General features: G+C 61.8%; 50 protein-coding genes and 1 riboswitch (2 of these 51 cut by a window edge). Of the genes, 24 read left to right on the top strand and 26 right to left on the bottom strand.

Features of this window, described 5'->3' with window-relative positions:
• The 11 genes from I6E42_RS07660 to I6E42_RS07610 form a co-directional block, all read right to left on the bottom strand.
• A protein-coding gene (locus I6E42_RS07660) for a DEAD/DEAH box helicase (RefSeq protein ID WP_235371330.1) crosses the window boundary here: on the bottom strand, window positions 1–607 show its 5' portion. The gene continues 572 nt to the left of window position 1, outside the view; only the first 607 of its 1,179 coding nucleotides appear in the window; its start codon is at window positions 605–607; the stop codon falls past the left edge of the window.
• 286 nt (window positions 608–893) lie between these two features.
• Window positions 894–2,246 carry a S1C family serine protease gene (locus I6E42_RS07655; protein ID WP_235371329.1) on the bottom strand — a complete coding sequence of 451 codons (1,353 nt, stop codon included), beginning with the start codon at window positions 2,244–2,246 and terminating at the stop codon, window positions 894–896.
• A gap of 140 nt (window positions 2,247–2,386) precedes the next feature.
• Window positions 2,387–3,547 carry a sporulation integral membrane protein YtvI gene (ytvI, locus tag I6E42_RS07650; RefSeq protein ID WP_235371328.1) on the bottom strand — a complete coding sequence of 387 codons (1,161 nt, stop codon included), beginning with the start codon at window positions 3,545–3,547 and terminating at the stop codon, window positions 2,387–2,389.
• 145 nt (window positions 3,548–3,692) lie between these two features.
• Window positions 3,693–4,556: a DegV family protein gene (locus I6E42_RS07645; RefSeq protein WP_235371327.1), complete on the bottom strand. Its 864-nt coding sequence runs from the start codon at window positions 4,554–4,556 to the stop codon at window positions 3,693–3,695.
• Between the two features lie 109 nt (window positions 4,557–4,665).
• Window positions 4,666–5,355, bottom strand: coding sequence for an L-ribulose-5-phosphate 4-epimerase (gene araD / locus I6E42_RS07640; RefSeq protein WP_328284090.1), 690 nt, complete (start codon window positions 5,353–5,355; stop codon window positions 4,666–4,668).
• A gap of 11 nt (window positions 5,356–5,366) precedes the next feature.
• Complete coding sequence (locus tag I6E42_RS07635) at window positions 5,367–6,959, bottom strand: xylulokinase (protein WP_235371326.1); 1,593 nt, start codon at window positions 6,957–6,959, stop codon at window positions 5,367–5,369.
• Window positions 6,960–7,198: 239 nt separating this feature from the next.
• Window positions 7,199–8,221, bottom strand: a complete 1,023-nt coding sequence (gene dctP, locus I6E42_RS07630) for a TRAP transporter substrate-binding protein DctP (RefSeq protein ID WP_235371325.1) — start codon at window positions 8,219–8,221, stop codon at window positions 7,199–7,201.
• Between the two features lie 80 nt (window positions 8,222–8,301).
• Window positions 8,302–9,576, bottom strand: a complete 1,275-nt coding sequence (locus I6E42_RS07625) for a TRAP transporter large permease (RefSeq protein ID WP_235371324.1) — start codon at window positions 9,574–9,576, stop codon at window positions 8,302–8,304.
• Window positions 9,573–10,106 (bottom strand): TRAP transporter small permease, encoded by a 534-nt coding sequence (locus I6E42_RS07620; protein ID WP_235371323.1) that lies wholly within the window; start codon window positions 10,104–10,106, stop codon window positions 9,573–9,575. The genes I6E42_RS07625 and I6E42_RS07620 overlap by 4 nt, the downstream gene beginning before the upstream one ends.
• A 22-nt stretch (window positions 10,107–10,128) precedes the next feature.
• On the bottom strand, window positions 10,129–10,911 hold the full coding sequence (locus I6E42_RS07615; protein WP_235371322.1) for an HpcH/HpaI aldolase family protein: 783 nt from the start codon (window positions 10,909–10,911) through the stop codon (window positions 10,129–10,131).
• Between the two features lie 48 nt (window positions 10,912–10,959).
• A complete protein-coding gene (locus tag I6E42_RS07610) occupies window positions 10,960–11,748 on the bottom strand; it encodes an HpcH/HpaI aldolase family protein (RefSeq protein ID WP_235371321.1) in 789 nt (262 codons plus the stop codon).
• 219 nt (window positions 11,749–11,967) lie between these two features.
• On the opposite strand from I6E42_RS07610, the gene I6E42_RS07605 reads away from it, so the two are divergent.
• Window positions 11,968–12,981 carry a LacI family DNA-binding transcriptional regulator gene (locus I6E42_RS07605; RefSeq protein WP_235371320.1) on the top strand — a complete coding sequence of 338 codons (1,014 nt, stop codon included), beginning with the start codon at window positions 11,968–11,970 and terminating at the stop codon, window positions 12,979–12,981.
• 133 nt (window positions 12,982–13,114) lie between these two features.
• On the opposite strand, the gene rpoN is transcribed toward I6E42_RS07605, so the two are convergent.
• From rpoN to I6E42_RS07590, 3 genes are all read right to left on the bottom strand, one after another.
• Window positions 13,115–14,473: an RNA polymerase factor sigma-54 gene (gene rpoN / locus I6E42_RS07600; protein ID WP_235371319.1), complete on the bottom strand. Its 1,359-nt coding sequence runs from the start codon at window positions 14,471–14,473 to the stop codon at window positions 13,115–13,117.
• 386 nt (window positions 14,474–14,859) lie between these two features.
• Window positions 14,860–16,392, bottom strand: a complete 1,533-nt coding sequence (locus I6E42_RS07595) for an HAL/PAL/TAL family ammonia-lyase (protein ID WP_235371318.1) — start codon at window positions 16,390–16,392, stop codon at window positions 14,860–14,862.
• A gap of 143 nt (window positions 16,393–16,535) precedes the next feature.
• Window positions 16,536–18,155, bottom strand: coding sequence for a BCCT family transporter (locus I6E42_RS07590; RefSeq protein WP_235371317.1), 1,620 nt, complete (start codon window positions 18,153–18,155; stop codon window positions 16,536–16,538).
• Between the two features lie 321 nt (window positions 18,156–18,476).
• On the opposite strand from I6E42_RS07590, the gene I6E42_RS07585 reads away from it, so the two are divergent.
• The 13 genes from I6E42_RS07585 to I6E42_RS07525 all read left to right on the top strand — a co-directional run bounded on the left by I6E42_RS07585 (window position 18,477) and on the right by I6E42_RS07525 (window position 34,208).
• Window positions 18,477–20,141 carry a sigma-54 interaction domain-containing protein gene (locus tag I6E42_RS07585; RefSeq protein ID WP_235371316.1) on the top strand — a complete coding sequence of 555 codons (1,665 nt, stop codon included), beginning with the start codon at window positions 18,477–18,479 and terminating at the stop codon, window positions 20,139–20,141.
• Between the two features lie 139 nt (window positions 20,142–20,280).
• Window positions 20,281–21,513, top strand: coding sequence for a nickel pincer cofactor-dependent isomerase, group 22 (locus tag I6E42_RS07580; protein WP_235371315.1), 1,233 nt, complete (start codon window positions 20,281–20,283; stop codon window positions 21,511–21,513).
• A 311-nt stretch (window positions 21,514–21,824) separates the two neighbouring features.
• Entirely contained in the window at window positions 21,825–23,039 is a 1,215-nt protein-coding gene (locus I6E42_RS07575) for an aconitase X catalytic domain-containing protein (RefSeq protein ID WP_235371314.1), read from the top strand.
• A gap of 1 nt (window position 23,040) precedes the next feature.
• Entirely contained in the window at window positions 23,041–23,448 is a 408-nt protein-coding gene (locus I6E42_RS07570) for an aconitase X swivel domain-containing protein (RefSeq protein ID WP_235371313.1), read from the top strand.
• Window positions 23,449–23,589: 141 nt separating this feature from the next.
• Entirely contained in the window at window positions 23,590–24,624 is a 1,035-nt protein-coding gene (locus tag I6E42_RS07565; protein ID WP_235371312.1) for a TRAP transporter substrate-binding protein, read from the top strand.
• A 77-nt stretch (window positions 24,625–24,701) separates the two neighbouring features.
• Window positions 24,702–25,214: a TRAP transporter small permease gene (locus I6E42_RS07560; RefSeq protein ID WP_235371311.1), complete on the top strand. Its 513-nt coding sequence runs from the start codon at window positions 24,702–24,704 to the stop codon at window positions 25,212–25,214.
• A 1-nt stretch (window position 25,215) separates the two neighbouring features.
• Window positions 25,216–26,499: a TRAP transporter large permease gene (locus I6E42_RS07555; RefSeq protein ID WP_235371310.1), complete on the top strand. Its 1,284-nt coding sequence runs from the start codon at window positions 25,216–25,218 to the stop codon at window positions 26,497–26,499.
• A 128-nt stretch (window positions 26,500–26,627) separates the two neighbouring features.
• The gene (locus I6E42_RS07550; RefSeq protein ID WP_235371309.1) at window positions 26,628–27,287 is read left to right on the top strand and encodes a GntR family transcriptional regulator; all 660 of its coding nucleotides are present in this window, start codon (window positions 26,628–26,630) and stop codon (window positions 27,285–27,287) included.
• Between the two features lie 490 nt (window positions 27,288–27,777).
• Window positions 27,778–28,326 (top strand): QueT transporter family protein, encoded by a 549-nt coding sequence (locus I6E42_RS07545; protein ID WP_235371308.1) that lies wholly within the window; start codon window positions 27,778–27,780, stop codon window positions 28,324–28,326.
• Between the two features lie 180 nt (window positions 28,327–28,506).
• Window positions 28,507–30,336: an ATP-dependent zinc metalloprotease FtsH gene (ftsH, locus tag I6E42_RS07540; RefSeq protein WP_235371307.1), complete on the top strand. Its 1,830-nt coding sequence runs from the start codon at window positions 28,507–28,509 to the stop codon at window positions 30,334–30,336.
• 125 nt (window positions 30,337–30,461) lie between these two features.
• Window positions 30,462–32,069, top strand: coding sequence for an N-acyl-D-amino-acid deacylase family protein (locus I6E42_RS07535; protein WP_235371306.1), 1,608 nt, complete (start codon window positions 30,462–30,464; stop codon window positions 32,067–32,069).
• 62 nt (window positions 32,070–32,131) lie between these two features.
• Window positions 32,132–32,240, top strand: a riboswitch (TPP riboswitch).
• 314 nt (window positions 32,241–32,554) lie between these two features.
• Complete coding sequence (gene thiW / locus I6E42_RS07530) at window positions 32,555–33,070, top strand: energy coupling factor transporter S component ThiW (RefSeq protein WP_235371305.1); 516 nt, start codon at window positions 32,555–32,557, stop codon at window positions 33,068–33,070.
• Between the two features lie 61 nt (window positions 33,071–33,131).
• Window positions 33,132–34,208: a 2-hydroxyacyl-CoA dehydratase subunit D gene (locus tag I6E42_RS07525; protein ID WP_235371304.1), complete on the top strand. Its 1,077-nt coding sequence runs from the start codon at window positions 33,132–33,134 to the stop codon at window positions 34,206–34,208.
• 59 nt (window positions 34,209–34,267) lie between these two features.
• Here I6E42_RS07525 and I6E42_RS07520 read toward each other — a convergent pair whose 3' ends face one another.
• The gene (locus I6E42_RS07520; RefSeq protein WP_235371303.1) at window positions 34,268–34,855 is read right to left on the bottom strand and encodes a hydrolase; all 588 of its coding nucleotides are present in this window, start codon (window positions 34,853–34,855) and stop codon (window positions 34,268–34,270) included.
• 83 nt (window positions 34,856–34,938) lie between these two features.
• Window positions 34,939–35,538 carry an alpha/beta hydrolase gene (locus I6E42_RS07515; protein ID WP_235371302.1) on the bottom strand — a complete coding sequence of 200 codons (600 nt, stop codon included), beginning with the start codon at window positions 35,536–35,538 and terminating at the stop codon, window positions 34,939–34,941.
• Between the two features lie 164 nt (window positions 35,539–35,702).
• Here I6E42_RS07515 and recG point away from each other — a divergent pair, with 164 nt between their 5' ends.
• The 5 genes from recG (at window position 35,703) to I6E42_RS07490 (ending at window position 41,064) form a co-directional block, all read left to right on the top strand.
• Window positions 35,703–37,916, top strand: a complete 2,214-nt coding sequence (recG, locus tag I6E42_RS07510; RefSeq protein WP_235371301.1) for an ATP-dependent DNA helicase RecG — start codon at window positions 35,703–35,705, stop codon at window positions 37,914–37,916.
• Between the two features lie 13 nt (window positions 37,917–37,929).
• Entirely contained in the window at window positions 37,930–38,382 is a 453-nt protein-coding gene (locus I6E42_RS07505) for a GNAT family N-acetyltransferase (protein WP_235371300.1), read from the top strand.
• A 15-nt stretch (window positions 38,383–38,397) separates the two neighbouring features.
• Window positions 38,398–38,790 (top strand): C-GCAxxG-C-C family protein, encoded by a 393-nt coding sequence (locus I6E42_RS07500; RefSeq protein ID WP_235371299.1) that lies wholly within the window; start codon window positions 38,398–38,400, stop codon window positions 38,788–38,790.
• A 322-nt stretch (window positions 38,791–39,112) separates the two neighbouring features.
• Entirely contained in the window at window positions 39,113–40,159 is a 1,047-nt protein-coding gene (gene mutY, locus I6E42_RS07495) for an A/G-specific adenine glycosylase (RefSeq protein WP_235371298.1), read from the top strand.
• A gap of 26 nt (window positions 40,160–40,185) precedes the next feature.
• Window positions 40,186–41,064 carry a radical SAM protein gene (locus I6E42_RS07490; RefSeq protein ID WP_235371297.1) on the top strand — a complete coding sequence of 293 codons (879 nt, stop codon included), beginning with the start codon at window positions 40,186–40,188 and terminating at the stop codon, window positions 41,062–41,064.
• 32 nt (window positions 41,065–41,096) lie between these two features.
• Here I6E42_RS07490 and rlmH read toward each other — a convergent pair whose 3' ends face one another.
• The 4 genes from rlmH to hemW form a co-directional block, all read right to left on the bottom strand.
• A complete protein-coding gene (gene rlmH, locus I6E42_RS07485) occupies window positions 41,097–41,579 on the bottom strand; it encodes a 23S rRNA (pseudouridine(1915)-N(3))-methyltransferase RlmH (RefSeq protein WP_235371296.1) in 483 nt (160 codons plus the stop codon).
• Complete coding sequence (locus tag I6E42_RS07480; protein ID WP_235371295.1) at window positions 41,573–42,406, bottom strand: MBL fold metallo-hydrolase; 834 nt, start codon at window positions 42,404–42,406, stop codon at window positions 41,573–41,575. Before I6E42_RS07480 ends, rlmH begins: the two co-directional genes overlap by 7 nt.
• 86 nt (window positions 42,407–42,492) lie before the next feature.
• On the bottom strand, window positions 42,493–43,788 hold the full coding sequence (locus I6E42_RS07475; RefSeq protein ID WP_235371294.1) for a UDP-N-acetylglucosamine 1-carboxyvinyltransferase: 1,296 nt from the start codon (window positions 43,786–43,788) through the stop codon (window positions 42,493–42,495).
• Window positions 43,789–44,052: 264 nt separating this feature from the next.
• Complete coding sequence (gene hemW, locus I6E42_RS07470; protein WP_235371293.1) at window positions 44,053–45,303, bottom strand: radical SAM family heme chaperone HemW; 1,251 nt, start codon at window positions 45,301–45,303, stop codon at window positions 44,053–44,055.
• Between the two features lie 239 nt (window positions 45,304–45,542).
• Between hemW and I6E42_RS07465 the strand changes: the two genes are divergently transcribed.
• The 5 genes from I6E42_RS07465 (at window position 45,543) to I6E42_RS07445 (ending at window position 49,379) form a co-directional block, all read left to right on the top strand.
• A complete protein-coding gene (locus I6E42_RS07465) occupies window positions 45,543–45,746 on the top strand; it encodes a helix-turn-helix transcriptional regulator (RefSeq protein WP_235371292.1) in 204 nt (67 codons plus the stop codon).
• Window positions 45,743–46,165 (top strand): hypothetical protein, encoded by a 423-nt coding sequence (locus tag I6E42_RS07460; protein ID WP_235371291.1) that lies wholly within the window; start codon window positions 45,743–45,745, stop codon window positions 46,163–46,165. Before I6E42_RS07465 ends, I6E42_RS07460 begins: the two co-directional genes overlap by 4 nt.
• A gap of 14 nt (window positions 46,166–46,179) precedes the next feature.
• Window positions 46,180–46,641, top strand: a complete 462-nt coding sequence (locus tag I6E42_RS07455; protein WP_235371290.1) for a hypothetical protein — start codon at window positions 46,180–46,182, stop codon at window positions 46,639–46,641.
• Entirely contained in the window at window positions 46,620–47,531 is a 912-nt protein-coding gene (locus I6E42_RS07450) for an RluA family pseudouridine synthase (protein ID WP_235371289.1), read from the top strand. Before I6E42_RS07455 ends, I6E42_RS07450 begins: the two co-directional genes overlap by 22 nt.
• Window positions 47,532–47,651: 120 nt before the next feature.
• Window positions 47,652–49,379, top strand: coding sequence for a phospho-sugar mutase (locus I6E42_RS07445; RefSeq protein ID WP_235371288.1), 1,728 nt, complete (start codon window positions 47,652–47,654; stop codon window positions 49,377–49,379).
• A gap of 87 nt (window positions 49,380–49,466) precedes the next feature.
• Here I6E42_RS07445 and I6E42_RS07440 read toward each other — a convergent pair whose 3' ends face one another.
• From I6E42_RS07440 to I6E42_RS07415, 6 genes are all read right to left on the bottom strand, one after another.
• Window positions 49,467–52,580: an efflux RND transporter permease subunit gene (locus I6E42_RS07440; protein ID WP_235371287.1), complete on the bottom strand. Its 3,114-nt coding sequence runs from the start codon at window positions 52,578–52,580 to the stop codon at window positions 49,467–49,469.
• Between the two features lie 5 nt (window positions 52,581–52,585).
• On the bottom strand, window positions 52,586–53,764 hold the full coding sequence (locus I6E42_RS07435) for an efflux RND transporter periplasmic adaptor subunit (RefSeq protein WP_235371286.1): 1,179 nt from the start codon (window positions 53,762–53,764) through the stop codon (window positions 52,586–52,588).
• Between the two features lie 20 nt (window positions 53,765–53,784).
• The gene (locus I6E42_RS07430; RefSeq protein WP_235371285.1) at window positions 53,785–55,140 is read right to left on the bottom strand and encodes a TolC family protein; all 1,356 of its coding nucleotides are present in this window, start codon (window positions 55,138–55,140) and stop codon (window positions 53,785–53,787) included.
• Window positions 55,134–55,787, bottom strand: a complete 654-nt coding sequence (locus I6E42_RS07425) for a TetR/AcrR family transcriptional regulator (protein WP_235371284.1) — start codon at window positions 55,785–55,787, stop codon at window positions 55,134–55,136. The genes I6E42_RS07430 and I6E42_RS07425 overlap by 7 nt, the downstream gene beginning before the upstream one ends.
• A 186-nt stretch (window positions 55,788–55,973) precedes the next feature.
• Entirely contained in the window at window positions 55,974–56,759 is a 786-nt protein-coding gene (locus tag I6E42_RS07420) for an ABC transporter ATP-binding protein (protein ID WP_235371283.1), read from the bottom strand.
• Window positions 56,756–57,671 carry the 3' portion of an ABC transporter permease gene (locus I6E42_RS07415; RefSeq protein ID WP_235371282.1) on the bottom strand. 41 nt of this gene lie beyond the right edge of the window, so only the last 916 of its 957 coding nucleotides appear in the window; its start codon lies off the right edge, out of view; it ends in the stop codon at window positions 56,756–56,758. The genes I6E42_RS07420 and I6E42_RS07415 overlap by 4 nt, the downstream gene beginning before the upstream one ends.

Raw genomic sequence — 57,671 nt, 5'->3', positions numbered from 1 at the left:
TGTCCAGCACCTCCCGGGAGATGGTGGCGGAGAACATACCCAGATTGCGCCGCTTGGGCATCTTGTCCAGGATATGGGTCACGTCCCGGACAAAGCCCATGTCCAGCATCCGGTCGGCCTCGTCCAGCACCACGGTCTGCACCTTGTCCAGCCGGACGGTGCGCCGCTTCATGTGGTCCATGAGCCGGCCGGGGGTGGCCACCACGATCTGGGGCGCCTTCTTCAGCTGGGTGATCTGCTTGTCGATAGGCTGGCCGCCGTAGAGGCACACCACCCGCACGCCCTCCTTGAAAGCGCACAGGTCCCGCAGCTCATCCTGGATCTGGATGGCCAGCTCCCGGGTGGGGGCCAGCACCAGGGCCTGGACCTCCCCGTTCTCCGGGTCGATGTGCTCCACCATGGGGATGCCGAAGGCAAAGGTCTTGCCCGTGCCCGTGGGGGCCTTGGCAATGACGTCCTTCCACTCCATGAAGTAGGGGATGGCTCCCGCCTGGACGGGGGTAGCCTGGACGTAGCCCTTCTTCTCAATGGCCCGCATCAGCTCCGGGGAGAGGCCCAGCTGGGCATACTCCACCGTGTCGTTTACTGTCTGTCCGTTGATCTCCATCGTTTTGTCGTTCCTTCCTTATGAATCTCGTTTTCTTCGATCCAAGGCCTCCCAAACAAACGATGTCTCAACGCCCTTTTCCGGCGCGGCCCCGAATCAAGAGACGGCTTTGGCCGCCTCATACAGTCAGCAAATTGGAAAAAACAGGTTTCTTTCCAACTGTTTGATGATAACGTTCTATATTATACTGTATTTTCCCCGTTTGTCCATCCCCCCGCCGGGAAAGATGTCATTTTGTGCAAAAAACCGCCCGCGGCCACATGGGCTGCGGGCGGGTCCGTTTTATTTACCAATGGAAATTTTCAAAGGGCCACTGGTAGTAGTAGCCGTTCTGGCTCTGCTGCTGTTCCTGCTGGGTGTTCTGTTGGATCTGGTTGTTGGCCTCGGTCTCGGCGTTCTTCTCGTCGAAGGTGATGGTCAGCTTCATCTCCTGCTGGGAGCGGATGACCGTCAGAGTGGCGGTGTCGCCGGCTTTGTAGTTGCTGGACAGGGCGGCGGTGAGGGCGGAGGGGGAGTCAATGGCGGTGTCATCGATGGCGGTGATGATGTCGCCCGCCTGAAGGCCCGCCTTCTGGGCGCAGGAGCCCTCGGCCACATATTCCACGGCGGCGCCGGCGGGGATGCCGTAGCGCTGGGCCTCAGAGGAAACGGTGTTGACCTGGACGCCCATGTAGGGCTTGCCGGTGACATAGCCGTGCTCGATCAGGTCGGCGATGATGTCCTTCACGTCGTTGATGGGGATGGCGAAGCCCAGGCCTTCGGCGGAGACGCCGGAGGAGGACTGGGTATACTTGGCGGTGGTGATGCCGATGACGTTGCCGTAGCTGTCAAAGAGGGGGCCGCCGGAGTTGCCCGGGTTGATGTCGCAGTTGGTCTGGAGCATGTTCAGGGTCACGTTGTCCCCGGTGGAGATCAGCCGGTCCAGAGCGGAGATAATGCCGTTGGTGAGGGAATAGGTCAGCTCGCCCAGGGGGTTGCCGATGGTGTAGACGTTCTCACCCACCACCAGCTTTTCGCTGTCGCCCAGGGTGACGGGGGTCAGGCCGGCGGCCTCGATCTTCAGGACAGCCACGTCGTTGTCCTTCTCACCCCCCACCAGCTTGGCGGTGTACTTGTCCCCGTTGGCGAAGGTCACCCGGATGTCCACGGAGTTGTCGTTGGCGGCGTCCTCAATGACGTGGTAGTTGGTGACGATGTAGCCGTCCTGGGTCAGCACGAAACCGGAGCCGGAGGCGGCGGAGGTGGTGGTCTGGCCGAAGATGTTCACCGACGTGGTGGAGACGGTGATGCCCACGCAGGAGGGCAGGTTGGCGGCGTACAGCGCCTCGGGGGTCATGGGCTGGCCCTTGTTGGTGTTGACCACGGTCTGGACCTGGGGCCGCTCCTCCTCATAGATGGTGGTGCTGCTCTCCGGCTGGGTCAGCTTGCCGTACAGGGCCGCGCTCCCCACCCCGGCGCCGCCGCCCACCAGGGCACAGACCAGCACCAGGGCCGCGATACGCTTGGCGTTTCCCTTCTTCTTGGGAGGAGTGCTCTCCGGGCCCACAGGGCCGCCGCTGGTGGGGATAGGGTCGGTGTAATCGCCGAAGCCGCCCCGGTAACCGTCGTTCTCGCTGTTATAGAAATTGAAGTCGCTCATAATCGTGTGCTCCCTTCAAAATATATCCTTCATACTTTTTTGTTCTTCTTTTGAACTGTGCCTATCATAGCGTGGAATTATGAAGAAAGCATGAAGAAAATGGGATTTCTTTTTAAACATTCCCGAAACTTTCTTTGACCTCAGAGCCGTTCGATCCGCTGGGACAAAATGGCGGCAATGTCCTCGGCGGCCGCGGTCAGGTCGGCGCGCAGGCCCCGGAACATGCCCATCCCGGCCAGGTTGAGCGCCACCAGGGCCAAAATGGGCCCCAGGATCATGCCCAGCACCCCCGCCAGCTTCATGCCCACATAGATGCTCACCAGGGAGAGGATGGGGGACAGCCCCGTCTGGTCCCCCACGAACTTAGGCTCCATCACCCGGCGGAACATGGCCACCACCCCCCAGATCACCATGATCTCGATGGCGGAACGGAAATCCCGGGTGAACAGGGCGATGACCGCCCAGGGCACCATGACGGTCCCCGAGCCCACGATGGGGATGAAATCCAGTACCGCCAGCCCCAGGGCCAGCAGTAAAGCATAGGGCTGCCGGATCACAAAAAATCCCCCCAGCAGAATGAAGAACACCCCCACCGACAGCAGCACCTCCGCCTTCAGATAGCCGCCGAAGGCCCCCAGGGCCACGGCCCGCATCTGGCCCAGAAAGCGGAGCAGACCCTCGTCCATATTCTGGATGGCCCGGGTACGCAGATAGGGGTAGTCCGCCGTCAGGAAGTAGGAGGCCATAAGGAAAATGACCAGGGCCACCACAAAGGAGGGCACCCCCATGGCCTTGTCCTTGGTATAGTCCAGCACTCCGTTGAGCAGGGCGGGGGTGGCGGTGCCCAGCCAGTCCACCAGGCCATCCAACACCGACTGGAAGGACTCCTTCAGCTGGGGCGGCACCAGGGTCCACAGCCGGGAGAGCAGCTCCTCCGTCTGGTCCAGGGCAGTCTGGAAGCCGGCCAGCAGGCCGTCCCAGTTCTGGACCAGCATGGCCACCTCGTTGCCCACGGCGTAGGCCAGCAGGCCCACCGCCGCTCCCGCCAGGCCGAAGATCAGCACCAGAAGGAGCAGGGCCAGGGTCTGCCGGGACCAGCCGATCCGCCGCTGGAGCCACTTGACCATGGGGTTGAGCAGGATCGCCACCACCAGGGCGGCCACGAAGGGCACGAACAGGGACAGCAGCGGCGGCCCCAGGCGGACGATCAGCAGAAGGGCCAGCACCGTCAGGACCAGCCGGATCCCCAGCCGGGCCCACAGCCAGCCCCGCTCCCGCCAGGTCAATTGTCCAGGTCTCATCACATTCATCGCCTTTGTTTTTTCAGTATCCTATCCCACATTACCACAAAAAGCATGAATAAAATGTAAAACTTGGATGGTCCCTCCTCTTAAAGAAAAAAGAACCGCCCGGAAGGGATCCTTCCGGACGGAGGTAAGATGTGATTCAGGCCCAGTACAGCAGGCCCACCAGGTTGGGACCGGCGTTGATGGCGATGACGCCGCCGATGTAATAGGACATGTCGGGCTCCTTGCCCAGTTCCTGGCGGCAGGCCTGGGCCAGCTTGTCCGCCTGCTCGCTGTTTCCCGCCCGGATCAGCAGCAGGGGGCTGTCGGCCCGGCGCTCCTTCCGGCACAGGTCCACCAGGGTGGAGATGACATTCTTCTCCCCACGCACCTTAGAGAGGATCTTGGACTCGCCGCCGGCAAAGGTCATGATGGGCTTCAGGCCCAGGGCCTCCCCCATGAAGGCGGCGGCGGCGGAGATCCGCCCGGACTTTTTGGCGAAGCGCAGGTCCAGGGGGGCGAAGATCACCCGTGCCCGGTCCACCCAATCCTGGATGTAGGCCGTGATCTCCTCCGCATCCTTTCCGGCGGCAGCCATCCGGGCCCCCTCCACCACCGGCCAGCCGTAGCTCATGGTGTAGTTGTGGGAGTCGATGATATGGATATGAAAGGTCTCCTTGGCTTCAGGGTGGTCCTCATAGAACTCCTCCCGGGCCTGGAGGGCGTTTCCGTAAGTAGCGGAGCCCTTGGAGTTGATGGAGGTGTGGATCAGGTCGGTGTACCCCTCCTGCCACGCCGCCTCAAAGCACTGGGTGAACACATAGGGATTCAGCTGGGCGTGGGTGGGGATCTGGGGCGCCGCGAGCAGCATCTCGTAAAACTCCTGGGGGGTAAAATCAACGCCGTCGGCCAGTTCCCTGTCCCCCATGGCGATGGGAAAGGGCAGAACCTGGATACCCAACTCCTCCCGCAGGGCGGCGGGGATGTCGGCGGCGGAATCGGTGGTAAATTTGATGTGAGCCATAGCGGCCTCCTTTGTCCGGGGCGTGCCCCGTCACAGATATGGCATTATTATGGCAAAAAAGCGCCGTTTTGTCAATCCGTCTGCCTGTTCAGAAATCCTACAGAATATGTCAGTTCTGCCCGTAGTAGGCATTTTCCCCGTGTTTTCTCAGATAGTGTTTGTCCAGCAGGGTCTGCTGCATGGGACCCAATTCCGGATTCAGGACCATGGCGTGCCAGTCCATGAAGGCCACTTCCTCCATGACTACGGCGTTGTGGACCGCCTCCAGCGGGTCCTTGCCCCAGGCGAAGGGGCCGTGGCTGAAGACCAGGACCCCTGGAATGGCCGCCGGGTCCTTGCCCCGGAAGGTCTCCACGATGACCTTTCCGGTCTCCTCTTCATACTCCCCCCGGATCTCCTCCCCGGTCATGGGGCGGGTACAGGGGATGGCCCCGTAGAAGTAATCTCCCTGGGTGGTGCCCATGGCCGGGATGCCCCGGCCCGCCTGGGCGAAGGTGGTAGCCCAGCGGGAGTGGGTATGGACCACGCCGCCGCAGGCCGGGAAAGCTTTGTACAGCTCCAGGTGGGTGGCCGTGTCGCTGGAGGGCCTCCACTTGCCCTCCGCCACCCGGCCCTCCAGGTCCACCACCACCATGTCCTCCGCCGTCATGCCCTCATAGGGGACGCCGGAGGGCTTGATGACCACCAGGCCCCGCTCCCGGTCGATCCCCGAGACGTTGCCCCAGGTGAAGGTCACCAGCTGGTATTTGGGCAGCAGCAGGTTGGCCTCCAAAACTTGTTGTTTCAACTCTTCCAGCATATCGTTCCCTCTCACATGGTCCGGATGGCGGCACGCTCCACGTCAAAGGCTCTCTTGTACCGCTCCAGAAAGGCCTGAAAGCCGTCAATGTCGGCCTGGTCCGCCTGGAGGGTGGAGGATCTGGCCTGGGCAAAGACCTTGTGGTCCAGATAATCCTCCAGCCCCTCGTCCTCCCGCCGCCAGAGCATATAGGCCGTCAGCAGAGCCATGCCGTAGGGGCCGCCCTCCCCCGCCGTCTCCATCACGGAAACCGGGGCGCCCACGGCGGCGGACAGGATCCGCTGCCCCACGCCGGGGGTCTTGAAAAAGCCGCCGTGTCCATAGAGCCGCTCCACGGGGAGCTGCTCCTGGGCCGTCAGAATATCCAGGCCGATCTTCAGGGTGGCCAGGGCGGACATCAGGTGGGTGCGCATGAAGTTGGCCAGGGTAAAGCTGCAGTTCTGCTCCCGGGCAAAGACGGGCCGGCCCTCGTCCAGGTCCGTCACGCCCTCCCCGGAGAAGTAGTTATAGCTGAGCAGCCCGCCGCAGTCCGCGTCCCCCTCCAGGGCTTTTTGAAAGAGCAGGGTGAACAGCTCTTCCTTGTCCCGGGGCGCTCCGATGGCGTCGGCAAACTGGGAAAACAGGCCCACCCAGGCGTTGATGTCGGAGGTGCAGTTATTGCAGTGGACCATGGCCACGGGCAGGCCGGCGGGGGTGGTGACCATGTCCACCTCCCGGTGAACGCCGGGCATGTGGTCCGCCACCAGCATGGCGAAGTCGGAGGTCCCGGCGGAGACGTTGCCCGTGTGGACTCGGACGGAGTTGGTGGCCGCCATGCCGGTGCCCGCGTCCCCCTCCGGCGGCGCGCAGGGGATCCCGGGCCGCAGGGTCCCGGTGGGGTCCAGGAAGCGGGCGCCCTCCTCCGTCAGAACCCCGGCGGTGCTGCCCGCGGGGAGCACCTTGGGCAGAATATCCAGCAGCTTCCAGTTCAGGTTTCTGTCCCGGACATGGAGGTCGAATTTACGGACCATCTCCCCGTCGTAATCCAGGGTGCCGCTGTCGATGGGGAACATGCCGGAGGCTTCGCCTATGCCCAGGACCTTTTGGCCCGTGAGCTTCCAGTGGATATAGCCCGCCAGGGTAGTCAGGAAGCCGATGTCCCTGACGTGCTCCTCCCCGTTCAGCATGGCCTGATACAGGTGGGCGACAGACCAGCGCTGGGGGATGTTGAACCCGAACAGCTCCGTGAGTTCCTTGGCCGCGGGGCCGGTGACGGTGTTTCGCCAGGTGCGGAACTCCGCCAGCTGCTTTCCCGCCCGGTCAAAGGGCAGGTAGCCGTGCATCATGCCGGAGACACCGATCCCGCCCACGGTGGACAGCGGCACGCCGAATGTCTCCTCCACGTTCTTTTTCAGTTCCGCGAAGCAGGCCCGGATCCCGGTATGGACCGCCTCCATGGAATAGGTCCACAGGCCGTCCACCAGCTGGTTTTCCCACTCATAGCCCCCCGAGGCGATGGGGACATGCTTTCGGTCCAGAAGGACGGCTTTGATCCGGGTGGAGCCCAGCTCGATGCCAAGCACGGTCTGTTCCAGTTCCAGGGCGGTTTGCGTATCAAAAGTCATCTTCATTCTCCTCTGTGTCGTTCCGGCAGGGACCGCCGGTCATCGTCAACGGCGTTCACAGGTCCGCCCCGCGGTGTTGCTGGCAGATACCCTCAGCGGACAAAGGGCAACACGCCTTCCGGCGGCGCCGGCACCCTGAGGCCCGTATTGCCCTTTGGCTCCTGAGGGTAGCATATCTGCCGGGCGCTTTCGCACCCGGCAGATATGAATGTTCATGGCGTCTTTTCCGCGCCGGCAGATCAGGCCAGAGACTGGATGTAGTCCCAATCCTCGATATTGGGCTTGATGTAGGGGATGGTGGCCTCACGGATGGTCTCGTCGGGAGTATAGACCTCCACGCCGTACTGCTTCAGATCGTCGGCCAGAGTCTGCTCGGCGGTGAGGATCTGCTCATCCTGCCAGGCGACGGCGCTGTTGATGGCGTTCTGGACCACTTCCTTGTCGTGGTCAGACAGGGAATTCCACACGTCGCCGTTCATGAAGATCATGTTGGGGCAGATGATGTGGTTGGTCAGGGTGACGTTCTTCACGACTTCATAGAACTTGTAGCTCTCGTAGGTGGTCAGGGGGTTCTCCTGGCCGTCCACGGTGCCGGTCTGCAGGGCCATGTACAGCTCATTGATGTTCATGGGAGTGGCGGAAGCGCCCCAGGACTCGATCATCTTGATGTACAGGTCGCTCTGGGGGACACGGATCTTCATGCCCTTCAGGTCGGCCAGGGTGGTGACGGGCTTGTTGGTGGTCAGCTGGCGGGTGCCGTAGTAGAAGGAGCCCAGGATACGGACGTCGATGTCCTCAAACAGCTCGTTCAGGGTATCCTTGTAGCCGCCGTTCAGAGCCTTCTGCATGTGCTCCACGCTCTGCCACAGGAAGGGAGCCTCCACCTGGGCAGCCTTGGGGATCCAGGAAGCGAACTGGGCGGGGCCCTCGGTGATGATGTCCACCATGCCCTCCTGAACGCCCTCCACCAGATCGGAGGAGCCGCCCAGAACACCGTTGGGGTAGCCGGTAATATGGATTCCCTCGGCGTTGGCGTTGATTTCCTCGATGGCCCGCATCATCATCTGGGTGACCACCTGGGTCTCAGGGTGCACGGAGCCCCACTTCAGTTCCACAACTTCCTTCTTGGGCTCGGAAGCCGCGCCGGTGGAAGCGGAGGCGGACGCTGCGCCGCCGGAGCTGGCGGGAGCAGATTTCTGGCCGCAGGCGGCAAGAGACAGACTCATGCACACAGCCAGAGTGAATGCCAGTAACTTTTTCATTTTAGTCCCTCCATTGAATTTTTGTATTCAGTCTCGGCCTGGCGGGCCGGGTACTGCCTGAATGAAGAAGCGTCCGGGCGTTACAGCGCGCCGTACAGCAGGTTGGGCAGCCAGTTGGTGACCGCCGGAACATAAGTCACGATCAGCAAAACGATAAACAGCGGGATTAGGAAGGGCATGGTGGCCCTGATGACCCGGTTGGCCGACACCTTGGCCACGTTGGACGTAACGTAGAGGACCACGCCCACCGGTGGGGTCACCACGCCGATCATCAGGTTCAGCAGCATGATCAGACACGCCTGGGTCTCGGACACGCCCATGGCCTCCATGGCCGGGATCAGAATGGGACCCAGGATCAGGATGGCGGCGGTGCCCTCCATGAAGCAGCCCACGAACAGCAGGAAGAGATTGATGACCAGCAGGAACAGGAACTTATTCTGGATGCCGGTGAGCACGGTGGTGATCATCTGGGGGATCTGGGCCACGGTGAGGATATAGCCGAAGATGTTGGCCGTCATCACGATGGAGAGGACCACGCCGGTGGTCTCGCAGGTGGCCAGCATGATCTTGGGAATGTCCTTCAGCTTCAGGTCCCGGTAGCCGAACAGGCCGATGATCATGGAGTACAGGGCGGCGATGATGGCGGCCTCGGTGGTGGTCACCACGCCGGTGTAGATGGCGGCGAAGAGGATGACCGGAGCCATCAGGGCCAGGAACGCGTCCTTGAACGCGCCCCAGATGATCCCCAGCGTAGGCTTTTCATTTCTGGGGTAGTGGCGCTTGTGGGCGTAAAAGGCCACCAGGGCACACATGGCGCCGGCCATCAGGATGCCGGGGAGCACACCGCCCACAAAGCACCGGCCCACGGACGCGCCCACGGTGACACACAGGATGACCATGGGGAGGGAGGGGGGAATAATGGGGCCCAGCACGGAGGAAGCCGCGGTGACGGCGCAGGAGAAGTCGTCGTCATAGCCCACATCCCGCATGGCCTCGATCTCGATGTTGCCCAGGCCGCCGGCATCCGCCACGGCCGTTCCACTCATGCCCGCGAACAGGGCGGAGCAGAGGATATTGGCATGTCCCATGCCGCCGGGGATGGTGCCCACGATGACGTTGGCAAAGCGGAACATCTTTCTGGTCACGCCGCCGGTGTTCATCAGGTTGCCCATCAGGATAAAGAAGGGGGCAGCGATCATGGTGAAGGAGTTGGAGGCCTGGGTGATCCGCTGGACCGCGATCATGGGATTGTTACCGGTCAGAAACATGTACAGGAAGGAGGTCAGACCCAGGTTGACGAACAGGGGCAGGCCGGTGAACAGCAGCACCACGAACAAAATCAGTACAATGGTCATTCCTCGTCCCCTCCTTTATCCCGGTAGTCTCTGGGTCCCTTGGTAAAGCACTCGATCAGGCCCGCGATCTCGTAACAGATGATCACAAAGTTGCAGATGGGGCCCATGGTGTATACGATGGCATAGTTCAGGGCGATGGAGACGGCGGTGCGCTTGGCGCCCACGCCCACCAGCTTGATGCCGAAATAGACCATCAGTACCGAGAACACGATGCACAAAATGTGGTTGAAGATCTGGAGCCACTTCTGGGCGTTCCGGGGGAGCATGTTGCACACCGCGGTGATCCGGATGTGGGAGTCCTTCCGCTCCGCGATGGTCCAGCCCAGATAGCAGATCCACACATAGGTCAGCTGGATCAGTTCCTCCGACCAGACAATGGGGTCGTTCAGCACCCATCTCCAGAACACCTGGGCGATGCCCAGAATGAAGATCCCGCTGAGCAGGATCACCGAGAGCCAGTCGATGGCCGTCTCCGTGTACTTTCTGACTGTGGGAACGATCTTTCCGAGGAACAAACTGTTTTCCCGCAATGTGATCACCTCCGATGTGTCCTCACCGCTGCGCCTCGATGGCGCGGGCCTGGCCGATAACGTCCTTGCTCATCTCCCGGAAGTAGTCCTGAGGCGTGCCCATGGACAGGAAGCTGGCGCCCTGATCCAGCCAGAACTTGATCAGCTTCATATCCACGCCGATGGACAGGCCGAAGGGCTTGTGGTGGGCCTTGCACTTGTCGATGATGGCCTGCATCAGTTCAAGGACCTCCGGGTCAAAGTACTTGCCCATCTTGCCCACAGAGGCGGACAGGTCCATGGGGCCGCAGATAATGGCGTCCACCCCGGGGACCTCCAGGATCTCGTCCAGATTCTTCACCGCCTCTGCGTGCTCGCACTGCATGATCTTCAGAAAGCTCTTGTCCACCGTGGCCACGTACTCGTCAAAGTTCTTCATGCCGTAGTCGATGGCCCGCAGGGGACCGAACCCACGGATGCCCCTGGGGGGATACGTACAGATGGAGACGCACTTTGCCGCTTCTTCCGCAGTATTCACCATGGGGAAGATGACCCCGTCGGGCCCGCACTCGATGACGGGCTTGATGTGGGCCATCTCGTGGTCCGGCACCCGGACGAAGGCGGCGCATCCGCCCCCGTTGGTGGCGATGATGGCGTTTTTGATCATGGGCTGGGTCATGCCCGCGTGCTCGTTGTCGATCCAGATGTAGTCATAGCCCAGCAGGCCGCACATCTCATAAAAATCCGCGTCGGTGGTGGAGCAGTGGGTCCCGAAGCACAGGGCCCCGCGCTCCAGTCTTTCTCTGATCTTGGAAATGTTGTTCATGTTTGATCACCTGCGTTGAAAAATTGCTCCTGTCCGTTCCCCTCCGGGTCAGGGGCGCTGGGCTTCGATCTCCCGGGCCTGCCGGACAATATCCTTGCTCATCTCCCGGAAGTAGTCCTGGGGGGTGCCCAGGGACAGCAGGCTGGCTCCCTGTTCGATCCAGAATTTGATCAGGTCCATATCTACCCCGCCGAAGGACAGGCCGAAGGGCTTGTGGTGGGCCTTGCACTTGTCGATGATGACCTGCATCAGCTCCCGCATCACGGGGTCCGCGAACCGGCCCAGCTTCCCCGCCGAGGCGGACAGGTCCATGGGGCCGCAGATAATGGCGTCCACCCCGGGGACCTCCAGGATCTCGTCCAGATTCTTCACCGCTTCCACGTGCTCGCACTGCATGATCTTCAGAAAGCTCTTGTCCACCGTGGCCACGTACTCGTCAAAGTTCTTCATGCCGTAGTCGATGGCCCGCAGGGGACCGAACCCACGGATGCCCCTGGGGGGATACGTACAGATGGAGACGCACTTTGCCGCTTCTTCCGCAGTATTCACCATGGGGAAGATGACCCCGTCGGGCCCGCACTCGATGACGGGCTTGATGTGGGCCATCTCGTGGTCCGGCACCCGGACAAAGGCGGCGCATCCGCCCCCGTTGGTGGCGATGATGGCGTTTTTGATCATGGGCTGGGTCATGCCCGCGTGCTCGTTGTCGATCCAGATGTAGTCATAGCCCAGCAGGCCGCACATCTCATAAAAATCCGCGTCGGTGGTGGAGCAGTGGGTTCCGAAGCACAGGGCCCCGCGCTCCAGTCTTTCTCTGATCTTGGAAATGTTGTTCATTGCAAACTCCCTCGCTGTGTTACCAGAGAACCAGCATTAGATAACTTGTACAATAAGTATAAATTTTGTCCCCCTGGTTTTCAATGCGATTTCATAATTTCAAAAATATTTTTCATCAATTTCAAATTTTATGAAATCTTTATTTGAATCCCGGCGAATTTCTTGCTAGAATGGAGTCAGGCAAATCATACAGCACCACACGACTGGGAGGCAAAACAGATGGTAGACCAAAAGAAGATCGCAGAAAAGGCCGGGGTATCCCGGGCGACCGTATCCCGCGCATTCACCCAGAGCGCCAACGTCTCTCCCCGGACTCTGGCTAAGATTCAAAACGCCATGGCCAGCCTGGGGCTCCCTCCCATCGCCTGCCTGCCGGACGCGGCCAGGAAAAAGAACAAATACGTTCTCGTGATCGCCGGCGATATCTCCAACTATTTCTTTTCCCAGATCATCAAGGGTATCTGCGACCGGCTGTCCGGCCTGGGTATTTTGGCGGTGGTGTGCAACAGCAACTACGACTCCCCGGTGGAGGAGGAGCAGATCCGGTTCGCGGAGGCCAACAACTACCTGGGCGTCATCCTGGTCACCGCCATGGACCGGCCCACCCTCTCCGCGTTGCTCCAAAACGCCAAAATACCCGTGGTCTTCGTCAACCGCTATATCCACTCCGTGGAGACCGACGTGGTGTGCATCGACAACTACATGGGCGGATATATCGCCGCCAGCTGCCTCATCGAAAACGGCCACACCAAGATCGCCCATGTGGCCAGCTATAAGGAATCCACCCCCCAGGCCGACCGCGTCCAGGGCTTCGCGGCGGCGCTGAAGGACCTGAACCCCGCCCCGTACCACTACAAGATCTACTACGGCGAATCCAGCATCGAGCGGGGCCGCCAGTTCGCCAACGAGCTGGTCCAGGAGGGAATGCCCTACACCGCCCTTTTCGTAGCGGACTGCCAGATCGCCGTGGGCATCGTCAACTCCATCCATGAATACGGCTTCCGGATCCCTCAGGATCTGAGTATTCTCTGTTTCGACGACTCGCCCTATATCGACGAGTCCGGCCTGTGTCTCTCCACCGTGCGGTACGACCCCTACTCCATGGGCCAGACCGCGGTGAGCACGCTGATGCAGCGGCTGGACAGCCCCACCGCCAACAAGCACCATGTCCTTCTGGTCCCCCAGCTGATCCAGCGCAGAAGCGTTTTGAACCTGCGCGACCAGCCGGACTGAGGCCGCGGGAACGTTTACCCTGCGCATCCGCGCCCATGGCGCAGGCTCCGGCCGGATATGCGCAAAACAACGCCCGGGATCTGCCGATCCCGGGCGTTGTTTTATGGTTCCGTTATTGCTTTCTCACCGGAGGTCACTGTTTGCGTCCCGAGGCGCTGGGGATGTTCATCTCCTCCCGGTACTTGGCCACAGTGCGCCGGGAGATGGGGCAGCCATGCCGCTCCATTTCTTCACACAGCTTCTGGTCGGACAGGGGACGGCTCTTGTCCTCCCGGTCCAGCAGCTGCTTCAGCAGCGCCCGGGCGGCGGTGCCACCCACCGTCCCTGACTGGTCCGCCGTTGCGCTGCGGGAGAAAAAGTAGTTCATGGGATACACGCCACGGGTACACTGGAGGTATTTCTCCCGGATGGTCCGGCTGACGGTTGACTCATGCACTCCCAGCTCCTGGGCCACGTCGGCCATCCGCATGGGGACCAGGGCCTGGGGGCCGAAGCGGAAAAAGTCCTGTTGGTGCCGTGCGATGGACTGGGCGCAGCGCAGGAGGGTGCTCTCACGCTGGCCAATGGCCCATAGCACGCCCTCCGCCTGTCGGAGTTTTCCGGAGAGGTACTCCCGTACCTCCCGTTCCTTGGAATGGGCCAGCAGGTCCCGGTAGTAGCCGCTGATGCGGAAGGGCGGACGCTCTCCTCCCCGGGTCCGGGCCACGAACTGCCCCTCCTCCTCCGTGACAAAGACGTCAGGCAGGATATAGGCCACCTGCTCCGGCTGGTCAAACACGGCGCCGGGACGGGGCTCCAGCTCCCGGATGACCCGCTCCGCCTGACGGACCTCCTCCTGGGTGATCCCCAGGGCAGAGGCGATGGCCCGGTAGTGGCGCTTGGCCAGGGCCTCCAGGTGGTCCCGGACGATAGCCAGGGCCGGTCCCTCCTCCCCGATGCGCAGCAGCTGCAGCTCCAGGCACTGGGACAGGTTGGCCGCCCCCACCCCCGCGGGCTCCAGGCTCTGGAGCACAGCCAGGGCATCTCTCATCCTCTCCAGCGGGGCTCCGGTCTGACCGGCCAGTTCCTCCAGGGGGAAGCGGAGATAGCCGTCCCCATCCAGGCAGGCGGCCAGGTACCGCACCGCCCGGTCCAGCTCCTGCCCCAGGTCCATCCGGTCCAGCTGCCGGGACAGAAAGCGGATCAGCGTCTCCTCCAGTCCCCCCGCTCCGCCCACCCGGGCCATGGGGTCCATCTCGTCCTCGTCCACATGCTGGTAGTAACGGTTCTGGCGGTCATTGTCCTCCAGCCAGCGCAGGCGGCGCAGCAGTTCCTCCTCCCGGGGAGACTCCTGAACGGGGGCAGGGGAGGACTCCTCCAGTTCCACCACCGGGTTCTCCTGGGACAGCTCCCGGAGGTATGCCTCCAGTTCCTGGGCGCTCATCTGGAGCAGCTCCACGCTTTGCAGCTGCTGCTGGCTGAGTCGCTGTATCTGGCTCTGTATCAGTTCCATGACCCTTTCCCCCTTGTCAAATCAGGTCGATTATACCAAATCTGTCCCGATTCTTCAAGCTGTCTCCGTCTTCTTCTATCTTCCGCTTCAGGGGCTGGCAAAGCTCATATAAAATGAAAAGGCCGCGCCGATTGGCGCGGCCCCAGCTTGTCGATAAGCCCTGATTCTTCAAGGGTTCGGAGGGAAGAATAGTTTGAAAGGGAACCGTCAGGGTTCTCTTTCTTTTCAATCAGTACAAATTTGGAAACATTTTTTAATGTTTCCAAATTTGCTGAGGCTGTCGAAAAGACTTTTCGACAGCCTCAGGCCGCGCCGATTGGCGCGGCCCGCTTTTCGCAGAGAGTTTGAAAGTTTTATGGTTCCACGGCGGCAGAACGTCCTTCCGGTCAGTTCAGCGGCCCCGTGACAGACTCCGTCACCCGGATCAGCTCTCCGGAGTGGATCAGTTCCTTCAGGTACTGGATGTGGGGGTAGAGGGGCATGTCCCGCTCCATGACGGGCACGTGGCGGCCGATCTCCTCCAGGACGGCGGCGGTGGCGGAGCTGCGCTCCACCTCCGGGTCCACAAACTGCTGGGACTGGTAGGCGGACAGCAGCTCAATGGCCAGCACGTACTCCAGCTTTTCCGCCATGGTGCCGGCCTTCTTGCAGGCGTTGTAGCCCATGGCCACATAGTCCTCCTGGTTGCCGCAGGTGGGGGTGTTGTCAATGGTGGAGGGGGTGGCCAGCATCCGCATCTCATTGAGCAGGCCGGCCTGGGTGTACTGGGGGATCATCAGGCCGGAGTTCAGTCCGGGCTCCTTGATGCAGAACCAGGGGTAGCCGGACAGGGACTCGTCAATGAGGCGGTTGTTCCGCCGCTCGGACATCTTGGCCAGACCTACGGCGGCGATACAGGCGCTGTCCATCTCCATGCCCACGTAGGAGGAGTCGGCATTACAGGCGGAGATCACATCCTGGCAGTCCTCCTCCGGCCACAGGATGGGGTTGTCACAGCAGGAGTTCATCTCGATCTCAATGGTGGTCCGGGCGTCAGACAGGGTCTTTTTCGCGGCGCCGTGGAGCTGGGGGATGCACCGCAGGGACAGGGCGTCCTGGACCCGGCTGCCCTGATACTTGGCGATAATGCCGGAGTCGCTCAAGATGCGGCGGACATTCTCCGCCGTCTCCCCCTGATTCTTGTGGGGACGGACGGACATGACCCGGGGATCAAAGGCGTTCATCACGCCCTTCAGAGCCTCCAGGGACAGCGCGCCCACAATGTCGGCGGACTTGGCGGCCTTCTCCAGGTCGTACAGGGCCAGCGCCGCCATGGCGGTGGCGGAGGTGGTACCGGACACCAGGGCCAGCCCCTCCTTGGAACTGAGGGCCATGGGCTCCAGTCCGGCCCGTTTCAGGGCCTCGCCGCCCTCCAACAGTTCCCCCTGGTAGTAGGCCTTGCCCTTACCCAGCAGGACCAGGGCCATATGGGCCTCGGGGGACAGATAGCCGACGCTGCCGTCTCCGGGTGTCCAGGGGGTCAGCCCCAGGTTCAGGAAGTCCCGGTACCGCTCCAGCACACACAGCCGCACGCCGCTGTACCCCTGGCCCAGGTTCTGCAGGATCATGAGCATGATGCCCCGGACCCGCTCGACGCTGAGAGGTTCTCCCACGGAGACGGAGTGGGACAGAATGATGTTCTCCTGGAGCTGGGCGGTCTCCTCCTTGTCGATTGCCTTGGTGCACAGGGCCCCAAAGCCGGTGGTGACGCCGTACATTACCCGTTCTTCCGCCACCCAGCGCTCCACCAAGGTACGGGAGCGGTCCACCCGCTCACAGTAGGTGGGAGAAAACTCCACTTTGGAGCCGAACCGGGCTACCGCCACAAACTCCTCCAGCGTGATGGGGGGACCCAACAGGATTTTTTTGATCGTATTCATGATATTTTATTCGTACCTCCAGCTTTGCCGCAAAAGACGGGGGAGTTCCAGTATATACCCGGTCCCGGAAGGGGGCGGAAACTCCGGAAAACCGCCTGCCCATCCGGAGCCGGGAAAAGAGAAAGGTAAACTGTCAGGAGGGATTACATAATGGCGTCTTCGTCAAAGTCGCAGATCAGGTCCTTGTCCACCACGGAATTCTCGGGATGGTCCACGGTGTCATACTTGTGGTAGTTCTTCAGCATGAGCACGCCGCTGATGAGCATCAGGATCATGACAATCAACAGGGGGAAGGCGGTGGCGATGGCCAGCTGCTTGGTGGCGTCGATACCGCTGACCGCGCCCACGGTGCTGGAAGTGGCCAGGTTGACGAAGCAGACCAGAGAGACGGTGATGCCCCAGAAGATCTTGATCTTGGCGGGGGGCTCGGCGGTGGCGGCGTTCTTGGCGTTGATGGACAGAGAGGAGATGGTAGTGGTCATGGAGTCACACAGAGTAACGATGGACAGGAAGGCGGTGAACAGGAAGACCACGTCCAGGACCTTGGACAGGGGCATGTTCTCAAAGAAAGCGAACACCGCGGACTCGGTGCCCAGATCCATCATGCTCTGGTAGATGCCGCCGTTGTTGATCTCGTAGAAGATGGAGGAGGAGCCGAAGATGCCGAACCAGATGATGCCGAACAGGCCGGGCAGCAGGAAGTTGTAGATGGTGAACTCACGCAGGGTACGGCCACGGGCCACCTTGGCCAGGAAAATACCCATCAGGGGGGCGTAGGCGATCATCCAGCTCCAGTAGTTGATGGTCCACCAGGTGGGCCACATCTCGCCGTCAAAGCCGGACAGGTAGGTGGACTGGGTGAAGAAGTGCTCGATGTGGAAACCGAAGGCCTGGGTGGCGTTGTTCAGGATGTAGGAGGTGGGGCCAAACAGCAGCACGAAGGCCATCAGGCCAATGTACAGCTTGGCGTTCTTGTCGGACAGGAAGCGGACGCCCTTGCCGATGCCGGTGTAGCTGGAGATCAGGAAGGTGATGACCACGGCCACCAGGATCACGATCCAGACAAAGCGGCCCGGAGTCACACCGGTGAGGATGCCGATGCCGGCGCCCAGCTGGAGCGCGCCCTCACACAGGGAGGCGGAAACGCCGCCGGCCAGACCAAAGACGCAGAGGATATCAACAATGGTGCCGATGACGCCCATGGCCTTCTTGCCCAGGATGGGGTACAGGCAGGCGCTGACGCGGTAGGGGAGCTTCATGTTGTAGACGGCCACGCCAATGGCGATGCCGGCCACACAGTAGTAAGCGTACTCAGAGATGCCCCAGTGGAGGTAGGTGGTGGCCAGAGCCAGCATGGCGCCCTGCTCGGTGCCGGGGGCGTAGAGGTTGGCGAAGCCGGGGATGCCTTCCATGAAGTGGGTGATGGGCTCGGCAATGCTCCAGAACACGATACCGGTAGCAATGCCGCCGCACAGGGAGATGACAAACCAGTTCCATTTGCTCATGATAGGCTTGGCGTCCTGGCCGCCGATACGGATATCGCCGACTTTCTTGGAAAACATGACCCAGACACAGAATGCCACCAGGCCCAGGGTCAGCAGGTCATAGAGAGCGCCGAAATTCAGACAGGTAAATTCCACGATGAAGGATTCACCCGTGGCGAACCACTCCGGGGCCACAAGGCCCAGCACGATGATCGCGATATACAAAAGCGCCATCGTAATAAATACGGGTTTGCGGATTGTAATTTTCTCGCTTTTCATAAGTTTACATCTCCTATTACAAGTATTGAATCAGGTTCCCCGCCCTACGATCTTTTAATATAAGCAAGCTTCGGGCCAACTTTAAAAAATTTTTCGATTTTTTATTTTTTCTTTTGATTTGTCAAGTTGCGTCGAAAAATTGCGTCTGCCGCCACTCGGGAGAAACGTTTTGTGCCGCACAAAATCCGTGGTTTCCCCATTTCTCTCTCTTTCATCGCAAAACAATTTTGCATTCAGCAAAATTGTTTTGCACAAAGATTGATTTTAAACATGAATTCTGCTACACTGATTGCAATACATTCATTAGAGGGGAGCGATCCCATGCAATTTTACGATATCCTGTTCACCCTGGACTCCGATGGCCGTTTTCAGAACGTAGCTTGGGGCAACGAAGAATCCGAAGAACTCTACCACCTCTTATTTGACAGCTGGGTTTCCCGCCGCCGGAAGGCCAGTTCCGTATTTCCCCTTCCTGACGGAGCGGATTCCGGCTCCTTTCTCTGGGATAAGGACACCTTCTTCTTCCGGATTCTCCCCGCCCCGGACAATCAGACTTACCTGTTCCTGGCCCGTGAAGACCTCAGCCCCTATCTTTTTGCCCGTGCGTTGGACCAAGTCTCCGAGGGCGTGCAGATCTACGACAAAAACGCCTGTGTCGTCTACTTCAACAAGGTCACCCGTCAGATATCCTATATTCCCAGCGGGGTTGATCCCCGGGGACGGCATCTGCTGGACCTGTACAACCTGGATGAGAACATCAGCACCACCATGACCGCGCTTCGCACCCGCTCTCCGGTCATCAACCGGGTGGACCATTTCAAGACCAGCGATGATACTCCCATTGCTACCGCCAATACCTCCTACCCCATTTTGCGCGGCGGCGAACTGTTGGGCACAGTGAGCTTTGACCAGACGGAGGAGATCGTACGGAAGAATATCAAGCGGCTGGAGGAGACCCTTCGGGCGCTGCAGACTTATGACTCCCGGGCGCCCCAGGTCACCTTCTCCGGCTACACCTTTGACAACGTCATCGGACACAGCCCCAAGCTCCGGGAGATCGTGGCCATCGCCCGGAAGGTGGCCCCCCAGGACAGCTCCATCCTGCTGGTGGGCGAGACGGGCACCGGCAAGGAGATCTTCGCCCAGAGCATCCATCAGGCCAGTTCCCGCCGGGGCAAGAAATTTCTGGCCATCAACTGCGCCGCCATTCCCGAAACCCTGATCGAGAGCCTGCTCTTCGGCACCCAGAAGGGCAGCTTCACCGGCAGTGAGAACAAGGCAGGCTATTTCGAGGAAGCCAGCGGCGGCACCCTGTTTTTGGACGAACTGAACTCCATGAGCCTGGGGATGCAGTCCAAGATCCTCCGGGTCATCCAGGAGAACAGCTTCCGCCGGGTGGGCGGCAGCAAGGACCTGAAGCTGGACGTTCGTATCATCTCCTCCTGTAACCAGGACCCCTTCCGCTCCATCGCCGACAACCAGTTCCGCCGGGACCTGTTCTACCGCCTGTCCACGGTCATGCTGGAGCTGCCCCCCCTGCGGGAGCATCTGGAGGACCTGGAGGAGCTGGTCCAATATCATCTGAACGCCACCGCCTACCAGTACGTCCACGCCATCACCGCGGTGGACCCCCAGGTCTACGCCATCCTGCGGGCCTACAACTGGCCCGGCAATGTCCGGGAGCTGTTCCATGTGCTGGACTACGCCCAGAACGTGGCCGACTCCGACACCATGCGCCCCGAGCATCTGCCCTCCTACCTGCTGAAACACCGCGCCGCGGCTCCGGTCCCCGCCGCCGCCAGCGCTCCCCCGGCCATCGACTTTTCCACCGCCACCCTCCAAAGCCTGCTGGACGATTATGAGCACCAGATCCTCCTCCAGGCCCTGGAGCACTGCGGCTACAACATCTCCCGCACCGCCGAGACCCTGGGCATCCTGCGCCAGAGCCTACAGTACCGCATCCGGAAATACGGCATCGTTTTGTAAACTCCGTCCGGCTTTTCAATTTATTTTTTTCCGTCCCCACCCGTTTTCCTATTGACATGCAAAGTTCTCCGTAGTACAATCCACCTGTATACAGCCTATGATACATGTTCAGTCTGATTTGCGTAAGGAAGTGATCATCATGCCTATTCTGCTTCCCGTAGATATGGAACGTCCGCTCCCCAGAATGTACCGCGTACGCCAGCAATTTGACGACCGCAAGCTGGAGGACGTAGCCGGCGCCACCCGGTCAGAGCTGGAAAAGCCGGAGATCCGCCAGCTGGTGAAGCCGGGTGCCAAGGTCGCCGTGGCCGTGGGCAGCCGGGGGATCCGCAACCTCTATACCATCGTGGAGACTGTGGTCCAGTCCCTGAAGGCCATGGGCGCCCAGCCCTTCATTGTCTCCGCCATGGGCAGCCACGGAAACGGCACCGAGGAGGGCCAGCGGGAAGTGCTGGCCGGCTATGGGATCACGGAAGAAAACCTGGGGGTCCCCGTGGTGACCACCGTGGACACCGTCCATCTGGGAGACTGCGCCAACGGACGTCCGGTCTGGTTTGACCGCGCCGCCTTTGAGGCCGATCTGGTGGTCCCCATCAACCGGGTCAAGCTCCACACCGACTTTGTGGGTCCCCTTCAGAGCGGCCTTTGCAAAATGCTGGTCATTGGGTTGGGCAACCACAAGGGCTGTTCCGCCGTCCACGAGGAAAATCCGGAGCAGTTCGCGCATATCATTGAAGAGACCGCTTCCCTGATCCTGGAAAAAGCGCCCATCGGCTTTGGCGTAGCCATCCTGGAGAACGCTTATGACCAGACCTTCCAGGTGGAAGCCGTACCCGCCAGCCGCTTCATCGCCCGGGAAAAGGAACTGGTCCAGATCGCCCGGGGGAACATGCCCTGCATCCTGCTCCCGGAGGCCGACGTTATCGTCTGCAAGGAGATCGGTAAGGACGTATCCGGGGCCGGCTTCGACCCCAACATTCTGGGCCGCAGCTCTGTGCTGAAGACCTTTGTGCTCCACATTCCCAAGTATCAGCGCCTGGTGCTCACCGACGTGACCCCGGCCAGCCACGGAAACGGCATCGGCGTGGGGCTGTTCGACGTCATCACCCGCAAGGTGGCCGACCAATTGGACCTGGAGGCGATGTACGCCAACGCCATCGCCTGCAACTGCCTGGGCGACGCCAACATTCCCTGCACCGTGGAGGACGAGGACACCGCTGTCCGGGTGGCGCTGAAATGCTGCCGGGGCATCGACCGGGACGATCCCAAGATTATCCGCATCCAGAACACCCTGCACCTGGAGTACATCGAAGTCTCCCAGGCCCTGCTCTCCGACGTGGAGGCCGATCCCAGACTCAGCCTGGCCGACTGACGAAATCCGTTTTCCTTCTCTTTTCTCCCGTTTCCCGGCCGGTTCCCCACCGGCGCCGGCCGGGAAGCATACCAACTCCGCCGCGTTTTCCCTTTGAATGGGCGGAGTTTCCCTTTTCCCCCTGCCGCTTTCCCAAGCTGATGCAGCGTCAAAGCGCCGGAGCACCGCTCTGCTGTGGCGCGTCCCGGCGGGGGCGTATTTTTCCGCCGGGCTTGTATACAGCCTGTGTCCCGCAGCCGCGGACATCTTGTTTTGTGGGTCCCCGAAAAGTTGATATATGGAACGATCAGTTTTAAAAGGAGGAACAAACAGTGATTTTAAATGACGAACAAAAGGCTATGCTGGACGGCAAGTATGGCGAAGGCGCTGCCTACGCCATGAAGATCCAGGTTGGCATCGGCGAGTGCTTCGACGCCCCCCGCATGGTCCCCATCAAGCGGGCCCACGTGGCCCTGAGCAACCAGGCCGGCGACCTGTGGTTCGCGGAGAAGCTGGTCAAGGCCGGTGCCAAGTGCCGCGTCGCCCCCACCGTCAACCCCGGCTTCTGCCTGGGCCACTTCACCGGTGAGTGCGCCCACCCCGTGGACGGTCCTTCCGCCGAGCACATGCAGCGCACTAACGACGCTTACCGCACACTGGGTGCCGTTCTGTCCTACAACTGCACCCCCTACATCGCCACCAACGTCCCCAACTTCGGTGAGGTCTGTGCCTTCTCCGAGTCCAGCGCCACCCCCTATGTGAACGCCGTCTGGGGCGCCCGCTCCAACCGCGAGAGCGCCAACAGCGCCCTGTGCGCCGCCATCACCGGCTGCGTGCCTGAGTACGGCCTGCTGCTGGATGAGAACCGGAAGGGCGACATTCTGGTCCACGTGGAAGCCAACATGAAGTCCGACTATGAGTACCACCTGCTGGGCATGATGGGCGACAAGATCGGCGAGGGCATCCCCGTCTTCACCGGCCTGCCCAAGGTCATCACCCCCGAGGCCCTGCGCAACCTGGGTGCCCAGCTGAACACCTCCGGCGCTTACGGCATGTACCACATCGTGGGCTTCACCCCCGAGGCCCCCACCCTGGAGGCTGCTCTGGGCGGCAACAAGCCCAAGCGCGAGGTGGTCATCACCGACAAGGACCTGAAGGACTTTGAGGAGAAGTTCAGCGACGAGATGCACGACGGCAAGGTGGACTTCGCCATGTTCGGCTGCCCCCACTTCACCCTGGAGGAGGCCATGTACATCGCCCGCCACATTGAGGGCAAGAAGCTGGCCATCCCCATGTACATCCTGGTCTCCAGCCACGGCCGCCAGATGGCCGACCGCATGGGCATCACCGACATTCTGACCGCCGCCGGCGCCGAGATCATCCCCGACACCTGCCCCGATCAGCCCTGCTGGCACTACCTGAAGGGCAAGGTGGGCATCACTGAGTCCCCCAAGTGCGCCTACTATCCCCGCCGCCGCGGCATCAACTTTGTGATTCGCGACCTGGACACCTGCATCGAGGCCGCTCTGACTGGAGAGGTGAAATAACATGGCTAAGAGATTTTCCTGTCACAAGATTTCCGATGGCAAGGCCCAGTCCGACGCCATCATTTCCCAGGACCGCATCATGTTCTACCAGGTCCGTCCCGAGGACGGCATGATGGAGGAGAAAAACCACTGCCTGGAGGGCCGCATCATCGCCAAGAAGATCCTGGTCTTCCCCGGTGGCAAGGGCAGCTCCGTGGTCCAGCAGGACGGCCTGTACCATCTGGACCGCTTCCACAACATGCCCGCCGCCCTGATCGTGCAGAACCCCGACCCCGTCCTGGTAGCCGGCGCCATCATCATGGAGATCCCCATGGTGGACCGTCTGCCCGCCGAGTTTTATGAGACGGTGAAGGACGGCGACGCCGTGGTCGTCAACGCCGACGAGGGCTATGTGGAGATTCTGGATTGATCTTTTCATCTCCCCCTTGAACTGAAATCTTACCATAAAGTGGGTGCACCCACTTTATGGATTTGTGGTCACAAATCCGCATATACTTTCGTGTCCACACCTGGAAAACAGGTGGCAAAAAACAAAATTGGAGGAATCACCATGAAAAAAGCGCTATCCATCATCCTGGCCGCAGCCATGGCCCTGTCGCTGGTCGCCTGCGGCAACAGCAGCAACGAAACCGCTTCCGCCTCCGGGGCCTCCTCTTCCGGAGCCGCATCCTCTGTAACCCTGAAAGTAGGCCACATCGAGGCCGAGGACCGCTCCACCCACAAGGCCCTGCTCCAATTCAAGGACGAGTTGGAGGAGAAGACCGGCGGCCGTATCACGGTGGAGATCTTCCCCAACGGCGAGTTGGGCGGCGACGAGGAGCTGTGCGAGGCCGTGGCCATGGGCACCATCCAGATGGCACTCCCCTCCTCTTCCGTGCTGACCGCCTACAATGAACAGATTGGCATTCTGGATATGCCCTACCTGTTCAAAGACGCCCAGAGCGCCTTCAACGCCCTGGACGGCGAGCTGGGCGCTCAGATCGACCAGTGGATCGCCGGCCACGGCTTCGTCTCCCTGGGCTACCTGTACAACGGCCCCCGCTGCACCACCAACAACGTCCGTCCCATTTACACCCCCGACGACCTGAAGGGGCTGAAGATCCGCGTCATGAGCTCCCCTGTGTTCATCCGTATGTATGAGGTCCTGGGCGCCAACCCCACCCCCATGAGCTTCTCCGAGCTGTACACCGGCATGCAGCAGAACGTGGTGGAGGGCCAGGAGAATCCTCCCACGTTGATTTACGCCTCCGGCTTCCAGCAGGTCCAGAAGTACCTGACTCTGGACGAGCACGTACATAACTTCCTGCCCATTCTGACCAACGAGGCCTGGCTGAACAGCCTGAGCGCCGAGGACCAGGCCATCGTGAAGGAGTGCTGTGCCGACATGGTGACCAACCAGCGCAAGATCGAGCTGGAGGACAACGAGACCATCGTCGGCAAGCTGGAGGCCGAGGGCATGGAGGTCAACGAGCTGACCGCCGACCAGTACCAGGCCTTTGTGGACGCCATCCAGCCCATGTACGACGAGTATAAGGCCGCCTGGGGCACCGAGATCTTCGACCTGGCCGCTTCCTTTAACAGCTGAACAGCAGCGGTTACCTTCCGGCCGGACGGACCGATCCTCCGTCCGGCCATCCACTTTGAGAGAGGAGTTGAGCGGTCATGAAAGGGAAAAACTTTTTCCACAAGCTGATCTATGGCTATGACCAGCTGGAAGAAAAGCTGCTGTGCGCCAGTTTGGTGTGCACCACGCTGATTATCTTCCTGCAGATCATCATGCGCTCTATTTTCAACAGCTCCATCACCTGGAGCGAAGAGCTGACCCGTTACATCTTTATCTGGCAGATCTGGCTGGGCGTCAGCATTGCCGAGCGGGACAACGAACACATCTATCTGGAGATCGTCAACAGCCTTGTAAAAAGCCGGAAGATTAAGGAGTGCATCCGAGTAGTTGCCAATCTGATTATGATCGCCTTCAACATTTTTCTGGTGGTCAAGGGCTTTGAATTGGTCCGTCAGATGATGGTCCGCGGCAATGTCTCCAGTGCCATGCGGATGCCCATGTACTATGTGTATCTGGCGTTGCCTATCTCTTCCTTCATCCTGTCCCTGCGTCTGATCGGGAAGACCATCAGCAAGGTCAAATCTCTGCTCACGAAGGAGGTCACGGAATAATATGGAAGCCCTCGTCCTGTTCGGCAGCTTCTTCGTGCTGCTGCTTCTGATGGTCCCCATCGGCTACGCCATCGGCATTGCCACCCTGATCGCCATCGTGGTAGCCGGGGACGGGACCATCCCCCTGCTGATGATCACCCAAAAGGCGGTCACCGGCGTGGATTCCTTCCCCCTGATGGCCATTCCCTTCTTCATGCTGGCCGGCAATCTGATGAGCGGCGGCGGCATCGCCAAGCGCCTGATCAATTTCTTCGACTCCTTCATGGGGCTGATCACCGGCGGGCTGAGTATGGTCACCACCGTCACCTGTATGTTCTTCGCCGCCATCTCCGGCTCCGCCGTGGCCACCACCTCGGCGGTGGGCTCTTTTATGGTCCCGGAGATGCGCAAGCGCGGCTATGACGACGGCTTCAGCGCCTCCATTGCCGCCGCCGCCGGCACCATCGGCGTGATCATTCCCCCCAGTGTGCCCTTCGTCATCTACGGCGTGGCCACCGGCACCTCCATCACCGACCTGTTCAAAGCCGGTATTATCCCAGGTCTGGGTATGGGTGCCGCGCTGATGATTGCCTGCTACTTTCTGTGCAAAAAGCATGGCTTCCAGGTGTCCAAAAAGGGCGAGCGCAAGCTGGACCCGCGTCATGTGTGGCTGAGCTTTAAAGACGCCTTCTGGGCCATCCTCTCCCCGGTCATCATCCTGGGGGGCATCTACTCCGGCTACTTCACCCCCACAGAGGCCGCCGTGGTGGGCGTGGTCTACTCCTTCATCGTGGGCCGCTTTGTCTACCGGGAGCTGGACAACGCCGCCGCCTACAAGGCCCTGCGGGACACCATCGTGGTCAACGGCTCCACTACCTTCATGGTGGGCCTGTCCAGCGCCTTCGCCGCCTACCTGAGTCTGGCCGGCATTCCCCGGAAGCTGGCCGCCGCCATGCTGTCCATCACCGACAACAAATTCATCCTCCTGCTGCTCATCAACTGCTTCCTGCTTGTGGTGGGCTGCCTGGTGGACAACATCCCCGCCACCATTATTCTGGCCCCCATCCTGCTGCCCGTGGTGGAGTCCCTGGGCATGAGCGCCGTCACCTTCGGCATTATGCTGACGATGAACTTGGCCATCGGCTTCTGTACGCCGCCTTACGGAATCGACCTGTTTGTTGCCCAGAAGATCTCCGGCGTTAAGATGGGCCAGATGCTCAAATACATGTGGTGGTTCATCTTCGCGCTGCTGGCCGTGCTGATGCTGACCACCTTCTGGAGGCCCTTCACCATGCTGATGCTGTGAGGCCGCAGCTTTTCCTGGTTGCAAAAAACGATTGAAAATGGTATGATATGATTCAGGGCAGGTACGATCATCTTCGTCCTGCCCTGTGTTTTCTGCATTACTTTCGAGGTAAAGTTGGTTGATGAACAATGATCGGACGCAGCAGCAAGCAGACCCTGGCCGAAGTCGCCTATGAAAAAATCAAAGAAGCGATCTGCGAAGGCAAGATCGTCTCCGGCGATATTTTAAGCGAGAACCAACTGGCTCACGACCTGGGCATGAGCCGGACTCCCATCCGGGAGGCGCTGCGGGCCCTGGCCAGCGAGGATTGGCTGGAGATCAAAAACGGGGTGGGCGCCTATGTGAAGCCCCTGTCCTCCAAGGACATCCACGACCTGTACGAGGTCCGCTGCCTGTTGGAGGTACAGGCCGCCAAGACCTCTGTCTACCGTATCACCAACGAGGAGATCGACCGGCTGGAGGCCCGGTTCCAACAGCTTCTGGAGCGCACCGGCGGTCAGAGCTCCGACCTGGACCCCAAGGCCTTTTCCGAGCTGGACTGGGAGCTGCATGAGCTGATCGTGGAGCGCTGCAAAAATAACTATATCAAGTCCATCATGCGCAACAACACAGCCAACATGAAATGCTACCAGGCCCTCTCCTTCGAGGCCCTCCACGACCTCCGGGAGAGTACCCTGCAGCATCTGCACATCCTGGCTCTGCTGCGCCAGCGGGACAGCGAAGCACTGACGGCAGCGCTGAAGGACCACCTGGAGTGGGCCGCCGGTTTTCTGGGCCCCTCCCACTGACCGAAGGGGCCTCTCCCCCGAAGCCGCAAGTTCCGGATCCTCTGATACACGAAAACGCCCCCGGCGCATGAACCATATGCGCCGGGGGCGTTCTTTTGGTTCTTGTTGTTCAAGGGGCGGTCACAAAGCAGGCAAAAGGTCCTCCGGTCCGGAGCGGATCATCACTGGACAAAGGGGCTTTCCTGTGGTAAGATACCTCCTGACGAGTTTCCACACCTCGTCCAAGCGCAGAAGCGATGAGCCGTTGCGAGCAGCGAGCCTGGACCGGAGCGAGGAATACAAACCAAGCGCCGCATAGCGGGGCTGTTTGTGTTCCGAGTCGGGGGGAAGGGGAGCGTTGGGAGCAGGTGAATCGTGACCAAGCAGAAGCGATGAGCCGTTGCGAGCAGCGGCGCCGCGTCTCTGCCCTTCAAAATGGAAGGGATCCTGCGTTCGTTCGGGGAGCCATTGCGCTCCGCCGTTCTCTAAACAAGAAAATGGAGGTTTTTTTATGCGCAAATTTACCACACGGGACCTGACGCTGGCGGCTCTGGTGGCCGCCCTGTACGCGGTGCTGAGCTACTTCGGCAACATCTTCGGCCTGACCTACGGCCCCATCCAATGCCGCTTTTCCGAGGCGCTGTGCGTCCTGCCCTTTCTGTTCCCCGCCACGGTGCCCGGCCTGTTCCTGGGCTGTCTGATCACCAATTTGATGAGCACAGTGGGTCCCCTGGACATCATTTTTGGCTCGCTGGCCACTCTGCTGGCCGCCGCCTGGACGGCCAGGACCCGCAGCCGCCTGACGGCCCCCCTGCCGCCGGTGGTCTGCAACGGCGTCATTGTGGGCGCCATGATCGCCTGGTACGAGGTAGGCTTCGGCCCCGGCTTCTGGGCCGCCTTCGCCTTCAACGGGGCCACCGTGGCCCTGGGGGAGCTGATCGCCTGCTATGTGCTGGGTTCCCTGCTGCTGACCCTCCTGCCCAGGATCTCCTTCTTCCGGGACCTGATCCCCGCGGACCGCCTGGCCCGCGCGGAAGGGAAGGCGCAGCCCACAATTTGATCCATGAACATACAGCGCCGGACGGGTGGACGTCCGGCGCTTTTTGTCCCGTGTTCACAAAATCAACACAAATTATTCACATCCTGCCATAGAATTTTTCCTTCCGGCCGCTATGATATATTTAACCCGTTAATCATTTCAGCCCTTCCGGAAGCAAGGGCGGTCAAAAGGATGATCCGTATGCAAGAAGTGAAAAAGCCTTCCAAAAAACCGCTGATCTACTACTATGTGATGACCATTCTGATCCTGATGCTCCTCAACGCCACCCTGTTCCCCTCCATTCTGGAAAAGAAGGTCCAGGACGTGACCTATGACGTGTTCATGTCCATGACCTATGACCGGAATGTGGGACAGGTGCAGATCGAGGGGGATGAGATCACCTTCACTGACAAGGCCGAGGAAAACATCTACAAGACCGTGGCTGTCAGCAGCGACCAGGGACTGGTGGACCGTCTGTATGAAAGCGGCGCCCAGTTCCAGGAGATCGACACCCAGCCCGGCCTGCTCACCTCCATCCTGGTGGGGTGGGTCCTGCCCCTGCTGCCCTTCCTCTTCATCGGCTATTTCATCAACCGGAAGATGCAGAAGGCCATGGGCGGCGGCGAAGGCATGATGTTCGGCATGGGCGGCGGCTCCGGGGCCAAGGTGTACGTCCCCTCCTCCACCGGCATCCGGTTCGCCGATGTGGCCGGGGAGGACGAGGCCAAAGAGCTGCTCCATGAGATCGTGGACTTCCTTCACGACCCGGAGAAGTACCGGGAGATCGGCGCCAAGCTGCCCAAGGGCGCCCTGCTGGTGGGCCCTCCGGGCACCGGCAAGACCCTGCTGGCCAAGGCCGTGGCCGGCGAGGCCAATGTTCCCTTCTTCTCCATCGCCGGCTCTGAGTTTGTGGAGATGTTCGTGGGCCGGGGCGCCGCCAAGGTACGGGACCTGTTCAAGCAGGCCAACGAAAAGGCCCCTTGCATCGTATTCATCGACGAGATCGACACCATCGGAAAAAAGCGGGACGGCCAGTTCTCCGGCAATGACGAGCGGGAGCAGACCCTGAACCAGCTTCTGACCGAGATGGACGGCTTCGACGGCTCCAAGGGCGTGGTGGTGCTGGCCGCCACCAACCGCCCCGATTCCCTGGACCCCGCCCTGTTGCGGCCCGGCCGCTTTGACCGCCGCATCCCCGTGGAGCTCCCCGACCTCCAGGGCCGGGTGGAGATTTTGAAGGTCCACGCCAAGAAGATCCGTCTGGCGGAGGACGTGGACTTTGAACCCATTGCCAAGATGGCCGCCGGGGCCTCCGGCGCGGAGCTAGCCAACATCGTCAACGAAGCCGCCCTGCGGGCCGTCCGGGACGGGCGGAAGTTCGCCACCCAGGAGGACCTGCAGGAGAGCGTGGAGGTAGTCATCGCCGGGTACCAGAAGAAGACCCGGGTGCTGTCCGACCAGGAGAAAAAAATCGTGGCCTACCACGAGATCGGCCACGCCCTGGTGGCCGCCATGCAGACCCACTCCGCCCCGGTGCAGAAGATCACCATTATTCCCCGGACCTCCGGCGCTCTGGGCTACACCCTCCAGGTGGATGACGGGGACCACTTCCTCATGTCCAAGGAGGAGCTGATGAACAAGATCTGCACCTACACCGGCGGCCGGGCCGCCGAGGAGTTGATCTTCCACTCCGTCACCACCGGGGCCTCCAACGACATCGAGCAGGCCACCAAGCTGGCCCGGGCCATGGTGTCCCAGTTCGGCATGGCGGATGAGTTCGGCATGGTGGCCTTCGAGACGGTGTCCAACCAATACCTGGGGGGCGACGCCTCCCTGACCTGTTCCCCCGAGACCCAGACCAGGCTGGACCAGAAGGTGATGGAGATCGTGGAGACTCAGCGGCAGAAGGCCCTGTCCATTTTGAAAGAGAACGAGGATAAACTCCACCGTCTGGCCCAATACCTCTATGACCACGAAACCATCACCGGCCAGGAGTTCATGACCATTCTGGAGCAGGGTGAAAGGGAATAGGACTCTTGTCCAGTCCAAAGGACCGGGATAAATCATCCCGGTCCTTTGTGTTGTAATTGACTTTGCTTCTTTAATGTACTATAGTAAAGCAAATGGGTATTCATGATGAAAGGGATGTGAGAAAGATGAAATTTGATCTGCTGATTCGAAACGGCTCCGTCTACGACGGCAGCCTGACCGCCAGGGGCGACTGTCAGGACATCGGTATCATCGGGGGACGCATCGCCGCCATGGGCAAGCTGGACCAGGACGCCCATGAGGTCTTGGACGCCGAAGGTCTGGTGGTTTCCCCCGGCTTCATCGACGTCCACGCGCACTCCGAGCTCTCGGTGTGGCAGGAGCCGGACTGTCTGGCCAAAGCCTCCCAGGGCGTGACCACCGAATTGACCGGACAGTGCGGCCTCTCCGCCTACCCCGCGCTCCCCAAGGCGGAACAGGAGATCCGGGATTACACCGGGTCTGTTTTGGGCCGGACGGACCGCTGGCCCTGGCAGGACCTGGAGGGCTACCGCCGTGAGGTGCTCCGCCGGGGCATGGCCATCAACCAGGGCACCTTCGTGGGTCAGGGCAACCTGCGGATCAACGCCATGGACTTTGAGGACCGCAAGGCAACTGCCGCCGAGCTGGAAGAGATGAAGGCCCTGCTGGTCCGGGAACTGGACAGCGGCGCCTTCGGCCTGTCCACCGGCCTGGTGTACGCCCCCGGCGTATTTACTGACACGGAGGAGCTGATCCAGCTGGCCCGGATCTGCGCCCAGAGGGGCGGGATCTACACCACCCACATGCGCAACGAGGGGAACCGGCTGCTGGAGGCCGTTGAGGAGGCCATCACCATCGCGCGCCAGTCCGGCGTGCCGCTGATCCTCTCCCACCTGAAGGCAGTGGGCCGTCCCAACCACGGCAAGGTGAAGCAGGTGCTGGCCCGGATGGAGCAGGAGGCGGAGGCAGGCCTGCAGATCTACGGCGACAGCTACCCCTACGACGCGTCCAGCACTACCATGACCGTTATCCTGCCGCCCTGGACCATGAGCGGCGGCATGGACGGCCTGCTGGCCATTTTGCAGTCTCCCGACAAGCGGAATGAGATCCTGAACATCTTCCAAAACGGCATGGAGGGCTGGGACAACCGGGTGGTCAACATCGGCTACGACCGCATCCGGATCGCCTCGGTAGAGTCGGAGAAAAACCGGGCGCTGGAGGGACTGAGCCTGACGGAAGGCGGCGCCCGGCTGAACAAGAGTCCCGGAGAGTTCATCCTCGACCTGCTCCTGGAGGAGCGGGGCCAGGTGGCCGCCATTCTCCAGGGCATGTCTGAGGAGGATGTGGCCGCCGCCCTGTCCTCCCCCCGCATCATGGTATGCAGCGACGGCATCACCGTGGGCCAGAAGCACCACCCCCGGCTGTTCGGCTCCTTCACCCGGTACCTGGGCCGGTATGCCGACCTGACCGCGCCGGAGGGGATCGCCGCCGCGGTCCACAAGCTGACCGCTCTGCCCGCCCAGGTGTACGGCCTGGAGGGGATCGGCCAACTGAAGGTGGGCAATTGGGCGGACATCACCGTCTTTGACCCGGGGAAGGTCATGGACCGGGCCACCTTCGCCCAGCCCAAGCTGCTCAGCGACGGAATCGAGACCGTGGTGGTCGGCGGTCAGGTCATCATGCGGGGCCACCGGCCCACCGGCGCACTGCCCGGGCGCTTCCTGCGCAGAAAGGGCTGTCCGGCCCAGGATTGACATTCTTTTACTCCCCTCGGAGCCGCCCCTTGACAGGCGGCAAAAAAGGGAGTATGATACGATGCGAAAAACAGGGGAGCTCGCGCAGGCGGGCTGAGAGGAAGCTAATGCGCTTCGACCCTTCCACCTGATGTGGGTAATGCCACCGTAGGTAGTCATAGCTGTGCGCTTGTGATGACACGGAGCCGCCCACCGGGCGGCTCCATTTTTTCAACCACAGCTCTTTTCGAAGGGAGGAGAAAACCGCGGGCGCCCCGGTCCTGGACCGGGAGCGGGCAGAGGGGGAGCGCCCTGTGCCCGTGCCAGAGACGCAGCGATGGGAAGCCGTGTTCCGGCGTGAGAGGAGGCCAGTAAGCCTCGACCGAACCGTGGGAGGCCCGCCATGCGGGGCTCTCCGGACCCTGTTTGTGGCCCAATGGGCCGGAAGCGGGGGAGTCGCTGCCTTTTGACGCGGTTTTCCCCGTTCATTTGAAAGGAGTTTTTTTATGTTTGACCGTAAGACCATTCAGAAGATCGCCCTGGCCGGCATCCTGGCGGCGGTGGGCGTTGTGGGCGGCACCCTGTCCATCCCCGTGGGCTTCACCCGCTGCTGCCCCACTCAGAGCGTCATCAACGTGATCGCCGGCGTGTTCCTGGGTCCCTGGTACTCCGTGGGCATGGCCTTCTGCGTCAGCCTGATCCGGAACATGCTGGGCACCGGCACCATCATGGCCTTCCCCGGCAGCATGTGCGGCGCCCTGCTGGCCGGCCTGCTGTACCGCCGCTGGCCCAAGATCTGGACCGCCTGCCTGGGCGAGATGGTGGGCACCGGCATCCTGGCCTCCATCATGGCCTACCCCATCGCCAAGTACCTGCTGGGCAAGGCCTGCGGCCTGTTCACCTATTTCCTGCCCTTCATGACGGTGGCGGTGACCGGCTCCATCATCGCCGCGGTGCTGGTGTTCATCCTGAACAAGGACGGCGCCATGGCGGCCATGCGGGACATCAGCCACATGGACTGAAGCCGTGGCCCGGGAAGCGCGCGCCCAACCGGCCGGCTCCGGCCGGGAATGGGTGGGATGGATGTCCACCAAATTCCCTCTGGAGATCCCCGCCGCCCTGGGGCTGACGGTCTTTTGTCCCGAGAGCGCCGCGGCCGCGGCCTCCTGTCGGGGTGAGAGTTCCGCCCTGTGCCAAGCCGCGGAGGAGATGGGCTACTGCCGGGACCTGTGCTCCTACGTCCGGATGGGGATGGCCCTGGCAGCCGGACAGACGGCAGGCGGACCGCCCCGGCCCGACTTTCTCCTGTGCTGCAACAACATCTGCTCCGGGATGCTCCAGTGGTACCGGGCCCTGGCCCGGACGCTGGACATTCCCCTGTTCCTGCTGGATTTTCCCTACCAAGAGGACAGGGAGCCCTCCCCCTCCCTGGTGGCCTACCTCCGCGCCCAGATCACGGAGGTGGTCCGGGGCCTGGAAGAGCTGACCGGGCGGCGGTGGGACCCCCTGCGTTTTCAGGAGGTCTGCCGTCAGGCCAACCGCTCCGCCCAGGCCTGGCAGCGGGTGATGGACGCAGCCCTGGCCTCCCCCTCCCCCCTGGGAAACATGGAGCTGTTTGACTACATGCCCCTGATGGTGACGGGGCGGTGCGCCAAGGAGACGGAACAGCAGTTGGAGGCCCTGGCCGGGAAATTGCAGAGCCGGGCTGTCCGGCCCGGGGGCAGTCCCAAGCGCCGGATCTTCTGGGAGGGCACGCCCTGCTGGCCGGCGCTGGACCGGGTGGTGGACCTGCTGGACCGGAAAAATGTCCAGATCGTGGCCGACACCCTCACCCCCTCCCTGGGCTTTCGTTATGAAGACCTGGACGGCTTGATCCGTGCCTACTGCGGCACCATCAACGGGGTGTCCCTGGAACGGGGGCTGGAGATGCGCACGGAGCTGTGCCGCCGGTACCGGGTGGAGGGGATCCTCGTCCACTACAACCGGAGCTGCCGTCCCTGGTGCGGCGCCCTCCAGGAGACTGAGCGGCGGCTGGGCCGGGAGCTGGAGGTGCCGGTGGTTTCCTTCCATGGGGATCAGGGGGACCCGGAGGCCTTCTCCGCCGCCCAATTTGAGCTGCGGCTGGATACCCTGTGTGAGCTCATGGATCAGAAAAGCTGACCCGTTTCAAAATGATACCCCGGCGGCCGATGGCCGCCGGGGTATCTTGTTTTCCGCGTTTATATTCTGTCCTCGTTCTCCAGGAAGTAGGAGGCCTCCATGTCCGCGGTGGCCAGGGCGAAGGCCAGGGGGTACTTCTGGAATGCCTGGCCCACGGTGCGGCTGTCCTCGGTGCCCGAGAAGCCCATGTGCCAGCGGATGGCCATGGCCTCCTCCCGGGTCAGGCGGATGAAGCCGTTGGTGATGTACACGCTCTTCTCCCCGTGGCCGTAGGGCAGGGGGTCGTCAAAGGTGTAGGTGGGCACCGCCTGCCACTTGCCGTTCTCGTCCTTCACGTTCCGGGTGCCCCGTTTGTAGCAGCCGATCTTGCACAGGTCGTGGCACAGGGCCACGATGGCCACAGACTCCTCGCTGTACTCCAGGCCGTACAGCTCCTGGACCCGCTCCCGCTGGAGGTAGTCCACCAGGCAGTGGTACACGTTCAGGCTGTGCTCGCACAGGCCGCCCTCGTAGGCCCCGTGATACCGGGCGGAGGCGGGGGCGGTGAAGAAGTCGCTCTTGTGCTCCAGGTAGTCCAGCAGCTTGTCGGCGCCGTCCCGGGTGATGTAGGTCTTGAAAATCTCAATAAACTCCTCTTTGCAGGACATAAGTACCTCCGTAAATTCAGCAGTTTCCGTGATGGCAAAAGTATACCACGCTCCGGCGAAAAAGGCCAGAAAAAGGTGGACATTCAGATACAGCGTTTGAGCCAACCATCCAAAAAATTCATTTGCTCCTCCGTATGAAACCAGTGCTCCCCGTGTTCCATCACCGTCAACGAAGCGTTGATCTTGCCGGCAAACCGGGACACCGTCTCGTAGGAGGTGAGGGAATCCTTTCCGGCGTACAGAATATCCGTAGGTATGGTCCACACAATGGGATTTTCCCGTACATAGCAAAGATAGTCCCATGACAGGACCTCTCCAAAAGAGGTCTCAATTTCTCGTTTTTCCCGCAGCTCCGCTTCCGTCACATTTGCCCACTGCATCATATCCAAAATGAGCCGCTCCATATTGACAATAGGGGAGATCAATAATGCCCGTTCAATTTTCCGTCCGGTCAAAGCATTCATGGCAAAAAAAGCGCCGATACTGTTGGCGACGAGGATGACGGAGCCACACTTCTCCTTCAGGCTTTCATATCCGGAAATGATCTCGGGCTTTGTCTCCCACGGGGTGGAGAACTGATAATCCAGCCCGAACACATCATATTCCGGGCAAAGCCTTTTGTAATGTTCCGCTTCTGCCGCGCTGCCGCCTTTTCCCTGTATATATAGGATCGCCTTTTTCATAATGGCCGCTCCTTTCAAGCTTATTTCTTGTGCCTGATTATAGTTGGTATCCGCACTTTTTTCAACCCGGCACGGATACGCCGAGGATTAATGGACCGTCTTTACTCTCCTCAAAAGATATGGTAGAATAATAATTCAAAGTTTACGGAAAGGAGGCATCCCCCATGGCCGTTACCCTTGGCACCCCAATGACCCAGTTCTCCGGCGTGGGGGAGGTGCGGGCCAAAAAGCTGGAAAAGCTGGGCCTGTCCACCGCCGCCGACCTGCTGGCCTACTACCCCCGGGACTATGAGGACCGGCGGCAGATGTACACCATCCGGGACGCCCCCCTGGAGGGCCGGGTCTGTATCACCGCCATGGCCGCGGAGCACCCCCGGTTGGCCCGCATCCGGAAAGGGCTGGAGCTGGTGCAGCTCAAGGTGGTGGACCACACCGGCGCCCTCCACCTCACCTTTTTCAACCAGGGCTACGTGGAGAAGGCCCTCCGGGCCGGAGAGGAGTACATCTTCTTCGGCACGGTGGAGGAGCAGGGCCGCCGCCGCACCATGGTCAACCCCATCTTCGAGCGGGTGGGCAAGCAAAATTTCACCGGCTGCATCATGCCCATCTATCCCCTGACGGCGGGCATCACCAACCATCTGCTGACCTCCCTCACCCGGCAGGCCCTGGACTGCGCCGCCTGCGTCCCCGAGACGCTGCCCCAGTCCGTCCGTCAGGCCCACAATCTGGCGGAGCTGGAGTTCTCCATCCGGAACATCCACTTCCCGGAAAACGACGAGGCATTGACTCTGGCCCGGGAGCGGCTCACCTTCGAGGAGCTGTTTTATCTGGCGGTGGGGCTGGACTTTCTCAAGCGCCGGCGGGAGGCCGCCGGACCGGGCTGCGCCATCCCTACGCCGCCTTTTAAAACGTTTCGGTCCCTGCTCCCCTTCGAGCCCACGGGGGCTCAGAAACGGGTGATGGACGAGGTGGCCTTCGACATGGCCTCGGGCCGCCCCATGAACCGCCTGGTCCAGGGGGACGTGGGTTCAGGCAAGACCGCTGTGGCCGCTTACGCCGCTTGGCTGGCGGCACAGGGGGGCTATCAGGCCGCCCTCATGGCCCCCACCGAGGTGCTGGCGGAGCAGCACTACCGCTCTCTGTCCGCCCTTCTCTCCCCCGCCGGCGTGCGGGTGGGCCTGCTCACCGGGGCTCTGCCCCCGGCGGAGAAAAAGAAGGTCCGTCAGGCCCTGGCCCACGGGGACATCGACTTTATCATCGGCACCCACGCCCTCATCTCCGACGGGGTGGTTTTCCGCCGTCTGGCCCTCATCGTGGCCGACGAGCAGCACCGCTTCGGCGTGGCACAGCGAGCCGCTTTAGCGGCGAAGTCGACCACGCCGGGGGCCCCACCACAGGTGGGGCGCCGCGCCAGCGGCGAAGGTCGGAAGAATTCACTTCTTCCGACCACAAATCAAATATCCCCCGGGGAACCCACAGCGGCCAAGTCGGAGACGGGCGGGATGCCCGCCCCCCATGTGCTGGTCATGTCCGCCACCCCCATCCCCCGGACCCTGGCCCTCATCGTCTACGGGGACCTGGACGTGTCCGTCATCGACCAGCTGCCCCCCGGCCGCACCCCCGTGGAGACCTACGTCATCCGGGAGGACAAGCGGGCGCGGATGTACAACTTCGTCCGCAAGCAGGTGTCGGAGGGGCGGCAGGTCTATCTGGTCTGTCCGGCGGTGGAGGAGAACCCCGGCGCCGCCCTGCCGGGAGAGGAGGTCCCCTCCCTGGACCTGAAGGCGGTAAAGACCTACGCTGCCAAGCTGCAGAAGGAGGTATTCCCCGACCTGACGGTGGGCATCCTCCACGGGAAGATGCGCCCCAAAGAGAAGGAGGCCGTGATGGCCGCCTTCGCCGCCGGGGAGATCCAGGTGCTGGTGGCCACCACCGTCATTGAAGTTGGCGTGGACGTGCCCAACGCCTCCCTCATGGTCATCGAGAACGCCGACCACTTCGGCCTCAGCCAGCTCCACCAGCTCCGGGGCCGGGTGGGCCGGGGCAAGCACCAGTCCTACTGCGTCCTGGTCACCTCCACCAAAAATCCCGACTCCATGGCCCGCCTGCGGACCCTGGCCTCCACCACCGACGGCTTTAAAATCTCCGAGGAGGACCTGAAGCTCCGGGGGCCCGGCGACTTCTTCGGCAGCCGGCAGCACGGCCTGCCCCAGATGAAGCTGGCCGACCTGGCGGGGGACATGCGCCTGCTCAGCCAGGCCCAGGAGGCCGCCCGCCGCCTGCTGCGGGAGGACCCTGGCCTGTCCCGCCCTGAGGACCGGCCCGTACTGGACCGGGTGCGGCGGCTCTTTTCCGACACCCCAGACATCTTTAATTGATAGGAGACTGATTATGCTCACCTTCCGCGACATCACCCTCCGGGACCACGACCTGATCCTGCCCATGGTCCGGGACTTTTACCATACCGACGCCGTCCTCCACGAGGTGGACCCCGCCATTCTGGAGCGCACCTTCCGGGACGCCGCCGACCACGGGGAGGACCTGCTCCGGGGCGTCCTCATCCAGGCGGACGGCCAGCCCGCCGGGTACCTCTACATCACCCAGTGCTACTCCGCCGAGGTGGGGGGCCGCTGCGTGTTTCTGGAAGAGATCTTCCTGAAGCCGGAGTTCCGGGGACAGGGTCTTGGGCCCCAGGTCATGGCTTGGATCGAGGAACAGTATCCCTCCGCCCGCCGCTTCCGCCTGGAGGTCAACGAAGTCAACCGCGGGGCCGTCCGCATGTATCAGAAGGCCGGCTATGACTATTTGCGCTATGACCAGATGGTCATTGACAAAGTGAAATAAAAAGGAGAGAACACTATGACCCGCATGGAACAGGTATGGGCCATCCGACACGAGGGGCCCGGCGTACACCATAACTGCTGTCAATCCATCCTCGTCCCCTTCGCCCCGGAAATGGGGCTCACGGAGGAACAGGCCAACGCCCTGGGCGCCCACTTCGGCATGGGGATGTCCCACGGCTCCGTTTGCGGCACTCTCAGCGCCGCCATGATGGTTTTGGGCGCCATGGGCTATGACAACAAGCAGGCAGCCGCCCTCCTGCGCCAGTTCCGGGAGCGCCACGGCGCCACTGACTGCGCCACCCTGCTGAAAGCCTCCCGGGACCGGGGCGAGGCCCGGAAAGACCACTGTGACGGTCTGGTCTATGAGTTGGTGGAGGCCCTGGAGGAGATCATCGCCGCCGGGAAATAACCGCAAAGATCAGGTTTCTGATCCAAAAAACCAGAGAGAGGCATCCTTAAGGATGCCTCTCTCTGGTTTGATCTGGAAGGATGGATGAAAAAGGAATGATGATGAACCAAGGTTTTCTTTCCCGACAGGCCGGTAAGAGCGGCAGCCGACATATCGTTAAATTTTTAACCTTCGTTCTGTTAAAACTTTAACACTATCCCCCTGGAAATGCCATTCCCAAATTGATTATATACGGTATTATCAAACGGTTATGATTTTCCCCGTTGCGGAACGGCCGTTTTTCGCTTATAATCAGGAATATTCCGAGAAAAGGAGGTCCGCCATGAAGGAGCTGGAACAGCTGCCCATCCCCTTGCTGGTATGGTACCGGGAGAACGCCCGGGTGCTGCCCTGGCGCAGCCACCCCACCCCCTACCGGGTCTGGGTATCGGAGATCATGCTCCAGCAGACCCGGGTGGCCGCGGTGCTGGACTACTACCGCCGTTTTCTGGAAGCAGCCCCCACAGTGGCCGACCTGGCCGCCCTCCCCGAGGACCAGCTGATGAAGCTGTGGCAGGGGCTGGGCTACTACAGCCGGGCCCGGAACCTGCAAAAAGCCGCCCGCCAGATCATGGAGACCTTCGGCGGGGTATTCCCCAATACTTATGAGGACATCCGGTCCCTGGCCGGCGTGGGGGACTATACCGCCGGGGCCATCTCCTCCATCGCCTTTCACCTCCCCGTCCCGGCGGTGGACGGCAACGTCCTGCGGGTGACCGCCCGGGTGCGGGGAGACAGCGGTGACATCACCACCCCCGCCATGAAAAAGCGGGTGACCCAGGCCCTGGCCCAAATCATTCCCCTGGATGCCCCCGGGGACTTCAACCAGGCCATGATGGAGCTGGGTGCCACCGTCTGCCTGCCCAATGGCGCCCCCCTGTGTGACAAATGCCCGGCGTCCTCCTTCTGCCGCGCTTTCCTGGAGGGGCGCACCGGAGAGCTGCCGGTGAAGGCGGCCAAGAAGGCCCGGCGGGCGGAGGAGCGGACGGTCTACCTGTTCTTTTATGAAAACCAGGTGGCCCTGCGCCGCCGCCCGGACAAGGGCCTGCTGGCCGGACTGTGGGAGTACCCCAACGAGCCCTCCGGCGGGACCAACTGGCCCGCCGCCTGGGGGCTGGAGCCCCGGACGCTGGAGCGGGCTGGAACGGGAAAGCACATCTTCACCCACATCGAGTGGCACATGACCGCCCTGGCCGGGGAGCTGGACAGCCCCGAACTGCCCGCGGGCTGGGTCTGGGCGGACCGGACCGCCCTCCGGGACACCTACGCCCTCCCCAACGCCTTCCAGAGCTTTTCCGAAAAAGTTGCAGACCGCCTGGGGCGGTTCTGACATCCATGTAGAAAGGAGCCTCCGCCATGATCTGCCGCCTCTGCCCCCGGAACTGTGGGGCGCTCCGCACGGAGACCGAGGGCCGGGGATGGTGCCGGATGCCGTCGGCTCCGGTGCTGGCCCGGGCCGCCCTCCACATGTGGGAGGAACCCCCCATCTCGGGCACCCGGGGCTCCGGGACCATCTTCTTCTCCGGCTGCTCTTTGGGCTGCGTCTTCTGCCAGAATGAAAAGATCAGCCACCGGGATTTCGGCAAAGGGGTCACATTAGAGCGTCTGGCCGAGATCTGTGACGAGCTGACCGCCCAGGGGGCCCACAACATCAACTTCGTCAATCCCACCCACTATGCCCACACGGTCCGTGCCCTTTTGGAGGCGCACCCCCTGCCCGTCCCGGCGGTGTGGAACTCCGGGGGCTATGACAAGGTGGAAACCCTGAAGGGGTTGGAGGGACTGGTGGACGTCTACCTCCCCGACCTGAAATATCTGGACCCGGCGGCCGCCGGGCGGTACTCCGCCGCCGCTGACTACCCGGAGACGGCCCGGGCCGCCATCCGGGAGATGGTCCGCCAGACAGGCCCCTGCCAATTTGACGGGGACGGCCTGCTGAAAAAGGGGGTCATCATCCGCCACCTGATCCTCCCCGGCCAGGTGAACCAGGCCAAGGCGGTGATGGACTGGGTGGCCGGGGAGTTTGCGCCGGGGACGGTGCTGTTCTCCCTCATGAGCCAGTACACCCCCTGGGGGGACCTGTCCGCCTGTCCGGAGCTGGACCGCCGTCTGCGCCCAGGGGAGATGCGCGCCGCCCAGGAGTACATGGAAAACCTGGGACTGGCCGGATTCACCCAGGAACGGACCAGCGCCAAAGAGGAATATACGCCCCCCTTCGACCTGACCGGAGTTTAAAAAACGGGACTGCCCATGGCAGTCCCGTTTCCTTATTTATGATAGGAGGACCCCTCATTGATCTTGAAGGCCCGGTAGATCTGCTCCAGCACCATGACCCGGGCCAGGTGGTGGGGGAAGGTCATGGGGGACATGGACAGCTGGACCCAGGCCTCCGCCTTGATGGAGGGGTGGAGGCCGTAGCTGCCCCCGATGACAAAGACCAGGTGCTTGGCGGCGTTGTGCTCCCAGGTGCGGACCAGAGCGGCCAGTTCCTCGCTGGACCGGAGCTTTCCCTCCACGCACAGGGCCACCACGCTGGAGTTGGGCGGGATCTTGGCCCGGATGGCGTCCCCCTCCTTGTCCAGGGCGGCGGTGATCTCCCCCAGGGAGGGGTTCTGGGGCAGCTTCACTTCGGGCAGCTCCGTCAAGGTCAGCTTGCAGTAGGGGGACAGCCGCTTCATATACTCCGCGCAGGCGTCCAGGTAAAACTTCTCCTTCAGCTTCCCCACGCAGATGAGATGTACGCTCAGCATAACGCCGCCTCCCTCCGGAAAGCCTTAACGCCCGCCCCACGCTCCAGGGCAAAGGTGGGACCCAACTCGCTTCGGGGCGCCACCGTCAGGGACAAATCCCGCTCCGGGTCGCAGCCCAGGGCGGCCAGGCGGCGGACAGCCACCTGCCGGGCCCGGGCGGGGGTGTTGTTCTGGGCGGACAGGTGGGCCAGCACCACGGTACGGGCGCCCGACTCCACCCCCAGGGCAGCCAGCTCGGCCCCCGCCTCGTTGGACAGGTGGCCCCGGTCCCCCAGGATGCGCTGTTTTAAGGAGTAGGGGTAGGGCCCGGACCGGACCCAATCCTCGTCGTGGTTGGCCTCGCACACCAGCAGGTCACAGCCCCGGACCGCCTGCTTCACCTCGGGGGTGATGTATCCAAGGTCGGTGCACAGCACCAGCCGGCAGCCATCTCCGGTGATGGAGTAACCCACGCTGCCTGCGGCATCATGGGGCGTGGAAAAGGACTCCACCCACAGCTCCCCCAACCGGACCCCGGTCCCCGGCTCCTGGGCCCGGACCAGGTCGTCTACAAAGGGCACTTTGTAACAGATCTGACGGCAGGTGGGAGCGGAGGAGACGATGGGGACCCGCAGCTTTTTGGTCAGCACCGCCAGGCCGTTGATATGGTCGTGGTGCTCATGGGTCACCAGCACGGCGGACAGCTCCTCCGGGGCCACCCCCAGGCTCCGCAGCCCGGTGGTGATGCGCCGGGCGGAGATCCCCGCGTCCAGCAGAATATGGGTCCGGCCGCAGGACACCAGGGCGGCGTTGCCGCTGGACCCGCTGGCCAGGGTGGTAAAGGTCAACAAAAAGCATCCACTCCGTCGCAGCCATTCAAAAAGGCCTGAGCGTGATCACAAGCCGCGCTCAGGCCCCGATATTTCTTCCTGTCTCAGCCCACCTGGGCCTGACTGTCCTCCTCCGGGACGTTGACCACCTTGATGTCGGCGCCCACGGCGGACAGCTTTTCCACCAGCGTCTCATAGCCCCGCTCGATATGGTGGATGGCGTCGATCTCGGTGACGCCCTGGGCGGCCAGACCGGCGATGACCATGGCGGCGCCCGCCCGCAGGTCGCAGGCGTGGACGGGGGCTCCGGTGAGCTTGTCCACTCCTTCGATGACAGCTACTTTGCCGTCCACCTGGATGTGGGCGCCCATGCGGCGCAGCTCGTCCACATAGCGGTAGCGGTTGTCCCAGACACCCTCGGTGATGACGCTGGTCCCCCGGGCCAGGCAGAGCACGGCGCCGATCTGGGACTGCATGTCGGTGGGGAAGCCGGGGTAGGGCATGGTCTTGATGTTGGTGCGGCTGAGAGGCCCGCTCCGGCGGACCAGGACAGCGTCGTCCTGCTCCTCCACGTCCACCCCCATCTCCACCAGCTTGGCGGTGATGCAGTCCAAATGCTTGGGGATGACGTTTTTGATCAGGACCTCGCCGCCGGCGGCGGCCACGGCGGCCATGTAGGTGCCCGCCTCGATCTGGTCGGGGATGATGGAGTAGGTGCCGCCCCGCAGGCGCTCCACCCCCCGGATCTTGATGACGTCGGTGCCGGCGCCCATGATATTGGCCCCCATGGAGTTGAGGAAGTTGGCCAGGTCCACGATATGGGGTTCCTTAGCGGCGTTCTCAATGACGGTCATGCCGTCGGCCAGGGCGGCGGCCAGCATGATGTTCATGGTGGCTCCCACGGACACGATGTCCAGATAGACGCTGTTCCCGGTGAGCCGCCCCCCCTGGGGCACCTGGGCGTAGATCAGGCCGTTGCGGACCTCCACCTCGGCCCCCATGGCCACAAAGCCCTTAATGTGCTGGTCGATGGGACGGCCGCCCAGGTCGCAGCCCCCGGGCAGGGGCACCTCGGCCCAGCCGAACCGGCCCAGCAGGGCGCCCACCAAATAGTAGCTGGCCCGGATCTTACGGCCCAAATCATAGGGGACCTGGCGGTTCCGGATGTGGGAGCAGTCCACATCCACCGTGGTCCGGTTCACCGTTCTCACGTCGGCCCCCAGCTCCCGCAGAATTTGAAGGATCAGGGTGACGTCGCTGATCTGGGGAACATTTTCAATGCGGCAGACCCCGTCCACCATCAAGGCGGCGGGGATAATGGCGACAGCGGCATTCTTGGCTCCGCTGATCTCGATGGTTCCATGGAGGGTCTTGCCTCCGCGGATCTGATACTTGGTCAAATCTTGCACCTTCTTTGAGCCGCAGCAGGCGGCATCTATATGGAAACGGCTGAAAATAGCCTGTTTATGTTGTCTTCCAGACGCCCAAAGTGTTCTGGGCATGGTAAGGCTTATATATTATATCACCATTATACCCCCGTGGCAACGAATTTTGCGCGGGAGCCGTCAAATCGTCGATTTGATGGACAGCCGGAGGATAATTTATCCTCCGGCTGTCCATTTAGAAGAATTTTTTGGTTGAATTTTGGCGTATTCTTCCAGTTTTTATTCCATATTTTTCCGTCTTCCATATTGCTCCCGGGCCCTGGGCAGCAGGTCGGCCAGGTTGGCCTGCTCCTGCCGCTCCAGCAGGTCCCCGATGAGCTGGTTGGACACCAGAAAGCCCCTGGGCGTCAGCCGCCAGCGGCCTTCCTCCGTTTTTCTGGCCCAGCCTTGGGTCTGGAACTCCTCCAGCCGCCGCTCCAGCGGGGCAAAATCCATAAAATAGTTTCCCCGGTATTCCCACTCCTCGATGCCCCGGGCGGTGCGCAGCCGGAGCATCAGATACTCGCCGCCCCGCTCCCGCTGGGGGATCAGCTCCTCGCTGTCGATGATGCTCCCGCCCCGGAGGACGCCGTCAATATAGCCGTCCAGGTCCCGGGTAAAGGAATACCGCCGGCCGCCGAAGTCAGAGTGGGCCCCGGGTCCGAAGCCGATATAGGGCTTGGTCAGCCAGTAGCGCAGGTTGTGCCGGGACTCGAACCCGGGCTTGGCGAAATTGGAGATCTCATACTGGGGCAGGCCCGCCCGCTGGAGCCGTCCCACCGTCCACAGGTACAGGTCGGCCTGCATATCGTCATCGGGCAGAACCTCTCCCGCCGCCACCCGGGCGGCCAGTGGGGTGCCCTCCTCCACCTTCAGGCCGTAGCAGGACAGGTGCTGGGGGATGAGGGACAGGGCGTGCTCCACCGTGGCCTTCCAGCTGTCCATGGTCTGGCCGGGGAGGCCGTAGATCAGGTCCAGGGACAGGTTCTTGAACCGGGCCTTTTTGGCGGCCGCCACCGCCTCGTCCACCTGCTTGACGGTGTGGGGGCGGTGGATGGCGGACAATTCCCCGGGGCAGGCCGACTGCATCCCCAGGGACAGGCGGTTAAAGCCCGCCTTCCGCAGGCGGCGCAGGGACTTCAGATCCACGCTGTCCGGATTGGCCTCCAGGGTGATCTCCGCGTTTTTCTCCACTTGAAACAGCTTCTGAATGGCGGCCAGCAGCTCCCGCAGCCGCTTGTCCCCGTAAAAGCTGGGGGTTCCCCCGCCGAAGTAGATGGTGTCCACCGGGAACCCCTGGGCCAGAGGGGCCGTCTCCCCGATGTGGGAGAGCAGGGCCTTCTGGTAGGCGTCCATCCGGTCCTCCCGCCCCGCCAGGGAGTAGAAATCGCAGTAGTCGCACTTGCTGCGGCAGAAGGGGATGTGGATATAAATGCCCAGGGTCTCCCGCCCGGAGGCCTGGGACTGTTTGTCTTTCTTGTGTCCGAACATGGGCAGCGCTCCTTTTCTTTGAGGGTATTATATCGGAAAAACCGCCCCTTGCAAAGAGGGAGACAGGAATTTTGCCGCGGACGTCCCATAACGGCCCGGCGCTGGCATCAGGCCCTATCCAGAACCCCGCAAAACTGTTTTGAAAAATTGTAAAGTTTACTTGACACAAAATGTAAAGTGTGCTATACCATTTCTTGTAAAGCTGACTTTACTTTATTCCACGGAAAGGACGTGATACGGTGACCAATCGGATTGCGGAACTGCGCAAGGCCCGGCGTGTCTCCCAGGCGGAGCTGGCCGACGCGGTGGAGGTCACCCGGCAGACCATCATCTCCCTGGAGAGTGGACGGTACAACGCCTCGCTGCTGCTGGCCCATAAGATCGCCCAGTATTTCGGGCTGACCATTGAAGAAGTTTTTTTATTTGAGGAGGAAACCACATGAAACCAAAATCCCGTCTGACTCTGGCTGTTCTGGGGCTCGTCAGTTCTGTGTCCGTTATCACCGCCGCCCTGGCGCTGGGCAACCACATTCCCGGGCAGTTGAACAGTCTGATCACCGGCCTGGGGGGCGCGCTGGGCGGGATCAGCGTCACCGCCATCCTCCTCGAGCTGGCCGACCGGAAACGCACCCCGGAACAGCGAAAAGAACTGGCCCGGGGCGAGCACGACGAGCGGAATATCGCCATCCGGGAAAAAGCCGCCATGAGCAGCTGGTACTGGACACTGGGACTGCTGTGGGGCCTGTTTGTTCTGTGTCTGCTTCTGCACCAGACACGATACATCGCCCTGTCCAGCATAGTCATTGTGCTTCACTGCCTATTCTATTTGATGAACATATGCCGCTGGACGAAGAAAATGTGAGGGGGTACATTCCCATGCTGATGAAAAAAGTGACCTTTTCCAAAGACTACGACAAGACTTTGAAGCTGCGCTGCCTCTGCTTCGGCGCCTTGCTGGTCATCGGGCTGGTGGGCTTCGCCTGCTACTTTCTCCTGGTGCCCCAGAGCAATTTGGGCGACTACGCCCAGGGGTTCTACCTGGGGGCCGCCAGCGGCATCACCGTGGCCGCGGTGTTCTTCCTGGTCCGCACTCTCTACCTCATGGCCCACCCGGAGGCCAAGCGCCAGGCCCGCATCAAGGAGACCGACGAGCGGGAGCGGAAGATTCTCAGCGGAGCCATCCAATTCGCCGGGCTCTTCACCTTCTACGCCGCCGCCCTGGCCCTGTTCGTGCTGCTGCCCCTCAGCCTCCACGCCTACTACGCCCTGATCGGTGTGCTGGCCGTCTATACCCTGTCCTTCGTGACAGCCAACCTGTGGCTGTCCAAAAAGCTGTGAGCCGCCGGCTGGACCTGCCCATCGGTCCGGAGCTGGCGGGGATCAAGGTGGACACCCTGCTGAAAAAGCACCTGGGGCTGTCCGGGACGGTGGTGCGGCGGATCAAGTGGCTGGAGGACGGCATCCTGGTGGACGGCCGGCGGGTGAACACCCGGTTCGTCCCCTGCCCGGGCCAGGTGCTGTCCGTCCGCCTGTCCGACCCGGAGCGGCGCAGCGGCATCGTCCCAGCTCCCGGTCCCCTGGACATCGTGTACGAGGACGGGGACATCATCGTCCTGAATAAGGCCCCCGGCATCCCCGTCCACCCCGGTCCGGGGCACTTTTCCGATACGATCGGTAATTTTTTGCTGCATTATTACGATTCACAGGGCATTGAGGCGGATTTTCACCCTGTCCACCGGCTGGACCGGGGGACCTCCGGGCTGTTGGCGGTGGCCAAGCATCCCCACGCCCAGGAGGTGCTGAAAAGCCAGCTCCATACCCCCGGCTTCCGCCGGGTCTACCTGGCGGTGTGCGAGGGGGTCCCCTCCCCCGCCGCCGGGGTGGTAGACGCACCCCTGGGACCGCGCCCCGGCTCCCTGGTGGAGCAAATGGTCCGCCCCGACGGCAAGGAGGCCCGGACCCACTATGAGACGCTGGGAATATACGGGAACCGTGCCCTTCTCCGCCTGGAGCTGGGCACCGGCCGCACCCACCAGATCCGGGTCCACATGGCCTATCTGGGTCACCCCCTCACCGGGGATTTTCTCTACGGCGCCGAGGCTCCAGAGCTGATCGCCCGCCCCGCCCTCCACTCGGCGGAGCTGAACCTCCTCCATCCGGTCACCGGGGAGGCGCTCACCTTCCGGGTCCCCATGCCCCAGGACATGGAACGGCTCTGCGTCCCCTGACTTCGCAGGACCCTCTGTGCATTTTCTCTAAATTTCGTCTGGAACTTTGCCCCATATCATGGTATAATGCAGACAGTATCCTTTATTCCTTTATTTATTCACATTAGGAGGTCGATTCCAATGTCCTATCTTGACACTTATAAAGCCTGGCTTGCCAGCCCCGCCCTGTCCGCCGAGGAGAAGGCCGAGCTGGAGGCCATCAAAAATGACGACAAGGAGATCGAGTCCCGGTTCTTTGACCAGCTCTCTTTCGGCACCGCCGGCCTGCGGGGCACCATGGGCGTGGGCCTGTACCGGATGAACGTCCACGTCATCCGCCACGCCACCCAGGCCTTCGCCGAGGTGGTCCTGGCCGAGGGTCCCCTGGCCGCCGCCCGGGGCGTGGCCGTCTGCTACGACTGCCGCAACAACTCTGATATTTTTGCCCGGGAAGCCGCCTGCGTCATGGCGGGCAACGGCATCCCCGTCCGCCTGTTTGAGTCTCTGCGCCCCACCCCCGAGCTGTCCTTCGCGGTCCGGGAGTACGGCTGCATCGCCGGCATCAATGTCACCGCCAGCCACAACCCCAAGGAGTACAACGGCTACAAGGTGTACTGGGAGGACGGCGCCCAGCTGCCCCCCAAGCATGCCGACGAGGTGGCCAAGAAGATGAAGGAGCTGGACGTCTTCACCAGCATCAAGACCATGGATTATGACCAGGCTGTGGCCGCCGGCAAGATCGTCCTCATGGGCGAGGAGACCGACGAAAAGTTCCTGGCCAACGTCATGGCCCAGGTCAACGACCAGGCCGTGGTGGAGAAGGTGGCCGACAAGTTCAAGATGGTCTACACCCCCTTCCACGGCACCGGCTACAAGCTGATCCCCGAGGCCCTGAAGCGCCTTGGCATGAAGCACGTCATCTGCGTCCCCGAGCAGATGGTCATCGACGGCAACTTCCCCACCGTGGTCTCCCCCAACCCGGAGAACCCCGAGGGCTTCTATCTGGCCGTTGACATCGCCAAGCGGGAGGGCGCCGACTTTATTCTCGGCTCCGACCCCGACGCCGATCGGGTGGGCATCATGGTCAACACCGGAAACGGCGAGTTCAAGGTCATCTCCGGCAACCAGACCGGCGTGCTCATGGCCGACTACATCATCGGCGCCTGGAAGCGGGCCGGCAAGCTGCCCGAAAACGGCGTGATTTTGAAGTCCCTGGTCAGCACCGAGATGGCCCGGAAGGTGGCCGAGGTCAACGGCCTGAAGTGCTACGACACCTTTACCGGTTTCAAGTTCCTGGCCCAGAAGAAGGACCAGCTGGAGGAGGCTGGCGAGGGCACCGTCCTGATGGCCTTTGAGGAGTCCTACGGCTACATGCTGGGCAGCTTCGTCCGGGACAAGGACGCCGTCACCGCCTCCCTCATTCTCACCGAGATGGCCGCCTGGTACTATGACCAGGGTATGACCCTCTATGACGCCCTCCAGAACCTATATCAGAAGTACGGCTTCTACGCCGAGAAGACCCTGAACCTGGTCATGCCCGGTCTGGACGGCCTGAAGAAGATGGCCCAGCTTATGGCCGACCTGCGGGAGAAGCCCCCGGTGGAGATCGCCGGCGTGGCCGTCAAGGAGCAGAAGGACTACAAGGACGGCAGCGTGGTGGACGTGGCCACCGGAGCCCGGACCACCATGGAGCTGTCCGGCTCCAACGTGCTGCGCTATGAGATGGCCGACGGCACCAGCCTCATCGTCCGTCCCTCCGGCACTGAGCCCAAGGTCAAGGTCTATATCCTCACCAACGGCGAAACCAAGGAGGCCTGCGACGAAAAGGTCGCCAAGTACGCCGCCTGGTCCGAGACCCTGAAGGGCTGAGCATCCGTTTCTCCAGCCAAAACTGACAAAAGGTCCCCCGCCGATGGCGGGGGACCTTTTTGATGCCTTTTCTTCGGCCGGCACAGCTCAGGCCCCGGCGGGAACCTGGGCCTTGTTCTTCTTCCGGGAGAACATATGGCTGATGTTGTCGATGACGGAATAGAACACCGGGGTGAACACAAGGGTGACCAGGGTGGAGATGATCATGCCGGAGATCATGGTGATGCCCATGTCGGACATCATCTCGTTGGTGCCGCCGATACCCAGGGCCATGGGCATCATGGCCAGGACGGTGGTCAGGGTGGTCATCATAATGGGCCGGACACGGAGGGGGCAGGCGTGGAGGATGGCCTCCTCCCGGCTCTCGCCCATGGCCCTGCGGACCTTGATGTACTCCACCAGGATGATGGAGGAGTTGACCACGGTACCGGCCAGCATGATGATGGCTACAAGGGAGATCATGGACATGTCCCGTCCGGTGAGGGGCAGGGCGAACAGGGCTCCGGTAAAGGCCACGGGCAGGATCAGCATGACGATGACGGGCATGGCAAAGGACTCAAACTGGACGGCCAGCACGAAATACACCAACAGCAGGGCCACCGCCAGGGCGAGGCCCAGGTCGGCGAAGCTCTCCATCATGTCCTCATAGGAACCGGCGGTCTCGACGGTGTATCCCTCGGGCAGGGGATAATTCTCCAGAATGGCGTTGATCTGCTGGGTCATGGCGGCGGTATCGCCGCTGACGGTGCTGCCGGTCACCGTCACCTGGCGGTTCTGGTTGTACCGGGAGATGCTCTGGGGCGCCTGCTCCACCACCACGTCCGCCACGGCGGACAGGGGCACGGTGCCTCCGTAGCCCGAGGTGATGGGCATGGACTTCAATGCGTCCAAGCTGGCGGAGGCGCTGCCGTCGCCCTTGACCATGACGGCGTAGTCCTGGTTGTTGATGGTGACGGTGGTAGCCTCAGTGCCGGTGAGTTCGGCACGGACGGCGGCGCCCACGGAGGCGGCAGTCAGGCCGTACTGGGCGGCGGCCTCACGGTTCAGATAGACCTTCACCTGGGGGACCTTTTCCGACAGGGAGTTGTCTACATCCACCGCGTCGGGCAACTTGGCGATCTGGGCGGTCAGGTCGTTGGCGATCAGTTCCAGAGTATCGTAATCGTCGCCGGTGATCTCCAGGTTGATGTCATTGCCGCTGCCCATGGACATGGAGCTGGAGGCGCTCACCGTGATCTCACAGCCGGCGATGTCCTGAACGGCTTCCCGCAAGGCGTCTTCAATTTCAAAGGCGCTGCGTTCCCGCTCCTCCTTGTCCACCAGCATCACGCCCATGGTCACGTCGCCGCCCATCATGGAGGAGCCTCCGCTGGTGACGATGTAGTACATCTCATCCAGCTCCGGGACCTCCCGCTCCACAATGGCGGCCACCCGGTCGGCAATGGCGGCGGACTCCTCCAGTTCAGAGCCGGTGGGCATACTGATGGAGATGGAGACGCTGCCCTGGTCCATATCGGGGATCAGTACCATTTTGGTATTGGCCAGGGTCAATCCGAAGACAACCACCAGGGCCAGGGATGCCAGCATACCGATCTTCAGATGGCGGATAAAGAATCCCAGCAGGGTCAGATAGCCGTTTTTCAGCTTCGTACCCAGGGCGCCGGCCCGGGCGGCCAAGGTGCCGGGCTTGCGGGCGGCTTTCTTAGCCTCCCGCTTCATCTGCCGTCTGCGTACCTTCTCCTCATCCAGCGTGAAGTAGCACAGCAGGGGCACCAGGGTCAGGGAGATGATAAGGGAGGCGGCGATCAGAGAGGCGATGGTCAGGCAGAAGTCCTTGAACATCATACCCGCCAGCCCTTCGGTCAGGCCCAGGGGAACGAACACGGCCAAAGTGGTCAGAGTGGATGCGATGACCGAGGAGGTGACCTCTTTGGTGCCGTCCACGCAGGCGCTCATCCGGTCATGGCCCTCGGCGGCGAAACGGTTGATATTCTCCAAGACCACGATGGAGTTATCCACGATCATGCCCACGCCCATGGCGATACCGCCCAGGGACATCATGTTCAGCGTCAGATCAAACACGTTCATCATGACGAAGACCGCCAGGATACAGACCGGCATGGAAATACAGATGGTCAGGGTGGCGCTGCCCCGGCGCAGGAACAGAAACACCACGATGGCAGCCAGAATCACGCCCTGGATGATGTTCTGCATGGCGTTATTCACCGACAGGCTGATGTATTCCCGGGCGCTGTAGGGAACGGAGTAGTTGATGCCGGGGTTGTCTTCCTTCAGCTCTTTCAGGCGTTTTTCCACCTGGGTGGCCACTTCCATCTCGTTGGCGCCGGACTGTTTGGACACCTGGAGCATGACGCAGGAGATGCCGTCCGACTTGGCGATAGCCTCCGGGTCCTTCTGCTCCATGGCGACGTTGGCCACCTCGGACAACCGCACGGTGCCGCCGGTGGGCAGGGTGATCAGCATATTGGCCACGTCATCCACCGACTGGAACTTGGCGTCGGTGGAGACCGTCAGCTTCTTATTGCCGTTTTGCAGGTCACCGCCGGGATACAGCAGGTTCTGCCCCGCCAGGAACTGGGCGATATAGGAATTGGACAGGCCGTAGCCCGCGGCCCGGCTGGCGTCGATCTCCACGGCGATCTGCTGCTCCAGGCCGCCGTTGACCGAGACCTGGGCCACGCCGTCGATGCGCTCCAGCGCGGGCGCCACAATGTCCTCCGCCACATTTTCCAGCTGGGCCAGGTCCTCGCCGGTGAGGGTGATCATGGCGGTGGGCATCATCTCGCTCATGTTCATGTTGACGATGATGGGGTCGGAGGCGTCATCAGGGAGGGACACCATGTCAAACTTCTCCCGCAGCTTGGTGGCCGCGATGTCGGTGTCGGTATCCTCCACATAAGTGATCATGATGACGCTCACATTTTCCGAGGAGCTGGACTGGATCTCGTCCACGCCAGAGACAGACATGATGGCCGCCTCCAGGGGATCGGTGACCAGTTCCTCAATGTCGCTGGGGTTGGCGCCCACATAGGTGGTCATGACCACTGCCATGGGCATCTCCATGTTGGGCATCAGAGCCATCTGGAGCTGGGTGCCAAACATGACGCCAAAAATGATGACCATGATGGTGGCCAGCAGGGTGGCTACTTTATGTTTGATACACGTCTTTGCAATATTCATGGGGCTTAATCCTCCCCGGAGACCACACGCACAGCGTCGCCGTCGCTCAGGTAGCTCTGGCCCACAGTGACCAGCTGCTCACCGGCGGCCAGCCCGGAGGTGACCTCCGTAACGCCGTTGCCGGTCAGGCCGGTGGTCACTTCCACATACCGGGCGGTGTCGCCGTTCTCCACCACAAAGACATACTGGACATTGCCGTTGGTGAGGATGGCCTCGGTGGGGACCACCACGGTATTGGCGGAGGTATCGGTATGGAAGGTCACGTCGGCGAACATACCGGACAGCAGGCCGCTGGTGTCCGCGGGCACGGTAATGGTGACGGTGTACAGCTTGGTCTGGACGTTGGCCGCCTGCTCCACGGAGCGGATGATGCCGGTGAAGTTCTGGCCCGCCGCGCTCACGGCCACGTCCACCTGGTCCCCGATGGACAGCTTAGGCACCAGGGCCTCGGACACGGAGACCTGGACCTTCATCTGCTCGGCGCCGTCAATGACGGCCACGGGCATGGAGGGGGAGACATAGCCGTTCTCCACCGCGCTGAGGGAGACCAGGGTGCCGCTGGCCGGGGCGATGACGTTGCCCGCGGCGTCCACATCCTGGAGGACGGTGGTCAGCTGCTCCACGTTGGACTTATAGCTCTGCATCCCGGCCTCCAGCTGGGCCAGGGTGGAGGCGCGTCCCGCGATGGCCTGCTGGAGGGACAGCTGCGCCTGGTCGATCTCCAGCTGGGAGGCGGCGCCGATCTCAAACAGAGCCTTCAGGTTGTCCACATTATTCTGGGCCAGCCGGATCTGCTCGTCAAAAATGGCCGTCTGGTCCTGATAGCTCTGGACCGCGGAGGCGTAGGTGATATTGGCGGCGTTGTAGCTGGCCAGGGTGCTGGCCAGATCCAGGGTGCAGATCTTCTCCCCGGCCTGGACCAGGTCGCCCGCCTCCACATAGACGGCGGTGCACTTGGCGCTGACGCCCACCATGATGGTGTGCTCGCTGTCGGCCACCACTTTGCCGGATACCTTGTTCTCCGTGGAGATGTCGTTCAGGGTCACTTCAGCCGCCTGGACAGCCACGCCGACGGAAGCCTCCTGACTGCCGGAACTGGAACCGTCCGTGTTCTTGGAACCGCAGGCAGTGAGGGACAGCACCAGGACCGCCGCCAGGGCGAGAGATAAAACACGTTTCTGCATAATAGGTAGATCCTCCATTTTTAGTTCAGGATACCGCGGTCCACGGCCCAACGGTAGTTGTGATAAGCGGCAAAGAGGTCGATGGCGGCGCCGGTCACCTTGTCCTGAGCGGTGTTCAGGTCGTCCTCTGCGGTGAGCAGATCGTTCTTGGAGATGGTGCCCTGCTCATACTTCAGCTGGTCCACCGCATAGTTGCTTTTCTCCACTTCCAGGGCGGTCTTGGCGGCGGCCAGCACCTGCTGGTAATCCTTCACCTGGTTGTACAGGACGCGGAAACTGTTTTCAAAGTTCTGAATGGAGGCGCTGTAGGTGTATTGGGCCGCCTCCCAGGTGTGTTTGGCGGAGGCATACTGGTACAGGTTCTCGTTGTAGCCATACTCCTTGCCCGTGTCGCTGTAGGTCTCCTTGGCGTCATCCAGGGTGCGCTTGGCGGCAAACAGGTCGTAGCTGTTCGCCTTGGCGGCAGCCAGGTCCTTTTCCAGATTCATGGCGGCCAGTTCCTGGGCGCTGACCTGAGGCAGAGCCTGGAGTTTAATCTTCCCGCTGAGTTCCGCGCCGATCATCAGCTCCAGCTGGGTCTTATAATTGGAGAGGTTCATGTTCAGGGTCTGCCGGCCGCTGACCAGGGAGGTGCGGCCCGCCTTGGCCTGCTGGAGGGTCAGGGTGGAGATCTGTCCCAGGTCATAGCGCAGCTCCAGCTCCTGGATGGTACGGTCCAGGGCGTTGAGCTGGCGGTCCAGGGACCGGTCGTTCTGCTCCAGCTCCACCAGGGCGATGTACAGGGATTCAGCGGCCATGACGATCTGGTCCTGGGCATTTTCCAGCTGGCGGACCGCCGCGTCGTAGTCCTCCTGGATCTTGCCGTCCTTCAGGTCATCCCAGGTATTCTTGAGGGAGTCGTACTGCTGCTGCACGGAGTTGGCCGCGAAGGAATTTCCCGTGACGCTCAGGTAATAGGACGTATTGGCCAGAAGCTTCAAGCTGTCCTTCAAATCATCCTTCATCTTGTCGTAGTCCACCGCCTGAATGGAAGCGATGGTCTCTGTCAGAGCCAGCATATTGAAGTTGTTTTCCCGCACCCGGCTGCCCAGATTGGCAAAGGACACGCTGCCTACCGGATCGGGCGTGACCTCCGCCGGGGCCTCCTGCTCCGCTGCGGCGGCCTCCTGGGGCGCTTCCGCCGTGGTCTCCGGGGCGTATGTATCTTCCGCCGGGGCGGCAGCCGGTTCTTCCTCCGGCGCTTCCACCGGAACCGCGGCGGCAGCCTCCGGCTGTTCGGATGCCTCCCCCTGTACCGGGTCCGCCGCGAACACGGACACTCCACACAGGGTGATGGCCGCCGCCAAAAGGGCGGCGATGATCTTGCGATTCAACATTGCTCTCCTCCTTGATGCTGATGCTCATAGGCCGCGTTTCCCCGGGACGTCAGGCTACCGGTCCGCACGACCTCGATCCGCTCCTGCAAAAACTTCCGTTGGCGCTCCCACTGGTCCGGGTCCCGCAGGGTCTCCATGATGGCAAACGCCAGCGGCGGGACCGTCAGGAAAAAGACGTGGCTGATAAAATCCGGGGTTTTCCTGCGGTAATGGTCCAGATCGATGCAGGCCATAAATTCTTCAGGCAGCGTCCCGGGCTCTGCGGCGTAGAAACGCTGAAAATCCAGTCCCTGGTTCAGCCGCATCACCTGGATGCACTGGGTCAAAATGGGGTCCGGATCTCCTCTCCGGCTTACAAACCGGTCAAAAGCCCGGACCGGAACGGAGAACAGGTCTCCCTTCGCATCCTGCAACAGCTCCCGGAACACCCCGGAAAAATACTCCCGCATCCCGCCAAGCAGGTACCAAAACAGGTCTTCCTTATCCTGAAAATATTGGTAGAAGCTGCCTCTGGGGATATGGGCCTTATGGATGATCCGGTTAATGGAAGCGTCGCTATAGCTGCTGCTGGTAAATTCCTCCCAGGCCGCATCCATCAGCCGTTCCCGTTTTTCCCCAGGCAATCGAAAAAAAGTACTGGTCGGCATGTAATCCCTCCGAATGTGACAACCTGTCATCATGACAAGCTGTCACAAATTATACTGATCTGTTCCACCCATGTCAATTGGAAATGTGTTAATGTTTTGTGAATATTTCCCCGCTGTTTTTTCCTAAACAAAAGGACGGCGTTTCCGCCGTCCTTCCTTATATCATATGCCGAAGATGTTCCGGGGTCATCCGTTTCTTTTTCTGCGGCTTCTGGCGTAGAATAGTTCGGCCAGCGCCCCGGCGGTCATCTTCTCCCGTTCCCCGCCGGACAGGTCCAGCACCACCCGGCCCGCGTCCAGCATAATGGTTCGGCTGCCCACGCTGAGGGCATAGTCCATGTCGTGGGTGATCATCAGGGTGGTGATCTTGTCCCGGGTCACGATCTCCTCGGTGACCTCCATCACCTTCTCCGCCGCGCCGGGGTCCAGGGCGGCGGTGTGTTCGTCCAGCAGCAGGAGCTTGGGCTGGGCCACGGTGGCCATGAGGAGGGATGCCGCCTGGCGCTGCCCGCCGGACAGCAGGCCCATCTTGGTCTTCATCCGGTCCTCCAGGCCCATATTCAGGGTGGCCAGCAGATCCCGGAAATAGGCGTTGTCCCGCCGGTTGACGGCAAAAAAGCTCTTGGAGGCCTTCCGGGTATAGGCCAGCGCCAGGTTCTCCTCCAGGGTCATGGTGGGTGCGGTGCCCCGGAGGGGGTTCTGGTACAGGCAGCTCATATTCAGGGCCCGCTGGTAGTCTTTCTGGCGGGTAATGTCCTCCTCCCCCAGAAGGATGCTGCCGCTGTCGGGGCTGAGGCGGCCCAAGATGGTGTTGAACAGGGTGGATTTGCCCGAGCCGTTGGAGCCCAGAACCGTGACAAACTGGCCGGCGGGGACCTCCAGGTCCAGGTGGTCCAGGGCCAGCTTCTCATTTACGGTGCCCGCCTCAAACCGCTTGGTCAGCCCCCGCACAGACAAGGTGCTTCCGCTCATTGCGTCTTCCCTCCTTTCTGGCTCCGGGCCAGCTTCCGCCGGACCAGGGGGACCGCCAGGGCCGCCACCACGATGAGGGTGGACAGCAGCTTGACGGCGTAACTGGGCATATCCACCTGATAGGCCGCCTGAATAATGATCCGGTAGAGGAGGGAGCCTCCCTCAGCGGACACCAGTCCGCCCACCATACCCCGGTCCCCAAAGAGGACCTGGCCGATGATGACCGAGGCCAGCCCCATGACCAGCATGCTGCTGCCGCAGTTCAGGTCGGCGTAGCGCTGCTGCTGGCACAGCAAGGCGCCGGACAGGGCCACCAGGGCGTTGGCCAGCATGACCCCGGCGGTGCGGGTCAGGTCGGCGTTGATGGAGGAGGACCGGACCATCTCCTCGTTGTCTCCGGTGGCCCGGATGGCCATGCCGGGCCGGGTGAAGAAGAAGACGCCCAAACCGGCGGTGAGTGCCGCCACAATAGCCAGGGTCAGGAGCAGGACCTGGGCGTTGCTGTCGGCAAGCACTCCCTCCGCCCCGGCAAAGAGGGCAGAAAAGTTCTTATAGATGGTGGGGCTGGCGGCCTTCACCGCCGCCCCGGCGGAATTTACCGTGTCGTACTGGAGGTACAGGTTGGACTGGCCGCCCAGCACGGCGTAGTTCACGGTGTACAGTCCCGCCGCCACCAGGATGCCGGACAGGATGGGCTCGATGCGCAGCTTGGTCTGGAGCAGGGCGGTGAAGAAGCCGGCCAGGGCTCCCGCCGCCGTCCCGGCCAGCAGCGCCAGCACCGGGTGTCCAGAGATGGTGACGGCGGCGCACACCGTCATGCCGAAGACGAAGCTGCCGTCCACCGTCAGGTCCGGCGTCTTCAAAATACGGAAGGTGACGAACACCCCCAGGGCCATGGGGGCGTACAGCATT

It is taken from the genome of Pseudoflavonifractor phocaeensis (assembly GCF_021531815.1).
GTDB classification, from domain to species: domain Bacteria; phylum Bacillota; class Clostridia; order Oscillospirales; family Oscillospiraceae; genus Lawsonibacter; species Lawsonibacter phocaeensis_A.
Note: the sequence above shows the minus strand (reverse complement) of the source record. Positions and strands in the feature narration are given on the sequence as shown.

Coding starts and splice junctions, on each gene's coding strand:
- I6E42_RS07440 (WP_235371287.1), bottom strand. CDS start 52,580: ATGAATATTGCAAAGACGTGTATCAAACATAAAGTAGCCACCCTGCTG.
- I6E42_RS07565 (WP_235371312.1), top strand. CDS start 23,590: ATGAAAAAAGCGCTATCCATCATCCTGGCCGCAGCCATGGCCCTGTCG.
- I6E42_RS07505 (WP_235371300.1), top strand. CDS start 37,930: ATGCTCACCTTCCGCGACATCACCCTCCGGGACCACGACCTGATCCTG.
- thiW (WP_235371305.1), top strand. CDS start 32,555: ATGTTTGACCGTAAGACCATTCAGAAGATCGCCCTGGCCGGCATCCTG.
- araD (WP_328284090.1), bottom strand. CDS start 5,355: ATGCTGGAAGAGTTGAAACAACAAGTTTTGGAGGCCAACCTGCTGCTG.
- I6E42_RS07655 (WP_235371329.1), bottom strand. CDS start 2,246: ATGAGCGACTTCAATTTCTATAACAGCGAGAACGACGGTTACCGGGGC.
- I6E42_RS07595 (WP_235371318.1), bottom strand. CDS start 16,392: ATGAATACGATCAAAAAAATCCTGTTGGGTCCCCCCATCACGCTGGAG.
- I6E42_RS07525 (WP_235371304.1), top strand. CDS start 33,132: ATGTCCACCAAATTCCCTCTGGAGATCCCCGCCGCCCTGGGGCTGACG.
- I6E42_RS07605 (WP_235371320.1), top strand. CDS start 11,968: ATGGTAGACCAAAAGAAGATCGCAGAAAAGGCCGGGGTATCCCGGGCG.
- I6E42_RS07580 (WP_235371315.1), top strand. CDS start 20,281: ATGCCTATTCTGCTTCCCGTAGATATGGAACGTCCGCTCCCCAGAATG.
- I6E42_RS07490 (WP_235371297.1), top strand. CDS start 40,186: ATGATCTGCCGCCTCTGCCCCCGGAACTGTGGGGCGCTCCGCACGGAG.
- I6E42_RS07515 (WP_235371302.1), bottom strand. CDS start 35,538: ATGAAAAAGGCGATCCTATATATACAGGGAAAAGGCGGCAGCGCGGCA.
- ftsH (WP_235371307.1), top strand. CDS start 28,507: ATGCAAGAAGTGAAAAAGCCTTCCAAAAAACCGCTGATCTACTACTAT.
- ytvI (WP_235371328.1), bottom strand. CDS start 3,547: ATGAGACCTGGACAATTGACCTGGCGGGAGCGGGGCTGGCTGTGGGCC.
- I6E42_RS07460 (WP_235371291.1), top strand. CDS start 45,743: ATGAAACCAAAATCCCGTCTGACTCTGGCTGTTCTGGGGCTCGTCAGT.
- I6E42_RS07535 (WP_235371306.1), top strand. CDS start 30,462: ATGAAATTTGATCTGCTGATTCGAAACGGCTCCGTCTACGACGGCAGC.
- I6E42_RS07430 (WP_235371285.1), bottom strand. CDS start 55,140: ATGTTGAATCGCAAGATCATCGCCGCCCTTTTGGCGGCGGCCATCACC.
- rpoN (WP_235371319.1), bottom strand. CDS start 14,473: ATGGAACTGATACAGAGCCAGATACAGCGACTCAGCCAGCAGCAGCTG.
- I6E42_RS07520 (WP_235371303.1), bottom strand. CDS start 34,855: ATGTCCTGCAAAGAGGAGTTTATTGAGATTTTCAAGACCTACATCACC.
- I6E42_RS07455 (WP_235371290.1), top strand. CDS start 46,180: ATGCTGATGAAAAAAGTGACCTTTTCCAAAGACTACGACAAGACTTTG.
- mutY (WP_235371298.1), top strand. CDS start 39,113: ATGAAGGAGCTGGAACAGCTGCCCATCCCCTTGCTGGTATGGTACCGG.
- I6E42_RS07635 (WP_235371326.1), bottom strand. CDS start 6,959: ATGACTTTTGATACGCAAACCGCCCTGGAACTGGAACAGACCGTGCTT.
- I6E42_RS07425 (WP_235371284.1), bottom strand. CDS start 55,787: ATGCCGACCAGTACTTTTTTTCGATTGCCTGGGGAAAAACGGGAACGG.
- I6E42_RS07420 (WP_235371283.1), bottom strand. CDS start 56,759: ATGAGCGGAAGCACCTTGTCTGTGCGGGGGCTGACCAAGCGGTTTGAG.
- recG (WP_235371301.1), top strand. CDS start 35,703: ATGGCCGTTACCCTTGGCACCCCAATGACCCAGTTCTCCGGCGTGGGG.
- I6E42_RS07560 (WP_235371311.1), top strand. CDS start 24,702: ATGAAAGGGAAAAACTTTTTCCACAAGCTGATCTATGGCTATGACCAG.
- I6E42_RS07615 (WP_235371322.1), bottom strand. CDS start 10,911: ATGAACAACATTTCCAAGATCAGAGAAAGACTGGAGCGCGGGGCCCTG.
- I6E42_RS07435 (WP_235371286.1), bottom strand. CDS start 53,764: ATGCAGAAACGTGTTTTATCTCTCGCCCTGGCGGCGGTCCTGGTGCTG.
- hemW (WP_235371293.1), bottom strand. CDS start 45,303: ATGTTCGGACACAAGAAAGACAAACAGTCCCAGGCCTCCGGGCGGGAG.
- I6E42_RS07590 (WP_235371317.1), bottom strand. CDS start 18,155: ATGAAAAGCGAGAAAATTACAATCCGCAAACCCGTATTTATTACGATG.
- I6E42_RS07500 (WP_235371299.1), top strand. CDS start 38,398: ATGACCCGCATGGAACAGGTATGGGCCATCCGACACGAGGGGCCCGGC.
- I6E42_RS07550 (WP_235371309.1), top strand. CDS start 26,628: ATGATCGGACGCAGCAGCAAGCAGACCCTGGCCGAAGTCGCCTATGAA.
- I6E42_RS07555 (WP_235371310.1), top strand. CDS start 25,216: ATGGAAGCCCTCGTCCTGTTCGGCAGCTTCTTCGTGCTGCTGCTTCTG.
- I6E42_RS07570 (WP_235371313.1), top strand. CDS start 23,041: ATGGCTAAGAGATTTTCCTGTCACAAGATTTCCGATGGCAAGGCCCAG.
- I6E42_RS07610 (WP_235371321.1), bottom strand. CDS start 11,748: ATGAACAACATTTCCAAGATCAGAGAAAGACTGGAGCGCGGGGCCCTG.
- I6E42_RS07445 (WP_235371288.1), top strand. CDS start 47,652: ATGTCCTATCTTGACACTTATAAAGCCTGGCTTGCCAGCCCCGCCCTG.
- I6E42_RS07585 (WP_235371316.1), top strand. CDS start 18,477: ATGCAATTTTACGATATCCTGTTCACCCTGGACTCCGATGGCCGTTTT.
- I6E42_RS07645 (WP_235371327.1), bottom strand. CDS start 4,556: ATGGCTCACATCAAATTTACCACCGATTCCGCCGCCGACATCCCCGCC.
- rlmH (WP_235371296.1), bottom strand. CDS start 41,579: ATGCTGAGCGTACATCTCATCTGCGTGGGGAAGCTGAAGGAGAAGTTT.
- I6E42_RS07545 (WP_235371308.1), top strand. CDS start 27,778: ATGCGCAAATTTACCACACGGGACCTGACGCTGGCGGCTCTGGTGGCC.
- I6E42_RS07625 (WP_235371324.1), bottom strand. CDS start 9,576: ATGACCATTGTACTGATTTTGTTCGTGGTGCTGCTGTTCACCGGCCTG.
- dctP (WP_235371325.1), bottom strand. CDS start 8,221: ATGAAAAAGTTACTGGCATTCACTCTGGCTGTGTGCATGAGTCTGTCT.